Annotated in this window: 54 protein-coding genes (2 of these 54 running past the window's edge); 14 read left to right on the forward strand and 40 right to left on the reverse strand. The window is 66.8% G+C overall.

What is annotated here, in order from left to right; translation table 11 throughout:
• From truA to ACTJLD_RS06345, 3 genes are all read right to left on the reverse strand, one after another.
• Nucleotides 1-695, reverse strand: the 5' portion of a protein-coding gene (truA, locus tag ACTJLD_RS06335; protein WP_027791143.1) for a tRNA pseudouridine(38-40) synthase TruA. 118 nt of this gene lie to the left of the window's left edge; the window shows 695 of its 813 coding nt (coding positions 1-695); its start codon is at nucleotides 693-695; its stop codon lies off the left edge, out of view.
• On the reverse strand, nucleotides 695-2848 hold the full coding sequence (locus ACTJLD_RS06340) for a FimV/HubP family polar landmark protein (protein ID WP_440658342.1): 2154 nt from the start codon (nucleotides 2846-2848) through the stop codon (nucleotides 695-697). Before ACTJLD_RS06340 ends, truA begins: the two co-directional genes overlap by 1 nt.
• A gap of 411 nt (nucleotides 2849-3259) precedes the next feature.
• Nucleotides 3260-3460 (reverse strand): hypothetical protein, encoded by a 201-nt coding sequence (locus tag ACTJLD_RS06345; RefSeq protein WP_321918521.1) that lies wholly within the window; start codon nucleotides 3458-3460, stop codon nucleotides 3260-3262.
• Between the two features lie 234 nt (nucleotides 3461-3694).
• On the opposite strand from ACTJLD_RS06345, the gene flgE reads away from it, so the two are divergent.
• Nucleotides 3695-4939 carry a flagellar hook protein FlgE gene (flgE, locus tag ACTJLD_RS06350; RefSeq protein ID WP_440658344.1) on the forward strand — a complete coding sequence of 415 codons (1245 nt, stop codon included), beginning with the start codon at nucleotides 3695-3697 and terminating at the stop codon, nucleotides 4937-4939.
• A gap of 105 nt (nucleotides 4940-5044) precedes the next feature.
• Here the strand turns inward: flgE and asd are convergent, their stop codons facing one another.
• From asd to ACTJLD_RS06390, 8 genes are all read right to left on the reverse strand, one after another.
• Entirely contained in the window at nucleotides 5045-6166 is a 1122-nt protein-coding gene (gene asd / locus ACTJLD_RS06355; RefSeq protein ID WP_027791140.1) for an aspartate-semialdehyde dehydrogenase, read from the reverse strand.
• Nucleotides 6167-6465: 299 nt separating this feature from the next.
• Nucleotides 6466-7533, reverse strand: a complete 1068-nt coding sequence (leuB, locus tag ACTJLD_RS06360) for a 3-isopropylmalate dehydrogenase (RefSeq protein WP_059694010.1) — start codon at nucleotides 7531-7533, stop codon at nucleotides 6466-6468.
• A 76-nt stretch (nucleotides 7534-7609) separates the two neighbouring features.
• Nucleotides 7610-8260 (reverse strand): 3-isopropylmalate dehydratase small subunit, encoded by a 651-nt coding sequence (gene leuD, locus ACTJLD_RS06365; RefSeq protein WP_060173163.1) that lies wholly within the window; start codon nucleotides 8258-8260, stop codon nucleotides 7610-7612.
• Nucleotides 8261-8328: 68 nt separating this feature from the next.
• The gene (locus tag ACTJLD_RS06370; RefSeq protein ID WP_021158717.1) at nucleotides 8329-8475 is read right to left on the reverse strand and encodes an entericidin A/B family lipoprotein; all 147 of its coding nucleotides are present in this window, start codon (nucleotides 8473-8475) and stop codon (nucleotides 8329-8331) included.
• A gap of 3 nt (nucleotides 8476-8478) precedes the next feature.
• Nucleotides 8479-9888: a 3-isopropylmalate dehydratase large subunit gene (gene leuC / locus ACTJLD_RS06375; RefSeq protein ID WP_021158716.1), complete on the reverse strand. Its 1410-nt coding sequence runs from the start codon at nucleotides 9886-9888 to the stop codon at nucleotides 8479-8481.
• 141 nt (nucleotides 9889-10029) lie between these two features.
• Nucleotides 10030-10203, reverse strand: a complete 174-nt coding sequence (locus tag ACTJLD_RS06380; RefSeq protein ID WP_175757250.1) for a hypothetical protein — start codon at nucleotides 10201-10203, stop codon at nucleotides 10030-10032.
• 122 nt (nucleotides 10204-10325) lie between these two features.
• Complete coding sequence (locus tag ACTJLD_RS06385) at nucleotides 10326-11087, reverse strand: Tat pathway signal protein (RefSeq protein ID WP_124673005.1); 762 nt, start codon at nucleotides 11085-11087, stop codon at nucleotides 10326-10328.
• 30 nt (nucleotides 11088-11117) lie between these two features.
• Entirely contained in the window at nucleotides 11118-11939 is an 822-nt protein-coding gene (locus ACTJLD_RS06390; RefSeq protein ID WP_440658347.1) for a hypothetical protein, read from the reverse strand.
• A 389-nt stretch (nucleotides 11940-12328) separates the two neighbouring features.
• On the opposite strand from ACTJLD_RS06390, the gene ACTJLD_RS06395 reads away from it, so the two are divergent.
• Together ACTJLD_RS06395 and ACTJLD_RS06400 are read left to right on the forward strand one after the other, a co-directional pair.
• Nucleotides 12329-12652, forward strand: coding sequence for a cupin domain-containing protein (locus ACTJLD_RS06395; protein WP_437265367.1), 324 nt, complete (start codon nucleotides 12329-12331; stop codon nucleotides 12650-12652).
• A gap of 132 nt (nucleotides 12653-12784) precedes the next feature.
• Nucleotides 12785-13510: a glutathione S-transferase gene (locus ACTJLD_RS06400; protein WP_027791132.1), complete on the forward strand. Its 726-nt coding sequence runs from the start codon at nucleotides 12785-12787 to the stop codon at nucleotides 13508-13510.
• A gap of 49 nt (nucleotides 13511-13559) precedes the next feature.
• Here the strand turns inward: ACTJLD_RS06400 and ACTJLD_RS06405 are convergent, their stop codons facing one another.
• Both ACTJLD_RS06405 and ACTJLD_RS06410 read right to left on the reverse strand, forming a co-directional pair.
• A complete protein-coding gene (locus tag ACTJLD_RS06405; protein ID WP_176113478.1) occupies nucleotides 13560-13958 on the reverse strand; it encodes a DUF4440 domain-containing protein in 399 nt (132 codons plus the stop codon).
• Nucleotides 13959-13973: 15 nt separating this feature from the next.
• Nucleotides 13974-15359: an MFS transporter gene (locus ACTJLD_RS06410; RefSeq protein WP_440658349.1), complete on the reverse strand. Its 1386-nt coding sequence runs from the start codon at nucleotides 15357-15359 to the stop codon at nucleotides 13974-13976.
• Between the two features lie 211 nt (nucleotides 15360-15570).
• Between ACTJLD_RS06410 and ACTJLD_RS06415 the strand changes: the two genes are divergently transcribed.
• Nucleotides 15571-16485, forward strand: coding sequence for a LysR family transcriptional regulator (locus ACTJLD_RS06415; protein WP_059693999.1), 915 nt, complete (start codon nucleotides 15571-15573; stop codon nucleotides 16483-16485).
• A gap of 110 nt (nucleotides 16486-16595) precedes the next feature.
• Here ACTJLD_RS06415 and ACTJLD_RS06420 read toward each other — a convergent pair whose 3' ends face one another.
• The 5 genes from ACTJLD_RS06420 to ACTJLD_RS06440 form a co-directional block, all read right to left on the reverse strand.
• On the reverse strand, nucleotides 16596-18128 hold the full coding sequence (locus tag ACTJLD_RS06420; RefSeq protein ID WP_027791128.1) for an amino acid permease: 1533 nt from the start codon (nucleotides 18126-18128) through the stop codon (nucleotides 16596-16598).
• 102 nt (nucleotides 18129-18230) lie between these two features.
• Nucleotides 18231-18695, reverse strand: coding sequence for an Lrp/AsnC family transcriptional regulator (locus tag ACTJLD_RS06425; RefSeq protein ID WP_059684359.1), 465 nt, complete (start codon nucleotides 18693-18695; stop codon nucleotides 18231-18233).
• A gap of 98 nt (nucleotides 18696-18793) precedes the next feature.
• Complete coding sequence (locus tag ACTJLD_RS06430; protein ID WP_440658351.1) at nucleotides 18794-19552, reverse strand: dimethylarginine dimethylaminohydrolase family protein; 759 nt, start codon at nucleotides 19550-19552, stop codon at nucleotides 18794-18796.
• A gap of 207 nt (nucleotides 19553-19759) precedes the next feature.
• The gene (locus ACTJLD_RS06435; RefSeq protein ID WP_440658353.1) at nucleotides 19760-21010 is read right to left on the reverse strand and encodes a DUF1479 domain-containing protein; all 1251 of its coding nucleotides are present in this window, start codon (nucleotides 21008-21010) and stop codon (nucleotides 19760-19762) included.
• A gap of 110 nt (nucleotides 21011-21120) precedes the next feature.
• On the reverse strand, nucleotides 21121-21510 hold the full coding sequence (locus ACTJLD_RS06440; protein ID WP_060173155.1) for a VOC family protein: 390 nt from the start codon (nucleotides 21508-21510) through the stop codon (nucleotides 21121-21123).
• Nucleotides 21511-21582: 72 nt separating this feature from the next.
• Between ACTJLD_RS06440 and ACTJLD_RS06445 the strand changes: the two genes are divergently transcribed.
• Nucleotides 21583-22548: a helix-turn-helix domain-containing protein gene (locus ACTJLD_RS06445; protein ID WP_440658354.1), complete on the forward strand. Its 966-nt coding sequence runs from the start codon at nucleotides 21583-21585 to the stop codon at nucleotides 22546-22548.
• Between the two features lie 90 nt (nucleotides 22549-22638).
• Here ACTJLD_RS06445 and gltA read toward each other — a convergent pair whose 3' ends face one another.
• From gltA to ACTJLD_RS06480, 7 genes are all read right to left on the reverse strand, one after another.
• Nucleotides 22639-23940 (reverse strand): citrate synthase, encoded by a 1302-nt coding sequence (gene gltA, locus ACTJLD_RS06450; protein ID WP_049097329.1) that lies wholly within the window; start codon nucleotides 23938-23940, stop codon nucleotides 22639-22641.
• Between the two features lie 66 nt (nucleotides 23941-24006).
• On the reverse strand, nucleotides 24007-24279 hold the full coding sequence (locus tag ACTJLD_RS06455) for an FAD assembly factor SdhE (protein ID WP_011548107.1): 273 nt from the start codon (nucleotides 24277-24279) through the stop codon (nucleotides 24007-24009).
• A 12-nt stretch (nucleotides 24280-24291) separates the two neighbouring features.
• Nucleotides 24292-24993, reverse strand: a complete 702-nt coding sequence (locus ACTJLD_RS06460; RefSeq protein ID WP_006479352.1) for a succinate dehydrogenase iron-sulfur subunit — start codon at nucleotides 24991-24993, stop codon at nucleotides 24292-24294.
• A gap of 21 nt (nucleotides 24994-25014) precedes the next feature.
• Nucleotides 25015-26790 (reverse strand): succinate dehydrogenase flavoprotein subunit, encoded by a 1776-nt coding sequence (gene sdhA, locus ACTJLD_RS06465; protein WP_027791121.1) that lies wholly within the window; start codon nucleotides 26788-26790, stop codon nucleotides 25015-25017.
• A gap of 3 nt (nucleotides 26791-26793) precedes the next feature.
• Complete coding sequence (gene sdhD, locus ACTJLD_RS06470) at nucleotides 26794-27162, reverse strand: succinate dehydrogenase, hydrophobic membrane anchor protein (RefSeq protein WP_011355745.1); 369 nt, start codon at nucleotides 27160-27162, stop codon at nucleotides 26794-26796.
• 4 nt (nucleotides 27163-27166) lie between these two features.
• The gene (sdhC, locus tag ACTJLD_RS06475; protein ID WP_021158703.1) at nucleotides 27167-27583 is read right to left on the reverse strand and encodes a succinate dehydrogenase, cytochrome b556 subunit; all 417 of its coding nucleotides are present in this window, start codon (nucleotides 27581-27583) and stop codon (nucleotides 27167-27169) included.
• A gap of 171 nt (nucleotides 27584-27754) precedes the next feature.
• Nucleotides 27755-28579, reverse strand: coding sequence for a GntR family transcriptional regulator (locus tag ACTJLD_RS06480; RefSeq protein ID WP_124534145.1), 825 nt, complete (start codon nucleotides 28577-28579; stop codon nucleotides 27755-27757).
• A 288-nt stretch (nucleotides 28580-28867) separates the two neighbouring features.
• Here ACTJLD_RS06480 and ACTJLD_RS06485 point away from each other — a divergent pair, with 288 nt between their 5' ends.
• The 5 genes from ACTJLD_RS06485 to acnA all read left to right on the forward strand — a co-directional run bounded on the left by ACTJLD_RS06485 (nucleotide 28868) and on the right by acnA (nucleotide 36038).
• Nucleotides 28868-29854 carry a malate dehydrogenase gene (locus ACTJLD_RS06485; RefSeq protein WP_027791119.1) on the forward strand — a complete coding sequence of 329 codons (987 nt, stop codon included), beginning with the start codon at nucleotides 28868-28870 and terminating at the stop codon, nucleotides 29852-29854.
• Nucleotides 29855-30041: 187 nt separating this feature from the next.
• Nucleotides 30042-31049 (forward strand): HpcH/HpaI aldolase/citrate lyase family protein, encoded by a 1008-nt coding sequence (locus ACTJLD_RS06490; protein ID WP_440658357.1) that lies wholly within the window; start codon nucleotides 30042-30044, stop codon nucleotides 31047-31049.
• Nucleotides 31050-31278: 229 nt separating this feature from the next.
• Nucleotides 31279-31794: a hypothetical protein gene (locus ACTJLD_RS06495; RefSeq protein ID WP_027791117.1), complete on the forward strand. Its 516-nt coding sequence runs from the start codon at nucleotides 31279-31281 to the stop codon at nucleotides 31792-31794.
• Between the two features lie 22 nt (nucleotides 31795-31816).
• Nucleotides 31817-33268 carry a bifunctional 2-methylcitrate dehydratase/aconitate hydratase gene (locus ACTJLD_RS06500; RefSeq protein ID WP_119338446.1) on the forward strand — a complete coding sequence of 484 codons (1452 nt, stop codon included), beginning with the start codon at nucleotides 31817-31819 and terminating at the stop codon, nucleotides 33266-33268.
• Nucleotides 33269-33320: 52 nt separating this feature from the next.
• The gene (gene acnA, locus ACTJLD_RS06505) at nucleotides 33321-36038 is read left to right on the forward strand and encodes an aconitate hydratase AcnA (protein ID WP_440658360.1); all 2718 of its coding nucleotides are present in this window, start codon (nucleotides 33321-33323) and stop codon (nucleotides 36036-36038) included.
• A gap of 124 nt (nucleotides 36039-36162) precedes the next feature.
• On the opposite strand, the gene ACTJLD_RS06510 is transcribed toward acnA, so the two are convergent.
• The 3 genes from ACTJLD_RS06510 to ACTJLD_RS06520 are packed head-to-tail and all read right to left on the reverse strand — an operon-like array spanning nucleotide 36163 to nucleotide 37345.
• Entirely contained in the window at nucleotides 36163-36594 is a 432-nt protein-coding gene (locus ACTJLD_RS06510; RefSeq protein ID WP_060194856.1) for a DUF1801 domain-containing protein, read from the reverse strand.
• Nucleotides 36591-37022: an SRPBCC family protein gene (locus ACTJLD_RS06515; RefSeq protein WP_124534059.1), complete on the reverse strand. Its 432-nt coding sequence runs from the start codon at nucleotides 37020-37022 to the stop codon at nucleotides 36591-36593. Before ACTJLD_RS06515 ends, ACTJLD_RS06510 begins: the two co-directional genes overlap by 4 nt.
• Nucleotides 37022-37345 (reverse strand): ArsR/SmtB family transcription factor, encoded by a 324-nt coding sequence (locus ACTJLD_RS06520; RefSeq protein WP_027791112.1) that lies wholly within the window; start codon nucleotides 37343-37345, stop codon nucleotides 37022-37024. The genes ACTJLD_RS06515 and ACTJLD_RS06520 overlap by 1 nt, the downstream gene beginning before the upstream one ends.
• Before the next feature lie 647 nt (nucleotides 37346-37992).
• On the opposite strand from ACTJLD_RS06520, the gene ACTJLD_RS06525 reads away from it, so the two are divergent.
• Nucleotides 37993-39726, forward strand: coding sequence for a S53 family peptidase (locus tag ACTJLD_RS06525; RefSeq protein ID WP_440658363.1), 1734 nt, complete (start codon nucleotides 37993-37995; stop codon nucleotides 39724-39726).
• 64 nt (nucleotides 39727-39790) lie between these two features.
• Here the strand turns inward: ACTJLD_RS06525 and ACTJLD_RS06530 are convergent, their stop codons facing one another.
• The 5 genes from ACTJLD_RS06530 to ACTJLD_RS06550 all read right to left on the reverse strand — a co-directional run bounded on the left by ACTJLD_RS06530 (nucleotide 39791) and on the right by ACTJLD_RS06550 (nucleotide 45902).
• Nucleotides 39791-41209, reverse strand: a complete 1419-nt coding sequence (locus ACTJLD_RS06530; protein WP_027791110.1) for an MFS transporter — start codon at nucleotides 41207-41209, stop codon at nucleotides 39791-39793.
• A 220-nt stretch (nucleotides 41210-41429) separates the two neighbouring features.
• Nucleotides 41430-42266, reverse strand: coding sequence for an ABC transporter permease (locus ACTJLD_RS06535; RefSeq protein WP_027791109.1), 837 nt, complete (start codon nucleotides 42264-42266; stop codon nucleotides 41430-41432).
• Nucleotides 42267-42303: 37 nt separating this feature from the next.
• Nucleotides 42304-43560, reverse strand: coding sequence for an ABC transporter permease (locus ACTJLD_RS06540; RefSeq protein WP_060083427.1), 1257 nt, complete (start codon nucleotides 43558-43560; stop codon nucleotides 42304-42306).
• A 111-nt stretch (nucleotides 43561-43671) separates the two neighbouring features.
• Entirely contained in the window at nucleotides 43672-44718 is a 1047-nt protein-coding gene (locus ACTJLD_RS06545; RefSeq protein ID WP_021158689.1) for an ABC transporter substrate-binding protein, read from the reverse strand.
• Nucleotides 44719-44795: 77 nt separating this feature from the next.
• A complete protein-coding gene (locus ACTJLD_RS06550) occupies nucleotides 44796-45902 on the reverse strand; it encodes an ABC transporter ATP-binding protein (RefSeq protein WP_060194862.1) in 1107 nt (368 codons plus the stop codon).
• A 108-nt stretch (nucleotides 45903-46010) separates the two neighbouring features.
• Between ACTJLD_RS06550 and pdxR the strand changes: the two genes are divergently transcribed.
• Entirely contained in the window at nucleotides 46011-47534 is a 1524-nt protein-coding gene (pdxR, locus tag ACTJLD_RS06555; RefSeq protein WP_027791106.1) for a MocR-like pyridoxine biosynthesis transcription factor PdxR, read from the forward strand.
• Nucleotides 47535-47570: 36 nt separating this feature from the next.
• Here pdxR and ACTJLD_RS06560 read toward each other — a convergent pair whose 3' ends face one another.
• The 5 genes from ACTJLD_RS06560 to ACTJLD_RS06580 all read right to left on the reverse strand — a co-directional run bounded on the left by ACTJLD_RS06560 (nucleotide 47571) and on the right by ACTJLD_RS06580 (nucleotide 53212).
• Nucleotides 47571-48605, reverse strand: coding sequence for a lipase secretion chaperone (locus tag ACTJLD_RS06560; protein ID WP_440658367.1), 1035 nt, complete (start codon nucleotides 48603-48605; stop codon nucleotides 47571-47573).
• A 3-nt stretch (nucleotides 48606-48608) separates the two neighbouring features.
• Entirely contained in the window at nucleotides 48609-49703 is a 1095-nt protein-coding gene (locus tag ACTJLD_RS06565; RefSeq protein WP_059693985.1) for a triacylglycerol lipase, read from the reverse strand.
• A 228-nt stretch (nucleotides 49704-49931) separates the two neighbouring features.
• Nucleotides 49932-52064, reverse strand: coding sequence for a TonB-dependent copper receptor (locus ACTJLD_RS06570; RefSeq protein ID WP_059684383.1), 2133 nt, complete (start codon nucleotides 52062-52064; stop codon nucleotides 49932-49934).
• 83 nt (nucleotides 52065-52147) lie between these two features.
• Nucleotides 52148-52516 (reverse strand): DUF2946 domain-containing protein, encoded by a 369-nt coding sequence (locus tag ACTJLD_RS06575; protein ID WP_027791102.1) that lies wholly within the window; start codon nucleotides 52514-52516, stop codon nucleotides 52148-52150.
• A 159-nt stretch (nucleotides 52517-52675) separates the two neighbouring features.
• The gene (locus tag ACTJLD_RS06580) at nucleotides 52676-53212 is read right to left on the reverse strand and encodes a cytochrome b (RefSeq protein ID WP_060357569.1); all 537 of its coding nucleotides are present in this window, start codon (nucleotides 53210-53212) and stop codon (nucleotides 52676-52678) included.
• A gap of 230 nt (nucleotides 53213-53442) precedes the next feature.
• On the opposite strand from ACTJLD_RS06580, the gene ACTJLD_RS06585 reads away from it, so the two are divergent.
• Nucleotides 53443-54081: a Pr6Pr family membrane protein gene (locus tag ACTJLD_RS06585; protein WP_027791100.1), complete on the forward strand. Its 639-nt coding sequence runs from the start codon at nucleotides 53443-53445 to the stop codon at nucleotides 54079-54081.
• Between the two features lie 57 nt (nucleotides 54082-54138).
• On the opposite strand, the gene ACTJLD_RS06590 is transcribed toward ACTJLD_RS06585, so the two are convergent.
• Nucleotides 54139-54873: a peptidoglycan DD-metalloendopeptidase family protein gene (locus ACTJLD_RS06590; RefSeq protein ID WP_060083422.1), complete on the reverse strand. Its 735-nt coding sequence runs from the start codon at nucleotides 54871-54873 to the stop codon at nucleotides 54139-54141.
• A gap of 412 nt (nucleotides 54874-55285) precedes the next feature.
• Between ACTJLD_RS06590 and ACTJLD_RS06595 the strand changes: the two genes are divergently transcribed.
• A complete protein-coding gene (locus ACTJLD_RS06595) occupies nucleotides 55286-55606 on the forward strand; it encodes a hypothetical protein (RefSeq protein ID WP_021160881.1) in 321 nt (106 codons plus the stop codon).
• A 130-nt stretch (nucleotides 55607-55736) separates the two neighbouring features.
• On the opposite strand, the gene ACTJLD_RS06600 is transcribed toward ACTJLD_RS06595, so the two are convergent.
• Nucleotides 55737-55750: the 3' portion of a DUF4148 domain-containing protein gene (locus ACTJLD_RS06600; RefSeq protein ID WP_021160880.1), read on the reverse strand. Its footprint extends 331 nt past the window's final position; the window shows 14 of its 345 coding nt (coding positions 332-345); its start codon lies off the right edge, out of view — the gene reads right to left on this strand; the stop codon is at nucleotides 55737-55739.

Genomic DNA, 55750 nt, shown 5'->3' on the forward strand with positions numbered 1-55750 from the left:
ATGAACGTGGGCGCCGCGAGATTGCGGTCGCGCCCGGCCAGCACGTCGGCAAGCCAGTCGGCCGGATAGCGGCCGCGGCCGACCGCGACGAGGCAGCCCATCAGGTTGCGCACCATGTGGTGCAGGAACGCGTTGGCGCGGAACCGGAAATGAATGAAATGGCCCACGCGCCGCACGTCGATCTGGTACAGGTGTTTGACCGGCGTCTTCGACTGGCATTCCGACGACCGGAACGACGAGAAGTCGTGCTCGCCGATCAGGTGCGCGGCGGCGGCGCGCATCGCGTCATCGTCGAGCGGCGTATGGATCCAGCCCGCGCGCCCCGCCAGCATCGGCGAGCGCACGGGATGCACGTACAGCGCGTAGTAATAGGTGCGCTCGAACGCCGAGAAACGCGCGTGAAACGTCTCCGGCATCGGCTTCGCCCATTGCACCGCCACGGTCGGCGGCAGGAACGCGTTGGTCCCGCGCACCCACGAGAACACCTCGCGATCCAGGTCGGTATCGAAATGCACGACCTGCCCGAGCCCGTGCACGCCCGTGTCGGTCCGCCCGGCCACCGTCGTATGCAGCGGCACGCGCGCGAACTCGGCCAGCGCGTGCTCGAGCCGATCCTGCACGGTCTTGCCGTGCGGCTGCGCCTGCCAGCCGCAGAACGCCGCGCCGTCGTACTGAATGCCGAGCGCGATCCGCATCACGCCTCGTCCGCCAGTTTCGCGAGCAGCGCACGCGCATCGTCGCGCGTCGCGGTGTCGTTCGCGTCGACCACTTCCTGCAGCAGCGTCCGTGCGCCGGACAGATCGCCCAGCTCGACGTATTCGGTCGCGAGGTCGAGCTTGTTGCGCGCGATGCGGGCGAGTTCGTCCGGCGTCAGCGCCGGCAACGCGGCGCCCGGCGTCGACGGCAGGTCCAGATCGAAGTCGAGCTTCAGTGCGCCGAACTGCGCGCCGCCGAGCGGCGGCAGCGACGACGTCGCGAACGGGCTGCCCGCCTGGCCGGCTGGCGTCGCCGCGTCCGGATCCCAATCGAACTCGTCGTCCTGATCGGCCGGATGTTCGGGGGCCGGATCGATCGCGCCAATCAGAAGGCGCTGGCCAACTTGACCGTTAGTTGCGGCTTTATCGGTGTCGGACTGCCTTGCCTGCGCGGCAGACTCGTCCGTCGCCTGCGACGGCTCGTCCTGCGTGCGCGGCGGCAGCGGCATGTCGAGGCTGTTGAGCGCGCTGATCGCGTTCTGCATCAGCGCCTCGTGCTGCGTTTCGGCGGCCGCAGAGGCGATCGGCGTCTCGGCAGGCTGTTCCGCGGGTTGTTCGGCAGCGATCTTCTCTACCGGCTCGGTATCGTGCGGAGCCGGAGCCGCCTCGCTCGCGGTCGGCACTACGGCGTGCGCGGCCGGCAATTCGGGCTGCTCGTCATGCGTGTGCACCACTTCCGGCGCCGACGGCACATCCGCATCAGGCGTCTCGACCGTCTCCGCCGCTGCGGCAGTGGCCGCGGCAAGGCTCAAATCGGAAGCCGCGTCGCGTGCGACCGGCATCTCAGGCCGGATCGGCAGTTCCGGCTCGACGGACGGCGCGGCTTCGGCTTCTGCCGCCGCAGCCGCGGACCCGCCCGCGACGACCGCAGCAGCCGTCGCGCTCGTACCCGCATCACCCATTTCTTCCGCGCGCCGGCCCTTCCGGCGCTTGCGCCACGCAAAACCTGCGGCGAGGACGATCACGGCCGCACCGGCCACCGCGGCCGGACGCCAGTCCATCTGCCCGGTACTGCGCGCAGGTGCCGCCACCGGCGCGGCCGGTTGCGCGGGCGCCGATACCGATGCCGGCTGCGCTGCGCTGGCAGCAACGCCGGACGCGGCTTCACTTGCCGCCGGCGCGGCAGCGGATGCGCCCGTATCGTTCGCGGCCGGACGCGGTGCGACAGGTGCCGGCACGGGCGCCGGCGCGACCTCGTTCGTCGTGGCCGGCTTGCCGATGCCGTGCTTCTGCAACTCCATCAGCACGCGGTTCTTCAGCGCCAGCAGTTGCTGCAGGCTCGACGGCCGCGGCTGCGACGCGCCCGCGGCGGGCGCAGCCGCGGCCGGTTCGTTCATGCCCGAAACCTGGCTGCCCGCAACAGGCGGAAGCGCGGCACCGCTCGCGGACGACGGCACCGACTGGATCGCGCCGCTCCACACATGCGGACCGCTTGCACCGGCAACGGGCGCCGCCGGCTGCACGCTTTCGACGGCCGATGCGCCGTGTGCCGCCGAAGCGCCGAGCGACGCCGCCGCACCGGCGGCCGTCGCGACGCTCGCGCCGCTCACCGGAGCCGCATGCACGGCCGGCGCCACCGGCGCGGACGGCACGGTCGCCGCCGGGGTCGACCCCGGATGCGGCGCCGACGCACCATGCTGCGCGACCGCCGTGCCGCCGGATGCCGCGGCGGGTGCGGACGCTGCCGCCGTACCCGATGCGCCGGATGCGCCGGATGCAGCGGATGCACCGGCCGGTGCGAGTGCCGCGCCTGTCGCATCGAGCGCCGGCACGGTCAGCGTCGCACCGACTTTCAGGCGACTCGCGTCGTGCTTCATGAACGCCTGCGGATTGGCGTCGAACAGCGCGCGGCCGGCGCGCGCGAGCACACCGGGATCGCGCGACTGCGTGGCCGCTTTCGCGATGTCGTTCAGCGACTGGCCGGGCTGGACCGTCACGGTAAGCGGCACTGCACCGCCGGCAGCGGACGCCGGCAGTTCGCCGGTGCCGGCCGCCCAGGCCGATGCGGTTGCGCCGAGCGCCAGGATCGCCAGCGCGCCACGCACGGCGCGCGACAGACGGGACTGACGCGGAAACAAGGAAATTCGGGACATCGTTGGCTCTATCGCCGCGCGTAGGCGCGGCTCGGATTCGCGGTTGAAAGCGTCAATAAAGTTGCCGCAGAAATGCAAAAGCGTCGCGTTGAACGCGACGCTTTCGGCGGGTCTGTGCGTCGTAACCGCGTAGTTTACTTCACGTGATCGGGTTCGGGCCGAATTCGTCGCCGATGGGTGCAACCGGCCGCGTTCGCGCGTCCGCGCGCCCGCCGGCCGGGCCGCTTCGATGCCCGGGTTCACATGGTGCGACCAGCGTTCCCGATCGATCGGAAGCACACCTCCCTCAACTGAAAGATGCCCGGCCGCATCCCGTCCCGAACGAATGGCGCGCCCCTTGCCGCTCACCCTGCGCCCTGCCCACTCCGGGGCTCGATGCCGCGCCACGACCGCGAAATCGGGCACGTTTGCTCAATAAATCGCGCCACCTGCCGTTAATGGATTAGCGATCTCCAATAAAAACAAATCCCGCCGATCACCAAAACTATTCAAATAAATTTCAATTGATCGATAAGAGGCCAATTCCCCTCTCTTATCGTCGAATTGGAAATCTCCATCCCCAAACCCCCGCCCCACAAGGCTTTCAAGCCTCATCCCAGTTTCATTGCTCATACGAAATCAATCATTTCGACAACAATTCAATTACATTACACAAAATTACACAGATCGAATAATTGCCGTCGCTACGATCGTCTTCAAACAAGAATCGGCGCAGTTCGACCACCGCGTACACACCTGCCGGAAAGGCAGGCACGCGCCTGGCCAGGCTGACGTCGTGAGGTGCCAGGGAGGCATCGCGCAGTCGCACGACTGCATCTACTCACCAGCTCGTTACGGGGATCGAACATGGGCTATCAACAGGGTTTGAGCGGGTTGGCCGGCGCGGCGAACCATCTCGACGTGATCGGCAACAACATCGCGAACGCAAACACGGTCGGCTTCAAGCAGGGGCGCGCGAACTTCGCCGACATGTACGCGAATTCGGTTGCGACGTCGACCAACACGCAGATCGGCATCGGCACGCGGCTCGCGTCGGTGCAGCAGCAATTCGGCCAGGGGACGATCAACACGACGAAGTCGTCGCTCGACATCGCGATCAACGGCAACGGCTTCTTCCAGATGTCGAACAACGGCGTGACGACGTACTCGCGTGACGGCGTATTCCACCGGGACAAGAGCGGCGCCATCGTCGATTCGCAAAACCGCAACCTGATGGGCTATGCGGCAGGCCCGGGCGGCGCGATCAATACCGCAGCGACCGTGCCGCTGCAGGCGCCGACCAACAACATCGCCCCGCAGGCGACGACGAAGATCACCGGCCAGTTCAACCTGAACTCGCAGGACAAGGTGCCGGCCAAGACGCCGTTCAACCCGGGCGACAACACCACGTACAACTACAATTCGTCGATCCAGGTCTACGACACGCTCGGCGGCTCGCAGCAGGTGTCGATGTATTTCACGAAGAACGCGGCCGGCACCTGGCAGGCCTACGCGGGCGTGCAGGGCCAGACGCCGACGAATCTCGGCACCGTCACGTTCGACACATCGGGCCGGATCACCTCGACGACGTCGGCCGCCACCAGCCAGCCGACGCCGAGCCTCGGTCAGTTCGCGTTTTCGATCCCCAACGCGTCGGGCGGCGCCAATCCGCAGAACCTGACGCTCGACCTGGGCGGCACGACGCAGTTCGGGGGAAAGAGCGGCGTGACCAACCTCGCACAAGACGGCTTCGCGAGCGGCACGCTGACGACGTTCTCGATCGGCACCGACGGCAAGCTGACCGGCAATTACTCGAACGGCCAGAGCGCGGTGCTCGGCCTGATCGCGCTCGCGAACTTCAACAACCCGAACGGGCTCGAGAACATCGGCAGCAATCAGTATGTGGAAACCGCCGCGTCGGGCGTGCCGCAGATCTCCGCGCCGGGCAGCACGAACCACGGCACGCTGCAGGGAAGTGCGCTGGAAAACTCGAACGTCGACCTGACGACCGAGCTCGTGAACCTGATCAAGGCGCAGCGCGATTACCAGGCCAATGCGCAGACGATCAAGACCCAGCAGACCGTCGACCAGACGCTGCTGAACATGCGCTGACGCGCACATGAAAAACGCGCCGCGCCGGCCTTGATATCGTCAAGGCCGGCGCGGCGCGCCATCTTGTGCAACGCGGCCCGCGCATCGCGGGCCGGACACACGAGCTTACTTGTCGAGCAGGATGCGCAGCATGCGGCGCAGCGGCTCGGCCGCACCCCACAGCAGCTGGTCGCCGACCGTGAACGCCGACAGGTATTCACCGCCCATCGCGAGCTTGCGCAGGCGGCCGACCGGCACCGTCAGCGTGCCCGTGACGTTCGCCGGCGACAGGTCGCGCATCGACGCTTCACGCTCGTTCGGCACGACCTTCACCCAGTCGTTCGCCGACGCGAGGATGCCGTTGATCTCGTCGAGCGGCACGTCCTTGTTCAGCTTGATCGTCAGTGCCTGCGAGTGGCAGCGCATTGCGCCGATCCGCACGCACAGGCCGTCGACCGGGATCGAACCGGGCTCGCCCATCGCCGGCTTGCCGAGGATCTTGTTGGTTTCCGCGCCGCCCTTCCACTCTTCCTTCGACATCCCGTTGCCGAGATCCTTGTCGATCCACGGGATCAGCGAGCCGGCGAGCGGCACGCCGAAGTTGCTGGTCGGCATCGCGTCGCTGTTCATCGCGGCCAGCACGCGGCGGTCGATGTCGAGGATCGCGGATGCCGGATCGGCGAGCTGCTCCTTCACCGCGCCGTTCAGCGTGCCCATCTGCGACAGCAGTTCGCGCATGTTCTGCGCGCCCGCGCCCGATGCGGCCTGGTAGGTCATCGCCGTCATCCAGTCGACGAGGTTCTCGCGGAACAGGCCGCCGAGCGCCATCAGCATCAGGCTGACCGTGCAATTGCCGCCGATGAAGTTCTTCGTGCCCTTGACGAGCGCATCCTTGATCACGTCGAGGTTGACCGGATCGAGGATGATGACCGCGTCGTCCTTCATCCGCAGCGACGATGCCGCGTCGATCCAGTAGCCGTTCCAGCCCGCCGCGCGCAGCTTCGGGAACACGTCGTTCGTGTAGTCGCCGCCCTGGCACGTGATGATCACGTCGCACTTCTTCAGCTCGTCGACGTTGGTCGCGTCCTTGAGCGTAGTCTCGTTTTTCGCGAACGACGGCGCTTTGCCGCCCGTGTTGCTGGTGCTGAAAAACACCGGTTCGATCAGGTCGAAATCGCCCTCTTCCTGCATGCGCTGCATCAGGACGCTGCCGACCATGCCGCGCCAACCTACGAGACCTACGTTCATGACTAACCCTTTGATGGAGCTTCCCCGCCATTTCCGTCCCCGGTGTGACCGCGCGGGGAAATAGGCGGGCACGACGGACGATCAGCGTTTAATGATCGTTTTCGTGGTAATGGTTTTCGTGATGACGATGGCGCGCGCACCCGCACGGGCAATGTTGCCGTGGAGTTTCAAGACCGGGGAGATCAGGGAAATTTGCGCCATCGTTCGAGTCTACACAAAGCCGGTTGCCCGCACAACGGCCAACCGCGCGCGAACCGGCCGATTTCGCGGCCCGTTCGCGCCCTTTCTACTTGCTTGCGTTACAGCGCCGCGACCACCGCGTCGCCCATCGCCGTCGTGCCGACCTGCTTGCCACCCGGCGTCGCGATATCGCCCGTGCGGTAGCCTTGTTCGAGCACCGTTTTCACCGCGCGCTCGATGCGATCGGCCTGCTCCGCACGATTCAGCGAGTAACGCAGCATCATCGCGGCCGACAGGATCGTCGCGAGCGGGTTCGCGATGCCCTTGCCCGCGATGTCCGGCGCCGAACCGTGCGACGGTTCGTACAGGCCCTTGTTGTTCTTGTCGAGCGACGCCGACGGCAGCATGCCGATCGAGCCCGTCAGCATCGACGCTTCATCCGACAGGATGTCGCCGAACATGTTGCCGGTGACGATCACGTCGAACTGCTTCGGCGCCTTCGCGAGCTGCATCGCCGCGTTGTCGACGTACATGTGCGACAGCTCGACGTCCGCGTACTCCTTCGACACGTCGATCATGATGTCGCGCCAGAACTGCGACGTTTCGAGCACGTTCGCCTTGTCGACCGACAGCAGCTTCTTCGCGCGCTTGCGGGCCGCCTGGAACGCGACGTGCGCGATGCGGCGCACTTCCGGTTCCGAATAGCGCATCGTGTCGAAGCCTTCGCGTTCGCCCGCGAACAGGCCGTCCGGTGCGGCACGCACGCCGCGCGGCTGGCCGAAGTAGATGTCGCCGTTCAGTTCGCGCACGATCAGGATGTCGAGGCCCGCGACCAGCTCGGGCTTCAGCGGCGACGCATCGACGAGCTGCGGGTAGCAGATCGCCGGGCGGAAGTTCGCGAACAGCTCGAGATGCTTGCGCAGCCCGAGGATCGCCTGCTCGGGGCGCAGCGCGCGCTCGAGCGAGTCGTACTTCCAGTCGCCCACGGCGCCGAACAGGATCGCGTCGGCTTCCTTCGCGAGCTTCAGCGTCGCGTCGGGCAGCGGATGACCGCTCGCCTCGTAGCCCGCGCCGCCAACCGGCGCCTGTTCGAGTTCGAACTTCTCGTCGAGTGCGTTCAGCACCTTCACCGCTTCATTGACGATTTCCGGACCGATGCCGTCGCCGGGCAGCACTGCAATCTTCATGCGAAATTCCTGACTGGATAGGTTTTATGAGGCAGGCCGGCGAGCGCGCCGCCGGCGCGCCCGCCCGAAAGGCACGTCAGCCGACCAGCTTGGTATTGAGCCACGGCTGCTTCACGAGGCGCTCGGCCTCGAACTGGCGAATCTTGTCCGCGTGGCGCAGCGTGAGGCCGATGTCGTCGAAGCCGTTCAGCAGGCAGTACTTGCGGAACGCGGTGATCTCGAACGGATACTCGCGGCCGTCGCCCGAACGCACGACCTGTGCGTCGAGGTCGATCGTCAGTTGAAAACCGTTGAACGCAACCGTCTCGTTGAACAGGTGATCGACCTGCTGCTCGGTCAGCACGATCGGCAGCAGCCCGTTCTTGTAGCAGTTGTTGAAGAAGATGTCCGCGAAGCTCGGCGCGATGATCGCGCGGAAGCCGTACTGCTGCAGTGCCCACGGCGCGTGCTCGCGCGAGCTGCCGCAGCCGAAGTTCTTGCGCGCGAGCAGCACGGATGCACCCTGGTAGCGCGGCTGGTTCAGCACGAAGTCGGGATTCAGCGGACGCTTCGAGTTGTCCTGGCCCGGCTCGCCGTGATCGAGGTAACGCCATTCGTCGAACGCGTTCGGACCGAAGCCCGTGCGCTTGATCGACTTCAGGAACTGCTTCGGGATGATCGCGTCGGTGTCGACGTTCTCGCGATCGAGCGGCGCCACGACGCCGGTATGCACAATGAATTTTTCCATGATCCGTCTATCCGGTTGAAGGGCCGGCGTTCAGCCGGCGCACATCGACAAATTCTCGGCGGGAATCGTCACTCCGCGGCGCGCTTCAGCGCGTTGCCGGCGGCGTTGACGTCCTGCCCGAAGCCCTGGACGGTATTGCAGCCCGCAAGGCCGAAACCCAGCCCCGCCAGCGCCAGCGCGGCAACCAGCCGCGCGATGACCTTCGATGCCGTCACGCGTTACCCCAGCTTGCGAATGTCGACGAAGTGACCTTCGATCGCCGCGGCCGCCGCCATCGCGGGGCTCACGAGGTGCGTGCGACCGCCCGCGCCCTGCCGGCCTTCGAAGTTGCGGTTCGACGTCGACGCGCAGCGCTCGCCCGGATCCAGCCGGTCGGCGTTCATCGCGAGGCACATCGAGCAGCCCGGCTCGCGCCATTCGAAGCCGGCGTCCGTGAACACCTTGTCGAGCCCTTCGCGCTCGGCCTGCGCCTTCACGAGGCCCGAGCCCGGCACGACCATCGCGAGCCGCACGTTCGACGCGACGCGACGGTTCAGCTTCTTCACGACGTACGCGGCTGCGCGGATGTCCTCGATGCGCGCGTTCGTGCACGAACCGATGAAGATCTTGTCGACCTTGATCGACTCGATCGGCGTGTTCGGCTCGAGCGCCATGTAGGCCAGCGCACGCTCCATCGCGTCGCGCTTGACCGGATCCTTCTCGCGTTCGGGATCGGGCACGCGACCGTCGATCGACGTGACCATTTCCGGCGACGTGCCCCACGTGACCTGCGGCACGATCTCGGCCGCGTTCAGCTCGACCACGCGATCGAACTGCGCGCCTTCGTCCGACTTGAACTGACGCCAGTATTCGACGGCCTGATCCCATTCCGCGCCGGTCGGCACGAACGGACGGCCCTTCAGGTAATCGATGGTCGTGTCGTCCACCGCGACCATGCCCGCGCGCGCGCCGGCTTCGATCGCCATGTTGCAGACGGTCATGCGGCCTTCCATCGTCAGCGCGCGGATCGTCGAGCCGCCGAATTCGATCGCGTAGCCCGTGCCGCCGGCCGTGCCGATCTTGCCGATGATCGCGAGCACGATGTCCTTCGCGGTACAGCCGCGCGGCAGCGCACCCTCGACCTTCACGAGCATGTTCTTGCTCTTCTTCTGCAGCAGGGTTTGCGTGGCGAGCACGTGCTCGACTTCCGACGTGCCGATGCCGTGTGCGAGCGCGCCGAACGCGCCGTGCGTCGACGTATGCGAATCGCCGCACACGATCGTCATGCCCGGCAGCGTCGCGCCCTGCTCCGGCCCGATGATGTGGACGATGCCCTGGCGCACGTCGTTCATCTTGAACTGCGTGATGCCGAACGCATCGCAGTTCGCGTCGAGCGTGTCGACCTGCAGCTTCGAGACGGGATCGGCGATGCCGTGGCTGCGATCGGTGGTCGGCACGTTGTGGTCCGACACGGCCAGGTTCGCGCTGATGCGCCACACCGGACGCTGCGCGATCTTCAGCCCTTCGAATGCCTGCGGGCTCGTGACTTCATGCAGCAGCTGACGGTCGATGTAGAGCAAAGTCGTGCCGTCTTCCTCGGTGTGGACCACGTGGGTGTTCCACAGTTTGTCGTAGAGAGTCTGTGCCATGGGTATGCGGGGTCGTTGTGACTACAAGCCTTGCGGATGCGGTCGATTATGCCACGCAGAACGCGTCACGGCGCGGGCCGCACGCGAAAAAACCCATTAAAAACAGTGGTTTGGCTGGTAGTGCCAATACCTGTATCGGCATTACCCGGCAAATGCGGGCGCGAACGGCGCGGCGGCGGTTGCAGCCGTCGCGTGGGGCGCATGTCGCGGCGACACGCGCCGGCTGGCCGCCTTCGCGGGGTCGGTATCGCGCTGCACGCAGAAGTGCTGCGCGTCCTCCGGCGAGTGGAAGCGGCCGTTGCGGAACAACACCATTCGCTGCAACGTGTCGTGCAGCGAAGGCGTCTTGAACGGCCGGCAGCTCGCGATTGCGCCGCACTCTGGGCGCCCGGAACGTGAAGTCGTTCGGCAGCGGATGCCGCGAGTGCCCCGCAGCGTCAGCCGTTCGGGTATTCGCGGTTGATCAGGTCGAGCCGCAGCATCCCGAGTTGCACGCCGACGTTGCTCAGCAGGTAAAGATCGCGGCGCCGCAAGGCCGGCATCTGCGCGGACGCGTCGTAGAGCGACGGCAGCGTCAGGCCCGCCGGCACCGCGGCCTGCATCCCCGCGGCTTTCGACACGCGCACCGCAATCGACGCCTGATCCGAATGCGTGACGACACCGACGTTGCCGAGTGCCGAGGCCGAGCCGGCCTGCCTGACGATCGCGGTTACGACGCCGTCGGGCGTCGGTATCGGGCTGCCGGCGGCCGGCGCCGGTGTCGCGATCGACGTCACGCCGGCCGTCAGCCCGTATTTCGACGCGAGCACGCTCGCGACTTCCTGCTGCGCAAAGATCCGCGCGGCGACCTTCTGGCGCAGCAGGAACACGGCGTCGGCAATCGCCTCGTTCACGGGGCCGGGCACCGGCGCGGCGCCCGACGACGGCGCGGCGCGACTGCCGAAAGCGAATGCGGCAATCGTGTTGATGGCCGTGGCCTGGACGGTCGGCGGCGTCCACGAGAAAAACGTCTCGAACAGGTAACCGGCCTCGTCGGCGGCAGCTGCGCGGTCGTTCAGTTCGTTCGTCAGCTTGCCGAGCATCTGGCGTTGCAGTTCGGCATCTGAAACGGGAGCGTCGCCGGCGAAGCCCGGCGTGCTGGCGGCACCGGTCGCGGCAAGCGCGGCAGCGGAAGCGAGGAAATGGCGGCGGGTCTGCATGGTCATCGGAATCGGGAGAAAGAAAGTGCGTCAGCCCTTCGGGAACGCCTGCATCGTCGCGCCGACCGCGCGGGCGAGCGTCTGCGCATACATGTCGTGCACGAGGTACAGGCTGCGGTTGCGCGTCCACGGCTGGCCCGACTGCGGGTCGTAGCGCGTCGGCAACGGCACCTCGGCAACCGCGGCCGCCTTCATGCCCGCCTGCTGCGAGGTCTGGATGCAGCGCTTCGCGTGATCCCGATGGCCGACCACCGCGACGCTGCCCATCGCGGCCGCGCCGCCCGCGCGCGACACGGCCTCGGCGGCCACGCCGGCCGTGCTGAGGTACACGATCGTGCCGTCGCTCGCGATCACGGGCTCGATCGACGACAGCACGTCGGCGCCCATCCCGTATTTCGACACGAGAAAGCGGGCGATTTCCCACTGCGCGTAGACCTTGACCGGCTTCAGTTGCCGAATGCGATAGACGGCGTCCGCGAGCGCTTCGTTGACGGGCCCCGGATCGGGCAGCGCGGACTGGTTGCCGCCCGTGCTCGACGTATTGCCGCTTGCCGCGTTCGGGCGATTGCCGAAGCTGTACGCGACGATCGCGCCGGCCTGGACCGCCGGCATCGTCGGCAGGTCCCAGGCAAACCCGACGTCGGTCAGCGCCGGCTGGATCGCGCCGACCGTCGCGGCATCGCCGAGCTGCGCATTCAGCTTCGCGGACATCTGCGCGGCCAGCGCGGCGTCGGTAACGGGCATCGACGTGACGTCGTCGCCGCCGCATGCGCTCAGCAGCGGCACCGCCGCGACGGCCGGCGCGGCGGCCAGGAATTTTCTGCGTGAGGAAGCCAGCGGATTCAGTTTCATGAGAAATACGAAATGATGCGAATGACGTCGACGCGATACCTCGGCGTCGCATTCACGGTCACGGGAAATCGCAATCGGGCGAGTCGCGCAGGCGGCGACGGACGGCAGTACCGCAGCGCGGACCGAATCGCCGCGCTTGCGTCGATTGACGAGCCCGGATCGTAGTCGGCGTTTGTTAAATTGCGGTGAAGCTCGCGAGCCAATACGCGCAATCGCGTCGTCGTTTCGCGGATGGATGCCTGCGTTTCACATAGGGTGAACGCCTGCGCGATTCGTTCCACGGATGGCGATCATGCGCTCCGCGCTCCGCGCGACTTCCCGGCATGACGCGCTACGATCACGCAACGCACATGGGCAATCCCCACCCCCCGGACCCGGAGTACACGACGATGAAGCTCGGCCTGAACGAATCGCTCGCCCGTCTCGACGAAGAAGGCACGCTGTTCACGACGCTGTTTCGCCACGGCACGCTCGACGTCGAGCTGTACCGGCCGCGCATCGAGGACAAGCAGAAGCCGCACACGCGCGACGAGGTCTACGTGATCGCCACCGGCACGTCGCACTTCGTCATCGACGGACGCGAATGTGCGGTCGCGTCCGGTGACGTGCTGTTCGTCCCGGCACACGCCGACCACCGCTTCACCGGCTTCTCCGGCGACTTCTCGACCTGGGTGTTCTTCTACGGCCCCGAAGGCGGCGAGCGCGGCGCGTAGCGTGCGATGGCGATGCGCGGCACTTTTCCCGCGATCGCCTAGACTGTCTATTCGCAGCGGGCGGCGCGCGACGCGCGGCCGCCCGATCGTCACGATGCCCGTGGCGGCCGCTTCAACGAACGGGAAAACAGCATGCGATACGAACTGTATTACTGGCCCGAGATCCAGGGCCGAGGCGAATATGTGCGGCTCGCGCTCGAGGCGGCGGAAGCCGACTACGTCGACGTCGCGCGCGAATCGGGGCGCGGCATGGGGGTGCCGGCGATGATGCGCATGATGGACAGCGCGAAGGCGGAATGCGTGCCGTTTGCGCCGCCGTTCCTGAAAGCCGGTGACCTGGTGGTCGGGCAGACCGCGAACATCCTGCTGTTTCTCGGCGCGCGGCTCGGGCTCGCGCCAGACGACGAAGCCGGCCGGCTGTGGGTGCACCAGCTTCAGTTGACCGTGGCCGATTTCGTCACCGAGATCCACGACACGCACCATCCGATCGCAAGCGGCCTCTACTACGAGGACCAGCAGGCGGAAGCCGCCGAGCGTGCGGCCGATTTCCTCGAAAACCGGCTGCCGAAGTTCCTCGGTTACTTCGAGCGCGTACTCGACCAGAACCCGCACAAGAGCGGCTACATCGCCGGCCATACACTCAGCTATGCGGACCTGTCGATGTTCCAGTTGATCGAGGGGCTGCGTTACGCGTTTCCGAAAGCGATGAAGCGCGCGGAGCGGAAAATCGCGGCGCTGGTCGCGCTGCACGACCGCGTCGCGGAGCATCCGCCGGTGGCGCGCTATCTCGCGTCGGAACGCCGCATCCCGTTCAACGACATGGGCATCTTCCGGCACTATCCGGAGCTGGACAAGTAACGCCGGCACCGCATCCGCGCCGCCTCGGGCAGGGCGGCCGATGCCCCGCTCACGCGACGACCGGCGTCTCGTGCAAATGGCGCCACACGATCAGCCCGTCCGCCTCGCGCCGGAACACGACCGTCGAGCGCCGCACCGTGCGCTGCCCTTGCGCGTCGGTCTGCGTCTCGCGATAGCCGACCGTCGCGCCATCGGACCACACGGCAAGCCCGCGCAACTCGTCGATGTCGATCACCAGCCCGGGGCGCGCGCCGTGCCCGTGTGAAAACAGCGCATCGATGCCCGCGTAATCGAGCACCGTGCCCGACATCGTGATCATCGAAAATCCCGGCGAAAAGCGCGCCATCAGCGTCGCGAGCCGCTCGGGGCCGGCACGGCCGGACAACCAGCACGCGATGTCGGCAACGGTGTCGACGACTTCCTTGAAATACGGATTCGGCAAATTCATAAGGCTCTCAGGTTCTCACGAGTGGGATGAAACGGGTTGCGCGATCGGCGCACGGTATGCGGGAAGCCGCGCAATCAGGCCCAGCGGCAGCAACGTCAGCAGGACCGCCAGCCCGAAGCACCAGCGGTACGGCGCGAGCGACGGCCCGCCCGCGTCGAATGCCAGCAACGCATTGAGTGCGCTGCCGAGCACGGCCACGCCGACGCAGAAGCTCAACTGGCGGTTGATATTCCACAGCGCGCTCGCGTCGCCCATCCGGTCGGCAGGCACATCGACGAACGCCGCGCTTTGCGACGTGCTCGTGCACAGGCTCGCGCCGAACCCCATCGCCGCGAATGCCGCGATCCGCACGGCTTCGACGCCGGCCCAGGGGGTCGCGAGCAGTGCGATGCCGACGCAATCGATCGCGATGCCGCTCGCGAACAACGGCTTCGCGCCGTGGCGCGCGAAGCAGCGGCGCGTGGTCGCGATCGCGAAGCACGCCGCGATCGCCCACGGCAGCATCAGCGCGCCGGCATGCGCAGCGCTCAACCCGAGCGCGTTCTGCAGATAGAGCGACGCGACGAGGTTGACGCCCGTGAAGATGCCCGGCACGCACAGATAGACCACCACGCCGGTTCGCAGCAGCGGCTGGGCGAGCAGTCGCAGGTCGACGACCGGCGACAGGGCGCGACGCGCATGCGCCGCATAGCCTGCGCCTGTCGCGCTCGCGACGGCCAGCATCGCGAGCGGGAATGCCGCGCCGCCGGGCTGCCCCGCGGCGGTCAGCCCGAGCAGCAGCGCGACGAGCGTGACCGCACTCAGGCCGAGCCCCGGCCAGTCGAGCCGCGGCGGCCGGTCGCGCGCGCCGTCGCGCGGCAGCCATGCGAACGCGAGCGCGCAGGTCGCGGCCGCGATCGGCAACATCGCGAAGAAGATCGCGCGCCACGAACCGCGATCGACGATCGCCCCGCCGATCGCCGGCGACAACGCAGGCACGAGCAGCGCGACCATCATCACGACCGACGTGAGCCGCGCCCGCGCCTGCGGCGGATACGCGCGATAGGCCATCGTCTGCCCGACCGGAATCAGCAGCCCGCCGCCGAGCCCCTGGACCAGCCGCCACGCGAGCAGCGTTTCGATCGACGGCGACGCGCCGACGCCGGCACTGCCGAGCCCGAACAGCAGCAGCGATGCGGCGAACACGCGCCGCTCGCCGCAGCGGCGCGCGAGCCACGTGCCGAACGGAATCACGACGGTCAGGCCGAGCACGTACATGTTGCCGACCCACGCAAGCTGCGCGACCGACGCGTGCAGTTCGCGCTGCAGCGCCGGATACGCGGCGTTCAGCATGAACATGTTCGCGAGGTCGATCGCGAAGCCGAGCAGGTAGACGGCGGCGATTCTGGAACGGTCTGGCATGGCGGCGGGAACATCACGAAACGCCGCAGTGTAGAAGCCGGCACGCGTATCGGTAAGCGGCCGGATGCGACGAGTCCCGTCGCAATTTTTTGACAATCGGATCGCGCCGCCACGACGCCGCAACGACGTCGCAACGCCGCAACGCCGCGCGGCCGCACATTCGGGTACCCTTCGAGCGATCCAACACCCAGACAGGACCCACGCCCCAACCATGGTGAGCCTCGATCGTTTCGCCGTTTTCCGTGCCGTGGTCGAAGCCGGTTCGTTCACGGCCGCCGCCACCGCACTGAACCAGGCGCGGGCGGCCGTCAGTTTCAACGTGAAACAGCTCGAAGCCGAGCTCGGCGTCACGCTGCTCACGCGCACGACCCGGCGTGTCGAGCTGACCGATGCCGGCGAGCGCTTCTACCAGCGCTGCCTGCGCGTGCTCGACGAAGCCGAAGGCGCGATCGACGAGGTGCGCGGCGAGCATGGCGGGATGCAGGGCATGCTGCGCGTGACGTCGACGGTCGAGTATGCGGCGCGCGTCCTCGCACCGATGCTGCATGCGTTCACCGCGCAGCATCCCGCGTTACGCGTGCGGCTCGAAACGCATACGTCGCAGGCCGATCTCGTGCGCGACCGCTTCGACGTCGCGATCCGGCTCGGACGCCACGAGCACTTTCGCGACCTGCCCTATCGCGGCGTCTGCCTCGCCACCTACGACGTACTCGCCGTGATGGCGCCCGACCTGCCGGCGAAGGCCGGGCGCCCGAAACCGGCGTCGCCCGACGACCTCGCCCGCCTGCCGCAGCTCGGCCACAGCCGGCTCGAGCGGATCGCCGAATGGACGCTCACCGATCGCGCGGGCAACGAACACGCATTTCGACCGGCCGCGAAGCCTCGCGTCGTCGTCGACAACGCATCGGTGTTGCGTGAACTCGCGCGCCAGGGCAGCGGCGTCGCGCTGCTGCCCGAATGGCTCGTGCGCGACGATCTCGAAAGCGGCACGCTGATCGATGCGCTGCCCGCGTACCGGTTTCCGCAGCAGAACGTCTATGCGCTGTATGTCGCGACGCGGCACGTGCCGCAGAAAGTGCGCGCGTGGGTGGACTTCATGAAGGCGCGGTTGCAGCACGCGCACTGAGCGCGGTTTGCGTGCGCCGCCGCGCGCGGGCCGTCGCGGCGGAGCCGGCCGTCCGATGCGACCGGCTTCCGTTGCCGCACTTTCGGCACCGCGCCTTCAATACCGACAAGTCAGTGCGGGTGCCCGTGCTGCGTGGCCGCCGCATCAACGGCCTCGACCGAGCGCGTCAGCCACGGCCCGATGTCCATCTCCTCGTAGCGCACGAGCCGGCTCTTGCGCGCCCGGCGATATGCCCACCAGATCGCGACGAACAGCGGAATCCACACGTAGATCGACAGCACTTCCATCCAGTCGATGCGGGCCGCGAAGAACGCCTGGTAATCCTGCCCGAGCGAGATCACGATGCAGATCGCGATCGCGAACAGCGGCCCGAACGGGAACCATTTCGCGCGGTACGGCAGCTGATCGAGCCGGTAGCCCTGCTTCAGGAACCCCTTGCGGAACCGGTAATGGCAGACCGCGATGCCGAGCCACGCGATGAAACCCGTGATGCCGACCGTGTTCAGCAGCCACAGATAGATGCTCTGGTTGTTGGTCAGCGACGTGAGAAAGCACAGCCCGCCGACGGCCATCGTCGCGTACAGCGCGTTGCGCGGCACGCCGCCCGGCGACAGCGTCGCGAACATCGCCGGTGCGCGCCCTTCCGCCGCGAGGTTGTACAGCATCCGTGTCGCCGCGTAGGTGCCGGAGTTGCCGGCCGACAGCACGGCCGTCAGGATCACGAGATTCATGGCGCCGGCGGCGAGCCGGAAACCGGCATGGCTGAACACCAGCGTGAACGGGCTCACGCCGATGTCGGTCACGTCGCTCTTCAGCAGGTTCGGGTCCGTGTACGGCACCAGCAGGCCGATCACGAAGATCGCGAACACGTAGAACAGCATGATCCGCCAGAAAATCTGCTTCACCGCGCGCGGGATCGTCTTGCGCGGATTCTCCGATTCGCCGGCGGTGATCCCGACCAGCTCGGTGCCGAGAAACGAGAATCCCGCGATCAGCGCGACGCTCATCATCGCGTGCACGCCGCCGACAAACGGCGCGTCGCCGGTCGTGAAGTTGCGCAAGCCCACCGGATGCCCGTTCCCGATCAGGCCGGCGGCGATCAGCAGCCCGGCCGCGATGAATGCGACCACGGTCACGACCTTGATCAGCGAGAACCAGTATTCCGATTCGCCGAAGCCGCGCACCGACAGCGTATTCAGCAGGAAGATCAGCACGAGGAAGCCCGCGCCCCACCAGATGCCGGGTATGGTCGGAAACCAGTAGCGCATCACGATCTGCGCGGCGACCAGCTCGATCGCGATCGTCACGGCCCAGCTGTACCAGTAGGTCCAGCCGAGCGCGACACCGAAGCCTTCGTCGACGTACTTCTCGCCGTAGATCGCAAACGACCCCGACACCGGCATCAGTGCGGCCATCTCGCCGAGGCCCGTGACGACGAAGTACACCATCAGCCCGATCGCGATATACGCGGCGATCGCACCGCCCGGCCCCGCCTGCGCGACCGACGCACCCGACGCGACGAACAGCCCCGTGCCGATCGAGCCGCCGATCGCGATCATCGCGATGTGGCGGCCCTGCAGACGGCGCTTCAGCGTCGTTCCCGACGGCGCGGCCGTCTCCACTGCCGCTTGCATAGCATCCATAGTGTTCACCCTGATTGGATTCGGGCCGGACAATTTGATTCGGAATACAAATCGTCAGGCCCGGTCATTCGCGTCGAAACCGGCCCTTCCCGGCCGGCCACCTCACACGACGGTGCGCTTGATCGCCTGCAGTTCGGCCGTCGTCACGATCTTCTCGATCCGGAATCGCGGGCTTTCCAGCCACACGTTCGCGATCCGCCGGTACTCGTCGAGATCCTCGCACGCGAGCCGTACGAGAAAATCGAACGTGCCGCTCACGAGCCAGCAATCGAGCACGGCCGGATTCGCACGCATTTCGTCTTCGAACGGCGCCTGCGAACGCCCGTGGTCGGCCAGCACGATCTGCGCGATCACGACGATCGGCTTGGTCGCGCGCGGCGCCTTGATCACCGCACGGTAGCCCTCGATCACGCCGAGCGCCTCGAGCCGCTCCACGCGCGCCTGGCAGGGCCGCGGCGTGAGGTTCACGAGCTCCGACAGCTTCCGGTAGGAAATGCGCCCGTCGGTACGCAGGATGTCGAGGATCCGGAGATCGATCTTGTCGAGCTGCATCTTCTTGTCGGTCATCCGCGTTCGCTCCGGTCGGGTCGTGGCTGGTGCGCGAAACGTTTCCTGTTCCGCGCGGGGGCCACATTATCCGGCCGAAGCGGCCGCGCGCCAATCGGCTAGAACCGCAGCGACAGGCAGGTCAGGCCGCCATCCATCTTGCGGAACTCGCTCGTATCGATCACGTGCAGCGGCAGCCCGAGCGACGCGATCGCGTCGTGCACGCGCGGGTAGCCGGCCGGCGTGATCAGCGTGCCGTTCACGCGCAGCGTGTTGCCCGCGTATTCGTCGGCGGCCGAGATCGCGATCCGGCGATAGTCGGCGAATGCCGGATGCGCGGCCAGCGCTTCGGTCACGAGCAGCGTGTCGTCGCCGAGCGCGTTGACGACCGACTTCAGATGCAGGCCGGCGCCCACCGGCACCGCGACGACCGAATAGCCGTAGCGCGACACGAGCGATTCGAACGCGGCGATGCCTTCGGCGTCGGTACGGCCCGTCAGGCCAATGTAGAAGCGCTTGCCGACCTGCATCACGTCGCCGCCGTCGAGACGGCCGTCCTGCATCGGCAGCAGGTCGCGATGCGCGGCGAGCGCCGCTTCGATGTGCACCGTCTCGCCGCGCCGGGCGGGCGCACCGGGGCGCGTGATCACCGCGAATTCCGGTGTCACTACCGCGACGTCCTCGACGAAGTGCGAATCGGGAAACGCGTCCAGCGGCGGCAGTTCGGTCAGCTCGACGCCGAGCGTGCGCAGCGCGTCGCAGTATGCGTGGAACTGCGTGAGCGTCTTGTCGTAGTCGGGCGCGCCGAGCTCGGCAGTAGTCAGGCCCGCGCCACAGGACGGCGCGGGGCGGCGAACGATCGCTTGCGTGAATTGCATCGACTCCTCCATGGTCAGCACCACACCCGTGCGGCACACGGGGCGGCTGCGTTGTGTCCGGACCATTATCGGAAGCCAAATTGCGCAATTCGCGTCGATTTCGGCTGCGCAGACAGCCGATTGCGTCGAATTGCGCGCAGCCCGCAGCGGATTCGGCAGACGGCCGTTCACCGCGTGGCGAACGGCCGCTTTCCCGTGCGACGCGGGCTAAGCGCCCGGCCCGAACCCCATCTGCGAACGGCCGAGCGCCGAGAGATCGCCCTCCCCGCCCCGTCCGTCGAATTCGACCTCGAAATGGTCGGCCGGGAAATCGGGCGGGCTCTCGCCGCGCAGGAACGCGGCCCGCTGGCGCAGCAGGTACGCGTCGTTCTTCGCGCAACCGGGCGCGGCCGCGATGTACATCACGTTGCTCTCGCCGCTGCCGCGGTGCGCATCCTCGACCGCGTGCACGACGTCGCCATGCCAGAACACCGCGTCGCCCGGCTCCATGTGCGGGATCGGCACCAGCGCATCGAGCAACAGTGCGTGCCATTCAGGCCGGATCGACAGCGCGCGACCCGGACGCGCGCCGCACAGGTCGTCGTCGGCGACATCGTCCTGCAGCGCGCGCAGCACGACATAGGCCATCGCGTTCGCAACCGGGATCAACTGCAGCGTGCCGTCGCCCGGCCCCTGCGGCGTGAGCGCGGTCCAGCCCTGGAACGTACGGAACATCGAGCACACGGCCGGCGACGGAATCTCCTCGACGTCCGGACGGAACGCCGCATCGAACGGGTCGTAATCACGCCAGCGGCCGGCCAGCACGTGACGGTAGACCTGGCGGAAGTTCGCGCCGAGCCAGCGTTCGACGGAACCGCCGTCGACATGCGGCGACAGCCCGAGCGACGTCGAGCCGGGCGGGCGGCGGCGAATCCGGTCCGCATAGGCCGGCACCTGATCGGGATCGAAGTGCGTACGCCCGCCGTCGGCGTGCCGCCACAGGCGGTTCAGGAACACGCGCGCCTGCGTCAGTGCCGGCGACTGGCGCGCAGCCACCTGCGGCTTCGACCAATAAACGCCGTAGATCTGCGGCTTGCCCGACGCAAGGTTGCCGAAATAGCGATCCTCGGCGCGCGCATCGAGCCGCTCGGTGAAGCGGTTCGCGTCCAGGTACGCGCCGATCTCGTCGTTCCAGTCGCGCGCCTGCCGCGCATCGAATACGCGACGAATCACGACCGCGCCATGCGTGCGGATCGCTGCCACCGCGCGCGGATCGACGGTCCCGCCCGCGATGTCCGCGAACGGCACCACCGGAATCACGTCGTGACCATGCGCATGCGCGCGGCGGATCGCGTCGACCTGCCGCGCGATGTCGCCCTCCAGCTCGCGAAACGTGGCCGCATAACCGGGCAGGTCGGCGCGCAGCCCCTTTTTCGCGTCGCGAATCGCGGCAGGCAGGTCGTCAATCGTCAATTGCATCGTGGTCTCCTCGCTGACAGGTGTCGTGATGTGCCGTCAGCGTACGGCCGGTGCGCTGCCGAGATCACCGTTATCCGGCCAACTATCGATACAATCCTGACAACCCTGGATCACTCGGGACGATGACAGACCACGCACAGCTTGTTGCCGTCCGGATCGCGGAAATAGGCGCCGTAGTAATCGCGGTGATAGTCCGGCCGCAGGCCCGGCGGCCCTTCGCAGGTGCCGCCGTGGCGCAGCGCGAGCGCGTGGCAGCGATCGACGTGCGCGCGCGTCGGCGCGACGAACGCGATCGTGTGGCCGTTGCCCGGTTCGGGCGCGCGGCCGTCGAGCGGCTGGCCGAAGAAGAACAGCGGCCGGTCGGCGTCGGCCGGCATCCAGCCCGTCCAGCCGTCCGGCTCGCGGAATTTCAGGCGCAGCCCGAGTTCCGCGAACAGCGGCGCGTAGAAATCGTAGGCGCGTGAGGTGTCGCTGACGCCCACGCAAACATGTGAAAACATGGCATTGCTCCGTCGTGACGATCGCCCTCGATCATGCCATGGCGCGATGCCCGCCCTCTCCCGGAGGCCGCGATGAAACCGCAGTACGAGCACGTGACGTTCGCCCCCGGCTGTTCGATCCGTGTCTATCACCGCCAGCTCGCGCGCATTCCGTTCGAATGGCATCGCCATCCCGAGTACGAACTGACGCTGACGCTCAACAGCCGCGGCCGGCGCTTCATCGGCGATCACGTCGCGCACTACGCAGACGACGACCTGGTGCTCGTGCCGCCCAACCTGCCGCATACCTGGTCGTCGAACGCACGCATCGATCGCGATGCGCCCGAGGTCGCGGTCGTCATCTGGTTCGACGGCGACTGGGTGCGGCGACTGGCCGACTGCTGCCCCGAATACGCGCCACTGCGTTCGCTGCTGCGGCGTGCCGCACCGGGCCTGCGCTTCGACACGGACACAGCCCGCGCGATGCGGGCGCGGCTGCCGCACTTGCTCGATCCGTCGCCGCGCACCAGGCTCGCGGCCGCGCTCGACACGCTCGCCGATCTCGCGGAAGCCGGCGGCGAGCCGCTCGCCACCGCGCACGCGTACGACCGGAGCGAACGCACGACACCGCGCGCCGATACGGCCGCCCCCGAAGCCGAGCGCCTCGACCGCGTGCTCGACGCGATCGATCGGCACTTCCACGAACCGCTGCGCATCGACGCGCTCGCCGCCACTGCGCACATGTCCGAACGCACGCTGCAGCGCCTGTTCGTCCGGCATCTCGGCGAAAGCGTCGGGCGCTACGTGCAGCGGCTGCGGCTCGCGCACGCGTGCCGTCATCTCGTCGGCACCGACTGGCCGATCGCGACCGTGGCCGCGCGCTGCGGCATTCCGAATGCCGCCAACTTCAACCGCCAGTTCCTCGCCGCACGCGGGATGACGCCCGGCGCCTACCGGCAATTCTTCGTGCGGCACGGCCACGCGCCCGATGACGACGCGCCCGCACTCGACACACGCCCGCCGTCGCTGGAGCATCGCGCCGATCCGGCGCGCAAATGAAAACACCCCGACGGGATGACCCGTCGGGGTGTCGTGGCGTTGCGATTGCCCGACGCGAGCGGCCTGCCGGCCGTTCGCGCCACACACGGCTTAACGTGCGTTGAGCGGCTTCGCTTCGCGCGGCGTATCGCCGATGAACAGCTGACGCGGACGGCCGATCTTCTGCTCCGGATCGCCGATCATTTCGTTCCACTGTGCGATCCAGCCGACCGTACGTGCCATCGCGAAGATACACGTGAACATCGACGTCGGGATGCCCAGCGCGCGCTGAACGATGCCCGAGTAGAAGTCGACGTTCGGGTACAGCTTGCGCGACACGAAGTATTCGTCTTCCAGCGCGATCTTCTCGAGCTGCATCGCGAGCTTGAACAGCGGGTCGTCGTGCAGGCCCAGTTCGTTCAGCACTTCGTAGCACGTTTCGCGCATCAGCTTCGCACGCGGGTCATAGTTCTTGTACACGCGGTGACCGAAGCCCATCAGCTTCACGCCCGAATTCTTGTCCTTCACCTGCTTGATGAATTCGGGGATGTTGTCCGGCGAACCGATCTGCTCGAGCATGTTCAGCGCGGCTTCGTTCGCACCACCGTGCGCCGGGCCCCACAGACACGCGATACCGGCCGCGATACATGCGAACGGGTTCGCGCCCGACGAGCCGGCCAGGCGGACGGTCGACGTCGATGCGTTCTGCTCGTGGTCGGCGTGCAGGATCAGGATACGGTCGAGTGCGCGGACGAGCACGTCGTTGACCTTGTACTCTTCGCACGGGTTCGAGAACATCATGTGCATGAAGTTCGCGCTGTACGACAGCGAGTTCTTCGGATACACGAACGGCTGGCCGATGCTGTACTTGTAGGCCATCGCGACGAGCGTCGGCAGCTTCGCGATCATGCGGATCGCCGACACTTCACGGTGACGCGGATCGTTGATGTCGAGCGAGTCGTGGTAGAACGCCGACAGCGCGCCGACTGCGGCGACCAGGATCGCCATCGGGTGCGCGTCGCGGCGGAAGCCACGGAAGAAGAAGTGCATCTGCTCGTGCACCATCGTGTGCTTCGTGACGGTGTCGACGAATTCCTTCTTCTGCGCTGCGTTCGGCAGTTCACCCTTCAGCAGCAGGTAGCAGCTTTCGAGGAAGTCCGCGTTTTGCGCGAGGTTGTCGATCGGGTAGCCGCGGTACAGCAGCTCGCCCTTGTCGCCGTCGATGTACGTGATCGCCGAATTACAAGCTGCCGTCGACATGAAGCCCGGGTCGTACGTGAACTTGCCGGTCTGGCCGTACAGCTTGCGGATGTCGATCACGTCCGGGCCCATCGTGCCCTTGTAGATCGGCATTTCGACGCTCGGAGAGTTGTCGCTGAACGATAGCGTGGCTTTAACATCAGACGGAGTCATGGCACATCCTCAATCGAAATAAAGAAACGGGATTCGATAACGGGCACAACGTGTCACACCTTGGCGTTACACGTTGCGCAGCATCTCCAACAGCCGGTGAATGTCCGGGCTGTCTAGGTCGCCTTCTGGTTCCTTGCGCGCGAGGAGCAAGTCCATCAGGTCGTTGTCGCTCAGATCGAGCAGGCGCGACAACGCGCCTACGTCTGCATCGGTGAGGTCATGCTCGTATCTGCCGAAGAAACGCTCGAATACGATGTCGTTTTCCAGCAGACCCCGCCGCGCGCGCCAGCGAAGGCGCGCGCGACGGTGCGGGTCGGATTGATGCGAATCGTCGCTCATTGCAGCCCGGCCTTAAACCGCGCGGCGGACCATCAGTTCCTTGATCTTGCCGATCGCCTTCGTCGGGTTCAGGCCCTTCGGGCAAACGTCGACGCAGTTCATGATCGTGTGGCAACGGAACAGACGGTACGGGTCTTCCAGGTTGTCGAGACGCTCGCCGGTAGCGGTGTCGCGGCTGTCCGCGATGAAGCGGTAAGCCTGCAGCAGGCCGGCCGGGCCGACGAACTTGTCCGGGTTCCACCAGAAGCTCGGGCACGACGTCGAGCAGCTCGCGCACAGAATGCACTCGTACACGCCGTCGAGCTCGTCGCGTTCTTCCGGCGACTGGAGGCGTTCCTTCTCCGGCGGCGGCGCGTCGTTGATCAGGTACGGCTTGATCGAGTGGTACTGGTTGAAGAAGTGCGTCATGTCGACGATCAGGTCGCGCACGACGGGCAGGCCCGGCAGCGGACGCAGCACGATCTTCTGCGGCAGGTCGTTCAGGTTCGTCAGGCACGCGAGACCGTTCTTGCCGTTGATGTTCATCGCGTCCGAACCGCACACGCCTTCACGGCACGAACGGCGGAACGACAGCGTCTCGTCCAGTGCCTTCAGCTTCACCAGTGCGTCGAGCAGCATGCGCTCATGCTGGATCTCGAGCTCGTACGTCTGCATGCGCGGCGCTGCGTCCTTGTCCGGATCGTAGCGGTAGACTTCAAAAATGCGTTTTGCCATTTCGGATTCCTTTGACTCGGCTTAGAACGTGCGCGGCTTCGGCGGCACGGAGTCGACCGTCAGCGGCTTCATTTGAACCGGCTTGTAGTCGAGGCGATCGCCTTCGCTGTACCACAGCGTGTGGCGCAGCCAGTTCTCGTCGTCGCGGTGTTCGTAGTCGCTGTGTGCGTGCGCGCCACGGCTTTCCTTGCGCGCTTCCGCCGACACCATCGTGGCGCGGGCCACTTCGATCAGGTTCTCCAGCTCGAGCGCTTCGACGCGCGCGGTGTTGAACACCTTCGACTTGTCCTTCAGGTGGATGTTTTCCACGCGCGCCTTCAGGCCGGCCATCTGGTCGACGCCTTCCTTCAGCAGCTCCGACGTGCGGAACACGCCTGCGTGCTTCTGCATCGTCGAACGGATGTCGTTCGCGACGTCCTGCGTGTATTCGCCCGAGGTCGACTTGTCCAGCTTCGCCAGGCGCGCCAGCGAGAATTCGCCTGCATCGGCCGGCAGCGGCTTGTGTTCCTTCTGGTTCTTCACGTGCTCGACGATGTGGTTGCCGGCCGCACGGCCGAACACCACGAGGTCCAGCAGCGAGTTCGTGCCGAGGCGGTTCGCGCCGTGCACGGACACGCACGAGCATTCGCCCACTGCGTAGAAGCCGTTGACCGGATCCTTGTGACCGCGCGACGTGCCGACAACCTGGCCGTGGATGTTGGTCGGGATGCCGCCCATCTGGTAATGGATCGTCGGGACGACCGGGATCGGTTCCTTGATCGCGTCGACGTTCGCGAACTTCAGCGCGATTTCGCGGATCGACGGCAGACGCTTCATGATCGTCTCGGCGCCGATGTGCGACAGGTCGAGCAGCACGTGATCCTTGTTCGGACCCACGCCGCGGCCTTCCTTGATTTCCTGGTCCATCGAACGCGACACGAAGTCACGCGGCGCCAGATCCTTCAGCGTCGGTGCATAGCGCTCCATGAAGCGCTCGCCGTTCGCGTTGCGCAGGATACCGCCTTCACCACGCACGCCTTCGGTGATCAGCACGCCCGCGCCGGCCACGCCGGTCGGGTGGAACTGCCAGAACTCCATGTCCTGCAGCGCGATGCCCGAACGCGCAGCCATGCCGAGACCGTCGCCGGTGTTGATGAACGCGTTGGTCGATGCCGCGAAGATCCGGCCTGCGCCGCCCGTCGCGAACAGCGTCGTCTTGCCTTCCATGATGTAGACGTCGCCCGTCTCCATCTCGAGGGCCGTCACGCCGAGCACGTCGCCGTCCGCGTCGCGGATCAGGTCGAGCGCCATCCATTCGACGAAGAACTGCGTCTTCGCTTCGACGTTCTGCTGGTACAGCGTGTGCAGCAGCGCGTGACCGGTACGGTCGGCGGCCGCGCATGCGCGCTGGACCGGCTTCTCGCCGTAGTTCGCGGTGTGGCCGCCGAACGGGCGCTGGTAGATCGTGCCGTCCGCGTTGCGGTCGAACGGCATGCCGAAGTGCTCGAGTTCGTACACGACGTTCGGCGCTTCACGGCACATGAACTCGATCGCGTCCTGGTCGCCGAGCCAGTCGGAGCCCTTGATCGTGTCGTAGAAGTGGAAGTGCCAGTTGTCTTCGCTCATGTTGCCGAGCGACGCACCGATACCGCCCTGCGCGGCCACCGTGTGCGAACGCGTCGGGAACACCTTCGACAGCACGCCGACCGACAGGCCCGCGCGCGACAGTTGCAGCGCTGCGCGCAAGCCGGAGCCGCCCGCGCCGACGATCACGACGTCAAACTTGCGGCGCGGGAGATTAGTTTTGATTGCAGCCATTCTTTACACTCTCCAGAGAATCTGCGCGGCGTAGCCCGCACATGCGAGCAGCCAGACGATGGTCAGCGATTGCAGCAGCAGGCGCACACCGACGGGCTTCACGTAGTCCATCCAGATGTCGCGCACGCCGACCCATGCGTGGTAGAAGAGGGAAAGCAGCATCACGAAGGTCGCGAGCTTCATCCATTGCGCGGCGAAGATCGATGCCCAGCCTTCGTACGAGAAATCGTGCGCGCCGAAGAACAGGACGAGCAGAATGACCGTGTAGACCGCCATGATCGTGGCGGTGATGCGCTGCGCAAGCCAGTCGCGCAGGCCGTAATGTGCGCCGACGACGAGGCGCTTCGAGCCGATTCGGTTATTGGCTGCCATTTTCTTAGAATGCTCCGAACAGTTTGAGTGCCATGGCGATCGTCAGCGCGATCGAGACGACAAAGACGACGACTGCCGTCCGCTTGCCGCCTTCCTTCGTGACGGCGTCGTGGTTGACGTCCATCAGCAGGTGGCGAATGCCGGCGCAGAAATGGTGGAAGAAGGCCCACGACAGTGCGAGGACGATCAGCTTGACGATGATGTTGGAGAGGAAAGCCTTGAAGACTTCGAAGCTGAGCTCGGACGTGAGGCTCTGGTCGAAGAGGAACAGCAGGAACGGCAGGAACAAGAACAGCAGCGCGCCGCTGACTCGATGGAGAATCGACAATATCGCCGCCAGCGGCATGCGATATTTCATCGTGATATCGGCGAATCCGATGTTCCGGTATTCCGGCCTCGGCTTTCTTACTGCATCAGTCATGCTAGACCCCTACTATGTTGTCACACTAATCCGCGATTTTAGCGCCTTTTTATATCGCGCTGCAGCGAAAGTCTGCTCTGGATAGTTGCGCGAACTAGAACAAAAGGCGGCCCGAAACGTGCTTCGCGAGCGTGGGAAACGCGAACGCACTCGGCTTGAGCCGAAACTCCGTCAACTCAAGTCATTCTGATAGTAGTACCCGGTTGTGACATACCAGCCGCGACGCACCTCCACCGGCCGGTCACCATATGTATAGGACACGCGCTCGACCGACAGCAACGGAAAACCCGCCGGCACGTGCAGCAGGTCGGCCACCGCCGGCTCCGCCGCCACCGCGCGGATCTTCTCCGTCGCGCGAATCATCCGCGTGCCGAACTCCGTCTCGAACATCGCGTAGAGCGGCCCCTTGTACTCGCTCAGCCGCTCGAACGTGAGCCCGCGGAACATCGCGCCCGGCAGCCAGATCTCGTCGAGCACCGTCACTTCGTTCTCGAACTCCAGCAGCCGGCGCACCTGCACGACCGGATCGGCCGGCTTCAGGTCGAGCTGCCGCGCGATCTCGGCCGGCGCGCGCAGGCGCCGGCATTCGAGCAGGCGGCTCACGTGCGGATGCTCGGCACCGTCGTCGGCCAGCAGGCGCAGGAAGCGGAACTGCGCGCGATCTTCATTGTGCGTCGCAACAAAAGTACCCTTGCCCTGCCGCCGGACCACGAGGTTTTCCGCGGCCAGTTCGTCGATCGCCTTGCGGACGGTGCCCTGGCTGACCTTGTAGCGGGCAGCGAGCTCCACCTCGCTCGGGATGATCTCGCCCGGCTTCCATTCACCGGATTCGAGACTTTGCGTGATCAATGACTTAATCTGCTGGTATAACGGGCTGAACGTCGGCGACGGCGACGCCGCAGGCGAAGGTGCGGGATCGCTCGCGCCCGGCTGCCCTGGGCCGCCTGCGCCGGTCTGATTCGCGGTATTCGCCTGGTTCGATGTCATGGCGCGCATTTCATCACAAACCGCACTTTTTCGTCCACTCAATTTCCGCAAAACATCTGTCTTATATAAGACATATGATACCGTTTGACTTTGCGCGTGACGGCTCCTACACTCCCGGTCGAGCAAGGGTTCGCGGGTGCAAAAGCGCGTCCCCGGCTACGTGCCACGGCCGTCTCCAGGTTCACCGCGTCTGCCATCGCGAGTCCTCCGCCCTGCTTCAATGCAACGCTACGCACAACGCGCATAGAATGGCGTTTTCGCTAGCGTCCAACGCTTCACCCGTCCTGGAGATTTTCAATGGCTAAGCCCGCAAAGCGCGTTGCCGTCACCGGCGCCGCAGGTCAAATCGCTTACTCCCTGCTGTTCCGCATCGCGAACGGCGACCTGCTCGGCAAGGACCAGCCGGTCATCCTGCAACTGCTCGACCTCCCGCAAGCCCAAGCCGCCGTCAAAGGCGTCGTGATGGAACTCGACGATTGCGCGTTCCCGCTGCTGGCGGGCGTCGTGATCACCGACGATCCGAAGGTCGCATTCAAGGATGCCGACGTCGCACTGCTGGTCGGCGCACGTCCGCGCTCGAAGGGCATGGAGCGCAAGGACCTGCTGTCGGCGAACGCCGAAATCTTCACGGTTCAGGGCGCTGCGCTGAACGAAGTCGCCAGCCGCGACGTGAAGGTCCTGGTCGTCGGCAACCCGGCGAACACGAACGCATACATCGCGATGAAGTCGGCGCCGGATCTGCCGAAGAAGAACTTCACGGCAATGCTGCGCCTCGACCACAACCGCGCGCTGTCGCAGCTCGCAGCGAAGTCGGGCAAGCCGGTCGCATCGATCGAGAAGCTCGCCGTGTGGGGCAACCACTCGCCGACGATGTACCCCGACTTCCGCTTCGCGACCGCCGAAGGCGAATCGCTGCTGAAGCTGATCAACGACGACGTGTGGAACCGCGACACGTTCATCCCGACCGTCGGCAAGCGCGGCGCGGCGATCATCGAAGCGCGCGGCCTGTCGTCGGCAGCGTCGGCAGCCAACGCGGCGATCGACCACGTGCGTGACTGGGTCCTCGGCACGAACGGCAAGTGGGTCACGATGGGCATCCCGTCGGACGGCTCGTACGGCATTCCCGAAGACATCATCTACGGCGTGCCGGTCGTGTGCGAAAACGGCGAGTACAAGCGCATCGAAGGCCTGGAAATCGACGCCTTCTCGCGCGAGAAGATGGACGGCACGCTGGCCGAGCTGCTCGAAGAGCGCGATGGCGTTGCCCACCTGCTGAAGAACTAAGCATCACGTGCCTTTGCCGGGCGGCTTTCGGGCCGCCCGGTTCCGGCCCGGGCCGGCGCCAGCCGCCGGCCCTGCCGAACGATCCGATCCGCGCCCGTTTTGCCGCCCCGCGCCCGCCGCGCACCGGCCCAGAACGCGCCCGAATCCGATTTTCTCCACGTTGACCCGCTTCCCTGACGTAGACGAGATGGCTGCGCTCACTCCTGCACAAGTGCTGTACGACGGGGCGTCCCCGCCCGCGGTCCTGCCCTGTTGCGATCACTACGCGGGCAGCGAAAAGCTGATGCGCAAGTCGCTCGCGCTGCAGGCCGAAACGGGCCCCGTGTTCGACATCACGCTCGACTGCGAAGACGGCGCGGCCGTCGGCCAGGAAGCCGCGCACGCGGCACTCGTCGCCGACATGCTCGGCAGCGACGAAAACCGCTTCGGCCGCGTCGGCGTCCGCATCCACGACTTTTCCCATCCGCACTGGCGCGACGACGTGCGCATCGTGCTGCGCGCGTCGCGCGCACCCGCCTACATCACGCTCCCGAAGATCGCGAGTGCCGCCGACGCAGCCGAAATGACCGCGTTCATCGAAGGCACGCGCCGCGAGCTCGGCATCGCGCAGCCGATCCCGGTCGACGTGCTGGTCGAGACGCACGGCGCGCTCGCGCAGGCGGTCGCCCTCGCCGCGCTGCCGACGGTCGGCACGCTGAGCTTCGGGCTGATGGATTTCGTCTCCGCGCACCATGGCGCGATTCCCGATGCCGCGATGCGCTCGCCCGGCCAGTTCGAGCACCCGCTCGTGCGCCGCGCGAAGCTGGAAATCGCCGCGGCCTGCCACGCGCACGGCAAGACGCCGTCGCACAACGTGACGACCGAGGTGCGCGACATGAGCGTCGTCGCCGCCGATGCACGCCGCGCGCGCGACGAATTCGCCTTCACGCGGATGTGGAGCATCCACCCCGCGCAGATCCGCCCGATCGTCGACGCATTCGCGCCGCGTACCGACGAGGTCGCGCTGGCCGCCGAGATTCTGCTGGCCGCGCAGGCCGCCGACTGGGGGCCGACGCGCCACGGTGATACGCTGCACGATCGCGCGAGCTACCGGTATTACTGGTCGGTGCTGCGCCGCGCGCGGGCCACCGGCCAGCCCGTACCGGCCGAGGCCGCGCCGCTGTTCGGCCCGGCCGCCGCGGGCAGCGCGCCGTAAGTGCGCGGCGCCGGCCGATACACGAGTTTCATGCATTCGACGACACGCGAACCGGATAGAGGTTTGCGAAACGACAAAAAACGTAACGGAGCCCGAAAACCTGATATGTACGCGGCCAAATAGGTGAAAATAGCGGCCGCTGCGCGCTTTCGGGGCGCGTGCAGTTTCAAACCGGCCGGCAATTCGATTGCCGGCCCTTGTCAACTGATTATCGAAAGGTTCTGACTCCATGAAGAAACTCCTGATCGCTACCGCCATCGGCGCCTTGTCCGCCACGATGCTGGTGTCGGCTCCGAGCGCGTTTGCCCAGGGTACGACCACCACGACCGCGAAGAAGGCAACGGCCAAGCGCCCGGCGCCGGCCAAGCGCATCATCCCGCGCAGCAAGAAGGCACAGGCACGCGCCGCAGCCAAGGTCGATCCGGTACCGGACGGCGCGGTCAAGTGGTCCTGCAAGGAAGGTCTGTCGTTCGACCTCGCCGGCGACATGAAGCGCGACCAGGTGGTCACGGTTCACTGGGCGAAGAAGAACTACAAGCTGCCGCGTCAGGCCACGACGACGGGCGCGGACACGTTCTACGATCCGGCAGCAGGCTTCAAGCTGATCGTGATCCCGACCAAGGCGATGCTGTTCTCCGACGCAAACGGCGGCGAGCGCCTCGCGGACGAATGCGTGACGCCGGAAATGGCACAAGGCACGCCGGCACCGACGCAGTCGAACGAGCTGAAGCCGGCAACGAACTAAGCGCGTTCCCATCGGCCCCTCGATGTCCGCCCCGGTCTCCAACGTCCGCCCTGCTCCGGATACGGTACTCGTCGATATCGTCGACTACGTGCTGAATACCGGCATCGACAGCGCGCTCGCGCTGGAGACGGCGCGTCATTGCCTGATCGACACGCTCGGATGCGGACTCGAGGCGCTGTCCTACCCTGCCTGCACCAAGCTGCTCGGCCCCGTCGTGCCCGGCACGATCGTGCCGAACGGCGCGAAGGTGCCCGGCACGTCCTTCCAGCTCGATCCCGTCCAGGCCGCGTTCGGCATCGGCGCGATGATCCGCTGGCTGGACTTCAACGACACCTGGCTCGCCGCCGAATGGGGCCATCCGTCCGACAATCTCGGCGGCATCCTGGCGACGGCCGACTGGCTCTCCCGCACGGCCGTCGCGGCCGGCAGGAAGCCGCTCACGATGCGCGACGTGCTGGTCGCGATGATCCAGGCCCACGAGATCCAGGGCTGCCTCGCACTCGAGAATTCGTTCAATGCGGTCGGGCTCGACCACGTGCTGCTCGTGAAGGTCGCATCGACGGCCGTCGTCGGCCGGCTGCTCGGGCTCACGCGCGACGAGCTGATCAACGCGGTGTCCAACGCGTTCGTCGACGGCCAGGCGCTGCGCACCTACCGCCACGCGCCGAACACGGGCTCGCGCAAATCATGGGCGGCCGGCGACGCGACCTCCCGCGCGGTGCGCCTCGCGCTGATCGCGAAAACGGGTGAAATGGGCTACCCGTCGGCACTCACCGCAAAGACCTGGGGCTTCTACGACGTGCTGTTCGACGGCAAGCCGTTCCGCTTCCAGCGCCCGTACGGCACGTACGTGATGGAAAACGTGCTGTTCAAGATCGCGTTCCCTGCCGAGTTCCACGCGCAGACGGCCGCCGAGGCCGCGCTGCAGCTGCATGCGCAGCTCGCCGCCGCGGGCCGCACGACCGACGACATCAGCCGGATCACGATCCGCACGCATGCGGCCGCGATCCGCATCATCGACAAGCAGGGCCCGCTCGCCAATCCGGCCGACCGCGACCACTGCATCCAGTACATGGTCGCCGTGCCGCTGCTGTTCGGCCGGCTGACCGCAGCCGATTACGAAGACGCGGCCGCCGCCGATCTCCGCATCGACGCGCTGCGCGCGAAAACGGTGTGCGTCGAGGATCCGCAGTTCACGAAGGATTACCACGACCCGGACAAGCGCTCGATCGCGAACGCACTGACGATCGAGTTCACGGACGGGTCGAAACTTGCCGAGGTGGCGGTCGAATACCCGCTCGGCCATCGGCGGCGGCGTGCGGAAGGCATCCCGCTCCTGGTCGAGAAGTTCAGGACCAACCTTGCCCGCCGCTTCCCGGCAAAGCAGCAACAAGCGATTCTCGACGTGTCGCTGGACCAGGCAAAGCTCGAAGCGATGCCGGTCGATGAGTACGTCGACTTGTATGTGATATAGCCGTCAGATACAGGACTATTTGTTTCCTAGCCTTAAACCCAGGAAAATCACCATGGCCCACAATCTCCACAAGACCCTCAAGGAATTCGACAGCGGTTCCGGCAAAGGCAAGTTCTACTCGCTGCCGCAGCTCGGCAAGGAACTGAAGACGAAGATCGAACGCCTGCCGGTGTCGATCCGTATCGTGCTCGAGTCCGTGCTGCGCAACTACGACGGCAAGAAGATCACCGAAGAGCACATCGAGCAGCTCGCGAACTGGAAGCCGACCGCGAAGCGCGTCGACGAGATTCCGTTCGTGGTGTCGCGCGTCGTGCTGCAGGACTTCACGGGTGTGCCGCTGCTCGCCGACATCGCGGCCATGCGCGGCGTCGCGGAGCGTACGGGCAAGAACCCGAAGAAGATCGAGCCGCTGGTTCCGGTCGACCTCGTCGTCGACCACTCGGTCCAGATCGACTACTTCCGCCAGAAGGACGCGCTCGACCTGAACATGAAACTGGAATTCCAGCGCAACAACGAGCGCTACCAGTTCATGAAGTGGGGCATGCAGGCATTCGACACGTTCAAGGTCGTGCCGCCGGGCGTCGGCATCGTCCACCAGGTGAACCTCGAATACCTCGCGCGCGGCGTCCACAAGAAGGCGGACGGCGGCGACACCGTGTACTACCCGGATACCCTCGTCGGCACGGACAGCCACACGACGATGATCAACGGCATCGGCGTGGTCGGCTGGGGCGTGGGCGGCATCGAGGCGGAAGCCGGCATGCTCGGCCAGCCGGTGTACTTCCTGACGCCGGACGTCGTCGGCGTCGAGCTGAAGGGCAAGCTGCGCGAAGGCGTGACGGCCACCGACCTGGTGCTGACGATCACCGAAATGCTGCGCAAGGAGAAGGTCGTCGGCAAGTTCGTCGAGTTCTTCGGCGAAGGCACGAAGTCGCTGTCGCTGCCGGATCGCGCGACGATCGGCAACATGGCGCCCGAATACGGCGCGACGATGGGCTTCTTCCCGGTCGACGAAAAGACGATCGACTACTTCGAAGGCACGGGCCGCACGAAGGCGGAAATCGCCGCGTTCGAAAACTACTTCAAGGCGCAGAAGCTGTTCGGCATCCCGAAGGCCGGCGACATCGACTACACGAAGGTCGTGACGCTGGACCTGACGACGGTCGCCCCGTCGCTGGCCGGCCCGAAGCGCCCGCAGGACCGCATCGAGATCGGCAACGTCAAGTCGACGTTCACCGACCTGTTCTCGAAGCCGGTCGCGGAAAACGGCTTCGCGAAGAAGGCGGACGACCTGGGCACGCAGTACACGACGAGCAACGGCGTCGACGTGAAGAACGGCGACATCCTGATCGCCGCGATCACGTCGTGCACGAACACGTCGAACCCGAGCGTGCTGCTGGCCGCCGGCCTGCTCGCGAAGAAGGCGGTCGAGGCCGGCCTCACGGTCGATCCGAAGATCAAGACCTCGCTCGCGCCGGGATCGCGCATCGTCACCGAGTACCTGACGAAGACGGGCCTGCTGCCCTACCTGTCGAAGCTCGGTTTCGAAGTCGCGGCGTATGGCTGCACGACCTGTATCGGCAACGCGGGCGACCTGACGCCGGAGCTGAACGAAGCGATCACGAAGAATGACATCGTCGCGGCAGCCGTGCTGTCGGGCAACCGTAACTTCGAAGCGCGTATCCACCCGAACATCCGCGCGAACTTCCTCGCGTCGCCGCCGCTCGTCGTCGCGTACGCGATCGCCGGCAACATCACGCGCGACCTGATGACCGAGCCGGTCGGCAAGGGCAAGGGCGGCCGCGACATCTACCTCGGCGACATCTGGCCGACGAGCGACGAAATCCACGCGCTGCTCAAGTTCGCGCTCGATCCGAAGAAGTTCGAGGACAACTACTCGAAGCTGACCAAGAAGGGCGACCTCTGGAGCAAGATCGAGGGCGAATCGGGCCAGGTCTACGACTGGCCGAAGTCGACCTACATCGCCGAGCCGCCGTTCTTCGGCAACGACTTCTCGATGGACCCGGCTGCGTCGATCCCGACGGTCAAGGGCGCGCGCGCACTGGGCATCTTCGGTGACTCGGTCACGACCGACCACATCAGCCCGGCAGGCTCGATCAAGGAAGACTCGCCGGCGGGCAAGTGGCTGAAGGAAAACGGCGTGCAGAAGGCCGACTTCAACAGCTACGGCTCGCGCCGCGGCAACCACGACGTGATGATGCGCGGTACGTTCGCGAACGTCCGGATCAAGAACCTGATGATCCCGGCGAAGGCGGACGGCACGCGCGTCGAAGGCGGCCTGACGATCCACCAGCCGAGCGGCGAACAGCAGTCGATCTACGACGCGGCGATGCAATACGTCGCGGCCGACACGCCGACCGTCGTGTTCGCGGGCGAAGAATACGGCACGGGCTCGTCGCGCGACTGGGCCGCGAAGGGCACGCAGCTGCTCGGCGTGAAGGCCGTGATCGCACGCAGCTTCGAGCGTATCCACCGCTCGAACCTGGTCGGCATGGGCGTGCTGCCGCTGCAGTTCAAGGGCTCGGACAGCGTCCAGTCGCTCGGCATCACCGGCGACGAGACGTTCGACATCGAAGGCCTCGGCGACGACTTCAAGCCGCAGCAGGACGTCACGCTCGTGATCAATCGCAAGAACGGCGAAACGCAGCGCGTGCAGGTCCTGCTGCGCATCGATACGCCGATCGAAGTCGACTACTACAAGCACGGCGGTATCCTGCCGTTCGTGCTGCGCTCGCTGCTCGCAGCGTAAGCGCCCTGCCTTTGCAGGTGCCGCAGCCGCCTCGCGGCGGTTGCGGCCGATTTGAATGCCCGACCTCGTGTCGGGCTTTTTTTTGCCTGCGCGCGTTACGCAATGTTGCCGATTGTCAGGCTCGTCACGCCGCCTTGTCGCCGCGCGCCTTCGCGCCCGCTCCTCGTGCGTTCTTCTTCAAGTGCGTGCGGTTGTACTCGATCGCCGCGCGCACGAGATTCTTCAGCGCCCGCTTGTCGAGCCGGTCGCCTTCGAACAGGTCGATCGCGCGTCGCGCATTGCCGTCGAGACCGTCGTTGAACAGCTTGTCGGGATCGGGCAACTGCGCGCCGTGCATGAAGGTCAGCTTCACCTTGCCCTTGTGCGCGTTCGCCACCGCAATCATCCCGTCGCACGACCACACGGGGCTGCCCATCCACTTCCATTCCTCGACGATGCCCGCTTGCGCGGCGAGGATCGTCTGGCGAAGGTCGGCGAAGGTCTTGCCGCGCCAGTCGGCGATGCCGGCGATCAGCGCGTCGATGCGCTCCGACGGCGTGAGGTCCGTTGCGTTCATGCGCGGGCCTCCGTGCCTTCGTCGGGGCGTGTCAGCACCTGTTCGAGCGCATCGAGGAACCGCACCCAGCCGTGCTGCGCACCGCGGTACGCCTGCTCCTGGTCCGTGCGGAAGCCCACCTGCTCCATCCGCAGGTGCGTGCCGGCCGGCGTCGGCGTGAGCGTCCACGTGACGACGCTTTCGAGGCCGTACGCGGCCCACGTATAGGACAGCGTGCGCGGCGGCTCGATCGTCAGGACCTTGCAGTCGACCGAACCCCAGTCCGCGCGGAAACTGAAGGCGCGGCCCGCGACTGGTTCGAAGTCGCTTTTCATCAGCCAAGCCTCGATCAGGTGCGGTTGCGTGAGCGCGCGCCAGATCTTCTCCGGTGGATGAGGCAGTTCCCGGTCGACGACGACGGAGCGCGTTTCGGTGGTGGCCTGGTTCATTACTGGTCCATCCTTTTCAGAAGATCCTCGAGGGCATCGAACCGGTTTTGCCAGAAGCCGGCCATCTGGCTCGTCCAGTCGATCAGCGGGGCCAGCGCTTGCGGCTGCGCGCTGTAGTGCGTCTGCCGGCCTTCGTGACGGTCGTTCACGAGCCCGGCCTGCTTCAGTACGCCGAGATGCTTCGACACGGCCGGCTGCGAGACGCCCGCATGGGCCGTCAGCGCGGCGACCGTCAGCTCGCCGTCCGCGCACAGCCGCTCGAAGAGCGCGCGGCGGGTGGGATCGGCCAGCGTCCGGAAAAGCATGTCGTGATCGGTCTGCATGTCGTTCAAAATCCATAACCCGTTGGTTATGGATTGAAGAATAGCCGCCGGTCGACGCGCGTCAAGGCGGAATTTCACGAGCCGCGTCGTGCAATCCGGTGCGGGCCTGCCGTCCGTCGCGCCGGCGCGCGCCTGCGTCCGAATTCGAGCGTTTCCTCTAATCCGCATCTGCGACACGCGATCCGAAAGCCGCCTGCAAGACTGCCCGACGTGCTGTTCCACAGTTCGGGAAACGTTTGCGTTCGACCGGCCCCTTTCTTGTGCACGCGCGAATCCGTTTCTGCCGCATCGCTTCGTTTGACCACATAGTGCGACGCGGCATGCGGCAACGACCGGTCGCGCGCCACGCGTTCACGCGTCGATCCACTCCGCGATCGCGCATGTTCCGACGCCGTGACGAGCGACTCGTGCGCGCGAACGTCGCGCATTGCCGCGCCGTCGTGCCGCGAACCGGTTCCGTTCGCCACGTCCACGATCGCCTGCGCATACGACGCAGCGCGTGCACGCTCACACCCCGATGTCAGAACTGACAGCTATGGAAACTGGCAGCTACCTGAACGGTAGCGACGCCCTACGCTCGTCACCGCTCGCGACCCCACAAGGGTCGAGGGCTCCAGCAACGTCGTCTCTCCTAAAAAGGACTCCCGATGAAAAGGAACGCCTGGTTTGCCCTGCCCCTGCCGTCGCCCCGCCGCCTTGCATGCGTGGCACCCTTCGTGTTCGCTGCCGCTGCGGCGCATGCGGCGACGGACTGGGTCGATACCCATACGAAGGCCTTTCTGACCGGCCCGCAGTTGATGGCGCGCAGTGCGGCGCCGTCGCTCGAACTCGCGGCCGGCGAAACGACCGACGTCGTCGTCAGCCTGAAGCTGCGCAATGCCGCGCAGCTCAAGCAACTGGCGCGCGACGTGAACCGGCCCGGCAGCGCGCATTACCGCCAGTACCTCACGCACGAGCAGTTCCTCGCCAACTACGCGCCGACCGATGCGCAGGTGAAGTCGGTCGTCGACTATCTGCACAAGAGCGGCTTCGTGAATGTCGAGGTCGCACCGAACCGGTTGCTGGTGTCCGCACGCGGCACGGCCGGCACCGTGAAGACCGCATTCAACACGTCGCTCGTGCACTTCGACTACGCGGGCCGCTCGGGCTTCGCCAACACGTCGACCGCGCAGGTGCCGCGCGCGCTCGGCGACGTCGTCGGCTCGGTGCTCGGGCTGCAGAGCGTCGCGCGCGCGCGGCCGCTGCTGCGCATCGGCAACGTGTCGAAGCCGCAGGCGCTCGCGGCCGGCACGGCGACCGGCCACTATCCGAAGGAATTCCCGGGCCTCTACAACGCGACCGGCGTGCCGACCGCCGCCGGTGTCACCGTCGGCATCATCACGATCGGCGGCGTGTCGCAGACGCTGCAGGACCTGAAGCAGTTCACGTCGAGCAACGGTTACGGCACGGTCTCGACGCAGACCGTCAAGACCAACGGCTCGGGCGGCAGCTACACCGACGACCAGGACGGCCAGGGCGAATGGGATCTCGACAGCCAGTCGATCGTCGGCTCGGCCGGCGGCCAGGTCGGCAAGCTCGTGTTCTACATGGCGGACCTCAACGCCAGCGGCAACACGGGGCTCACGCAGGCGTTCAACCGCGCGGTGTCGGACAACACCGCGAAGGTGATCAACGTGTCGCTCGGCTGGTGCGAAACCGACGCAAACGCGGACGGCACGCTCGACGCCGAGGAACAGATCTTCACGACGGCAGCGGCGCAAGGCCAGACCTTCTCGGTGTCGTCGGGCGACGAAGGCGTGTACGAGTGCAACAACCGCGGCTATCCGGACGGCTCGAACTACACGGTGTCGTGGCCGGCTTCGTCGCCGCACGTGCTCGCGATCGGCGGCACGACGCTCTACACGACGTCGTCGGGTGCGTTCTCGAACGAGACGGTGTGGAACGAAGGGCTCGACGACAACGGCAAGCTGTGGGCAACGGGCGGCGGCGTCAGCACGATCCTGCCCGCGCCGTCGTGGCAGTCGGGCAGCAACCGCCGGCTGCCGGACGTGTCGTTCGACGCCGCGCAAAGCACCGGCGCGTACATCTACAACTACGGCCAGTTGCAGCAGATCGGCGGCACGAGCCTCGCCGCGCCGATCTTCACGGGCCTCTGGGCACGCCTGCTCGCAGCGAACGGCACGGGCCTCGGTTTCCCGGCCGGCAATTTCTATGCGGACATTCCGTCGCGTCCGTCGCTCGTGCGCTACGACGTGGTGTCGGGGAACAACGGCTATCAGGGGTACGGCTATAACGCAGGCACCGGCTGGGATTACACGACCGGCTTCGGCAGCCTGAACATCGCGAACCTCAACCAGCTGATCAAGTCGGGCGGGTTCTGAGCGCAGCTTGAAGGCCGGTGCGCGGCGGCAGGTCGCCGCGCGCCGGCGCGTGACTTGCCCTTGCCTATTCCGCCGCCCGCTCGCCCACGCGCTCGGACGCCGCCGCCACGCCGGCCCGATGCGACGGCGCAAAGAGCCGCAACCCGCTCGCGACACTCGCCGCCCCGGCGAACCCCGCGCCGAGCATCAAAGCAAGCGTCGGCCCGTGGCGCCCTGCGATCCCGAACGACAGCGCGACGAGCGCAGCACCCGTCGCCTGCCCGATCAGCCGCGCGGTCGCGATGATCCCGCTCGCGCCGCCGCTGCGCTCGGGCGGCGCACTCGACATCAGCGCCTTCAGGTTCGGCGACTGGAAGAAACCGAAGCCCGCGCCGCACAGCATCATCCGCCAGCCGATGTCGATCACGCCCGGCGCCGCCGGCAACGCGGCGAGCGACACCATGCCCGCGCTCAGCAACGCAAGACCGATCGCACCGAGCAGGCCCGGCGGATAACGATCCGACAACCGCCCCGCGATCGGCGCGGCAAGCGCGACGATCGCCGACCACGGCGTCATCAGGAACCCCGTCTCGACCGCGTTGCGATGCAGGACGGTTTCGAAATAGAACGGCAGCGACACGAATGCGAGCCCCTGCGCGGCGAACGCGCACACGGCGGTCAGCGCGGACAGCGTGAACACCGGCCGGCGAAACAGGTCGACCGGCAGCATCGGTGCCGGGTGCCCGGCCTGGCGGCGGATCAGCAGCCAGCCGAATGCAAGCGCGACCGCGGCCGACGCGAACACGATCGAAAGCGGCCCGCGCTGCGCGAATTCGCCGAGCGCGAAGATCAGCGACGCGAACGTGATCACGTTGAACAATGCGGCGACCGGATCGAATGCGTGCTTGCCGCGCGCCGTCTGCGGCAGCGACGGAATCGCCACGGCCAGCGCGAACACGCCGAGCGGCACGTTCACCGCGAACAGCCACGGCCACGCGGCGACCGACAGGATCAGCGACGCAATGGTCGGCCCCACCGCGAACGACACGCCGACGACGAGCGCGTTGAAGCCGACGCCGCGCCCGAGCCGGTGCGCGGGGAACAGGCCGCGGATCAGCGCGACGTTGACGCTCATGATCGCGCTCGCGCCGAAGCCCTGCACGATCCGCGCGGCCGTCAGCATCGGCAGCGTCGACGCGAGCGAACAGCCGAGCGACGCGAGCGTGAACACCGCGAGCCCGGCGATATACACGCGCTTGTGGCCGACGATGTCGCCGAGCGACGCGAACGGCAGCAGCGTCGCGACCATCGCGAGCTGGTATGCGTTGATGATCCATACGGACGCGGCCGGCGATGCATGCAGGTCGGCGGCGATCGCGGGCAGCGCGGTGTTCGCGATCGCGGTGTCGAGCGTCGCGAGCGCGACGGCCAGCAGCACGGCGGACATCGCGCGCCAGTTGACGGCCGGCTCATGCGCGCCGGCGGAGGAGGCGAATTCGGACAAGATGAGGCTCGGCTGACGAGCGACGCGTTGCGCCGCGTCGCGGATTGGACTCGCGGCGGCGTTCCGGTCGCACCGCACGGAACGCGCGCCGCCGCGTCCCGTATTGTTGCAGAGCCGCATCGAACGTGCAGGCGGCCGCTTCGTCAGTCAGCGAAATGAAAGCAATGCGCGGCCACGCACGACACGTGGCGACTCAGTTGCCGGGGGCAAGCCCGCCCGCTCAGCTCACCGCGCGCCGCGCATTGCGTCCGCGCAGCCATTCGAGCGCAAGCAGCAGGCTCGTCGAGAAGATGATCAGGATCGTGGCGAGCGCGGCGATCGTCGGGCTGATGTTCTCACGGATGCCCGTGAACATCTGGCGCGGCAGCGTGGTCTGGTCCGCGCCCGCGAGGAACAGCGTGACGACGACTTCGTCGAACGACGTCGCGAACGCGAACAGCGCGCCCGACATCACACCCGGTGCGATCACCGGCAGCGTCACGCGGAAGAAGGTCGACACCGGATTCGCACCGAGCGACAGGCTCGCGCGCACGAGGTTCTGGTTGAAGCCCTGCAGCGTCGCCGCGACCGTCGTCACGACGAACGGCACGCCAAGCGCCGCGTGCGCGGCGATCAGCCCCGTGTAGGTGTTCGCGAGCCCGAGCGGCGCGAAGAACAGGTACATGCCGACGCCGACCACGACGACGGGCACGATCATCGGCGACAGCAGCACGGCCATCAGCAGCCCCTTGCCGCGGAAGTCGGCCTTCGTGAGACCGATCGCGGCGAGCGTGCCGAGCACCGTCGCGACGACGGTCGCCGACGGCGCGACGATGAAGCTGTTCTTCGCGGCCATCCGCCACTCGTCCGACGCGATCAGGTTCTCGTACCAGCGCATCGAGAAGCCCGGAATCGGATAGACGAGGAACGTGCTCGACGAAAACGACAGCGGCACGATCGCGAGCACCGGCAGGATCAGGTACAGCAGCGTCAGCACGACGAGCACGCGCAGCGCGACGTACCACGCGCGCTCGACGAACGACATGTGCGGCGCGAACAGCGGCCTGGCGAGTTTCATGGTCGGATTCCCCTTCCCGTTTCGTTGTGCGCGGCGCTCAGCCGAGGCTCACGTTCGTGCGCGTGAAGCGCCCGTACACCGCGTACAGCACGAGCGTCGCCGCGAGCAGCAGCCCGCCGAGCGCGCACGCCATGCCCCAGTTGATCGTCACGTTCGTGAAATACGCGACGTAGTAGCTGACCATCTGGTCGTTCGGCCCGCCGAGCAGCGCGGGCGTGATGTAGTAGCCGATCGCGAGGATGAACACCAGCAGCGCGCCCGCGCCGACGCCCGGATAGGTCTGCGGCACATACACGCGCCAGAACGCGGCGAACGGATGGCTGCCGAGCGATACGGCCGCGCGCTGGTAGGTCGGCGGGATCGACTTCATCACGCTGTAGAGCGGCAGGATCATGAACGGCAGCAGGATGTGCGTCATCGAGATATACACGCCGATGCGATTGAACAGCAGCGTCAGCGGGTGCGAGATCAGCCCGCTGCCGATCAGCGCCGTGTTGATGAGCCCTTCGCTCTGCAGCAGCACGATCCACGCGGCGACGCGCACGAGCACCGACGTCCAGAACGGAATCAGCACGAGGATCATCACGAGGTTGGCACGCCGCTCCGACAGCGTCGAGATCCAGTACGCGAGCGGATAGCCGAGCAGCAGCGCGAACAGCGTGACGGCGACGCCGATCACGAACGTGCGGCCGAAGATCGCCAGATAGATCGACTGGTCCGGATCGGCCTGCACGATGTGGCCGAAGCCGTCCTGCTTGTGGTCGAGCGCGGCGAGCAGGTAGAACGGCGACACGGTGCTGCCGTTCTTCGCGATCGACTGCCAGTACGCGACGTCGCCCCAGCGCGCATCGAGGTCGATCAGTTTCGCGCGCGTCTGCGCGGGCGTCAGTGCCGCGTCGTTGTCGCCTTTCAGCGGCATCGCGCGCGCCGTCTTCGCGACGAGCGAGCGATAGCCGGGAATCTCGGTGTTCAGGCGCCGCGCGAGCGCACCCATCGCCTCGCTGTCGGCCACCTTCGTCATGTCGGCCGCAAGCGCGACATACGCGGCGTCGGCCGGCGGTGCCTTGCGGTCCCAGCCCGACAGCGCGGCGACCGTGCCCGGCAACGCGGTCGCGATCTCCGGGTTCTGCACCGCGCGCGTGAGCAGCGTGCCGATCGGCACGACGAAAATCAGCAGCAGGAAAATCGCGAGCGGGGCGACCAGCAACAGCGCCATCGTGCGCTTGCGGGCTTCGGCGGCCTTCAGCTCGCGCTTGAGCGCGGCGGTCGACGGCGAGGAAGACGCGATCGTCATCGTATTCAACGTTTCTCTCCGGCCGGGGACGATCCGGCGGAAGGCCGCGCGACGCGATCGACGCGCCGCGCGGCAGGTTGCATCAGGACACCTTTGAGGATGCCTGACCGGTTACTTCGTCGCCCATGCGGCGAAACGCTGCTCGAGCTCGTCGCTGTGGTCGGTCCAGAAGCCGATGTCTTCAAGCACGGCGTTCTTGCCGTTGGCCGGCGAGTTCGGCAGGTTCGCGAGCGTCTTCGCGTCGAGCGACTTGATCGCCGCGATGTTCGCGGGGCCGTACGCGATGTGCTGCGCATACCCTTGCTGCGGCTTCGGCGTCAGCGTGTACGCGATGTATTGCTCGGCCAGCGCCTTGTTCGGCGAGCCCTTCGGAATCGCCCAGTAGTCGAGGTCGTAGATGCTGCCGTTCCACACGACCTTCAGGTTCTTGCCTTCCTTCTGCGCGGCGTCGATGCGGCCGTTGTACGCGGTCGACATCACGACGTCGCCGGCGACGAGGAACTGCGGCGGCTGCGCGCCCGCTTCCCACCACTGGATATACGGCTTCAGCTCGTCGAGCTTCTTGAACGCGCGATCCTGGCCGGCCTTCGTGCCGAGCACCTTGTAGACGTCCTTCGGCGCGACGCCGTCGGCCATCAGCGCGAATTCGAGGTTGTAGCGCGCCCCCTTGCGCATGCCGCGCTTGCCGGGGAATTTCTTCACGTTCCAGAAATCGGCCCAGCCGGTCGGGGCCGACTTCAGCTTATCCGCGTTGTACGACAGCGCCGTCGACCACACGAAGAAGCCGACGCCGCACACCTGCGGCGATTCCGGAATCAGGTCGGACTTCTTCGCGATCTTCGACCAGTCGAGCTTCTCGTACAGCCCTTCGTCGCAGCCGCGATTCAGGTCGCCCGACTCGACTTCGACCACGTCCCAGTTGACGTGCTTCGCCTCGACCATCGCCTTCACTTTCGCCTGCTCGCCGTTGTATTCGACGGCGGTGACCTTGTTGCCGGTCGCCTTCTCGAACGGCTGGTTGAACGCGGCCTTCTGCGCGTCGCCGTTCGCGCCGCCGAAGTTGACGACCGTGAGTTCGGCAGCCGATGCCGATACGCCGACGACGGCGAGCGCGAGTGCCAGCGCGGTACGACGCGCGGTAATGCTTGCTCGGTTCATGGTGGTTCCTCTCCTCTCGTGGTGGAAGTGGGCAGTTGTTGTTGACGACGTACAGCGGAAAATCGGGAAAACCCTGCTCAAGCGAACACGCGCAGGTGTTCGGGTGCGAACGCGAGCGCGACCGGTGCGCCGGGCGAGAACGCATCGAGCGCGCCGGTACCGAGCGGCACCTTCACGAAGCACTCGTCCTGGCCCGGCAGCGCGCAGCGCATGCGCACGTGATCGCCGAAATAGATGAGGCTGCGCGCCTCGCCGCTCAACCGGTTGGCGGCCGCGCCGTTCGCGTGTCCGTTCGCGCCGTGCGGGGCGAGGCTCATGCGTTCGGGGCGGATGCACGCGACGGCCGGCGCGCCCTCGGCCGCATCGCCGATGCGGCGGCCGACGAGCTGCGTGCCGTCGTCGAGCCGGAATTCGCAGAATTCGCCGTCGACGCGCGCGATGGTGCCGCGCAGCCGGTTGCTGTCGCCGATGAAGTTCGCGACGAATTCGTTGCACGGCGACTCGTACAGGCGGTCGACGGTGTCGAGCTGCTGCACGATGCCCTTGTCGAACACGGCGACGCGATCGGACATCGTCAGCGCCTCGCCCTGGTCGTGCGTCACGTACACGAAGGTCACGCCGAGCTTTTCGTGCAGGGCCTTCAGTTCGTACTGCATGTGCTCGCGCAGTTGCTTGTCGAGCGCGCCGAGCGGCTCGTCCATCAGCACCAGCTTCGGCTCGAACACGAGCGCGCGCGCCAGCGCGATGCGCTGCTGCTGGCCGCCCGACAGTTGCGCCGGGTAACGTTTCGCGAAGCGCTCCATCTGCACCATCTTCAGCGCATGCGCGACGCGTTCTACACGCTCGGCGGCCGGCAGCTTGCGCACGGTCAGCGGATACGCGACGTTCTGCTCCACCGTCAGGTGCGGAAACAGCGCGTAGTTCTGGAACACCATGCCGATGTTGCGCTTGTGCGGCGGCACGTTGTTCAGCAGTTCGCCGTCGAGGCGGATCTCGCCGCCGGTCGGGAATTCGAAGCCGGCCAGCATCATCAGGCAGGTCGTCTTGCCGGAGCCCGAGGGCCCGAGCAGCGTCAGGAATTCCCCGCGGTGGATATCGAGGTCGAGCGATTTGACGACCAGCGTTTCGCCGTCGTAGGTCTTCCGCACGCCGCGAAAGCTGACGATCACATCATCGGACTTCATCGTGGCTGTCCCCTTGCTTCGCGACAATTGATTTTGAGATGCGAGCCACTATACGGCGCCCACGGTTCTACAATAGGGAACCATTTCAATATTACTAGTAGGACCACTTTGGATACCGTGATCCTCGCCGACTGGCTCTCCGCCCGTCTCGACCGTAGCTCGCCCGAGCCGATGTACCGGCAGTTGCTGCAGCTGATGCAGCAGGCCATCCTGACCGGAGAATTGGGGCCAGGAACCAAGCTGCCGAGTTCTCGCACGCTCGCGGCCGACCTGTCGATCGCGCGCAATACCGTGCTGCACGTGTACGACCAGCTAACCGCCGAAGGCTACGTACTGACGACCACCGGCAGCGGCACCTATGTGGCCGACACGCGGCCGGATGCCGCCGCGATCCACGTGCCGGGCGCCGCGCCGCCGCCGTCGAGCGCCGATGCGGCGCCACAGCCGGACGCGCAGGGCGGCCTGTCGATGCGCGGCCGGCAACTGATCGAGCATGCGGGGGTATCGCGACGCCAATGGGGCGCGTTCATGCCGGGCGTGCCGGACGTGTCGGAATTCCCGAGCCGGACGTGGAGCCGCCTGCAGGCGCGGCTGTGGAAGGAAGCGAACCCCGAGCTGCTGACCTATGCGCCGGGCGGCGGCTACCGGCCGTTGCGGCGCGCGCTCGCCGATTACCTGCGCGTCGCGCGCTCGGTCAAGTGCTCGCCGGACCAGGTGATCATCACGACGGGCATCCACCAGTCGATCGATCTCGCGGTGCGGCTGCTGTCCGACATCGGCGATCGCGCGTGGGTCGAGGAACCGTGCTACTGGGGTGTGCGAAGCGTATTGCAGGCGGCGGGCCTCACGCTGACGCCGGTGCCGGTCGACCAGGAAGGGCTCGACCCGCGTGCCAGCGACATGCAGCATCCGCCCCGGCTCGTGCTCGTCACGCCGTCGCACCAGTACCCGCTCGGGATGGTGATGAGCCTCGCACGGCGCCGGATGCTGCTCGAATACGCGCGGCAGCACCGCTGCTGGATCATCGAGGACGACTACGACAGCGAGTTCCGCTACGGCAGCCGCCCGCTCGCGTCGCTGCAGGGGCTCGACGACGGCGGCCGCGTGATCTACGTCGGCAGCCTCGGCAAGATGCTGTTTCCGGGGCTGCGGATGGGCTACATGGTCGTGCCCGAGCATCTGGTCGACACGTTCCGCACCGGGTTGTCGGAGCTGTACCGCGAGGGCCAGTTGATGCAGCAGGCCGTGCTCGCCGAATTCATCATGGACGGCCACCTGACTTCGCACGTCAGACGGATGCGCACGCTGTACGGCGAGCGCCGGCAGCTGATGATCGACGCGATCCGCGCGCGCTTCGGCGACGCGCTGCCCGTGATGGGCGACGAGGCCGGCCTGCATCTCGTGCTCGGCCTGCCCGACGCCTGCGACGACCGCGCGGTCACGCAGAGCGCGTTCGATGCGGGCGTGATCGTGCGCCCGCTCACCAGCTACTACAGCAACCTCGATACCGCGCGGCGCGGCCTGTTGCTCGGTTATGCATGCGTCGCGCACGAAGGCATCCGGCCGGCATTCGACACGCTCGCGAATACCATCGAGCAACACCTGCCTCGCGATCTCACGCGCGCGGCATAACGACCGTCATGCGCAGGGCCGCCAGCGCCGCCCGTGTTACCGCGCGCTGCCCGCCCCGCGATCGAGCGAAGCCGCGCGCACGGCTTCGCCGGGCTTCGTGAACACGCGCTGCCGCAGCGCGGCGATCTGCGCGTCGCGATCCTGCGGCGACAGGCCGGCCGACTCGATCTGCGCACGCTGCGCCGCGTAGTCCGCGTAGCGGCTCTGCCACGATGCGTCGTCCTGCTGCATCTGCGCGACGCGCGCGGCCGCTTCGGGGCCGAGCGTCTGCGTCAGTTGTGCGCGCATCGCATCGGGCGTCGCCCCGCTCTTCTGCAATTGCGCGATCTGGTCGATCGCCGCGCGCTGCCGGTCGACGCGCTGCTGCGCGGCGCGTTCGTCGGCCGGCATCTGCTGTTCGAGCGCCGCGAGCCGTTCGGCCTTCTGCGCATCCGTCAGCGCGGGGTCCTGCGCGATCTTCAGCCGCGCGAGGTCGTAGCGCTGCCGCCATTGCTCCGCACCGAAGAACGGCTGGCTCCAGTCGCCGAGCGTGCGGTACGCGATCGACGCGCGCTGGTCGAGCGCGAGCTGCAATGCACCCAGGTCCGACTTGTCGACCGCGCCGGCATCGCGCAATTTCGCGAGTGCGTCGAGATACGCGCGATACCGATGCCACACGTCGAGCGCCTCGGCCTGCGCAACGGTACCGTCGAGCTGTGCGGCAATCTCGCGCACGACGAACGCATCGAGCCCGGCCGCACTCAGGTCGCTCTGCGCGGTCAGGCAGTAGTCGAAGAAATCCCGCACCGCGCGCGCCTTCGCGAGATGGCCGCCGGCATCGAGCGGCAAGCGGGGCGCGCTGGAGCCGGCGAGCGACGGCGGCAGGCCCGTGCTTGCCGGCACGGCGGCCTGCGGCAGTGCGGCAGCCGGTCCGCGTGCCGCCGACGCATCCGGCGGCTCGCCGGATGCGCCCGTCCCGCCATGCCGGCCCCCGCCGCTCCACATCGCCACGCCGGCAATCGCCGCCAGCCCCACGGCACCATAGACCACGGCGCGGCGCGCCAGCGGCGCGCGTCCTCCTCGTGCCGTCATCGATTACACGCCCGCCAGCTTCAGCCGGTTCGCATGCGTGCGGATCACCGCGACCGGATCTTCCGCATACGCGCCGCGCACGCCGAGCAGCTGGTTGATCTCGTCGAGGTGGTTCCACTTGTAGTTCGTGCTCAGCACCTTGCCGTACAGCGCACTGCACTTCGACACGAGCCCGTCGTTCTGCCCGGAGCCGCGGTTGATCATCACCGTGCCGGTGCCGAACAGCGCGAGCGTCGACAGGTCGAGCACGTTCGCCGGATCGACGAGCGGAAGGGTGCTCGTGTCCGTCGCGCCCGTGACGCCGAACACGGAGAGCGTCGGCTGGATCGCCGTGCCGGCCCACGAATACAGCAGGTGCGTGTTGCCGCCGACGGTTTCGGTCGGCGCACCGGTCTGGCAACTGCCCGGCGCACCCAAGCCCGCGCTCGGATAGTTCTGGTTGTAGGTGGCGGCCCGTGCGGTGGTCAGCGTCTGCAGTGCGGCGAGCGCGTCCTGGTTGGTGTTGTGGCTGCTGCTCGTCAGGATCCCGAACACATTGACGAACGCGGCGATCACCGATGACGAAAGCCCGGTCGGATCGTACGCGAGCACGTTCTGCACGAAGTCGGCGAATTCGGAGCCGCGATGCGGCGTGCCGATCGTCGTCACCGACGCAACGAGATCGGGCGCGACGGCAGCAACATAGCGCGACGAGAGGCCGCCCTGGCTGTGACCGACGAGATTGACCTTGGTCGCCCCCGTCGCCGCGAGCACCGTCTTCACGTAAGCGAGCAACTGTTCGCCGCGCCCGTTCGGGCCGTCGTCGCTCTGGAAACCCGACAGGTTCGCGACGTAGACGGTCGCACCGTTCTGTTGCAGGTCCTCCTGGATGCCGTACCAATACTCGAGCACGCCGGCGTACTTGTCGGTACCCGAGAGCCCGTGCACGAGGATGATCGGGTAACGCGTCGCCGCGTAGCCAGCGGCGGGCGCGGTGGCCGCCATTGCCGCGTGCGTCGTCGCAAGCGTCATCACCGCGGTCGTCCCCGCGAACGGCGCGATGCTCATCGCGCATGCCACTGCCCCTGCCACCACCCTGGAACGCATCGTCCTGGCCATGCATGTTCTCCTGATTATTGTGCTGCCGGTGCGAATGAAGCCGGATCGACACACACCCTGCATCGCGAACGTCGCGCGCACCGTGTGCGTCGAATGCGGGAGTGAATCACGACTCGCGAACGTTTGCGCCCTGACTAGACACGGTTCTCTAATCGGTTGACGCGCCCCGCCCGTTCAGGCGGGGCCGCGTTCATGCGTGCGCATGCTGCAACGCACACGCGCGACGCGTTACAGCTTCGCGCTCACGCGCACCCAGGCGGTCCGGCCCGGCTCCATCACCGGCGAGTTCGCCGGATAGCCGAAGCCCGCGTTGCCGGCGAGGTTCAGGTGCTCGGTATAGGCCTTGTTCAGCACGTTGTCGACGCCCACCGATACCTGCACGGTCTTGCTCACGTTGTACTGGGTATGCAGCGAGAGCACGCCGAATCCGGCGCTCGGGCCGAAGTCCTTGCCGACCACGTTGCCCTCGTTCAGGGCATAGCGATGCTGCGGCGCAACGATGCGCCACAGGCCCCCTGCCGACCACGCACCACGCGTGTACTCGAGCCCGATGCGTGCCTCGAGCGGCGGCATCTGCGGCAGCGGATCGCCGCTTGCCACGTTGCGCCCCCACGCATACGCGAGCGACGTCTCGACGCGCAGCGGCGCAACCGGCCGCCACGACACGCCCGCCTCGCCGCCCATGATCTGCGCATTGACGTTGGTCGCCTGCGTGGTCGGGCCCATCATGCCGGCCGAGTAGTTGAACAGGATGAAGTCCTGCACGTAGCCCGCGTAGGCCGACACCCATGCATCGAGCCGGTCGCTCTTGTATTGCGCGCCGATGTCGAGCTGCGTGGTCTTCTCCGGCTGCACCGCCGAAAACGCGTTGACCGAACCGGCCGGCCCGCGCTTCGCGGAGAACAGCTCCCAGTAATCGGGATAACGCTCCGTATGGCCGATCCCCGCGTACCACGTGACGGGCAGCGACGCGAGATCGCGCTCGTAGCGGATGAAGCCGCTCGGCAGCACGCGCGTGCGATCGTCGTCGAAGGTCGGATTCGGCTTGCTCTTCATCATGCCGCTCGTCGTCGCGCGCTTGTCGCGTGCGCTCGCATAGTCGACGCGCACGCCGCCGATCACGCGCGACACTTCGCTCGCGTACCACGTCAGTTCGCCGAACACGCCCGCGTTCCACATCGTCGCCTGCGCATCCCACGGCTGGTCGCCGTAGTTCTGCCGCCCCATCGCCGAGCGCGAGTCGAGCCGGTTCGATTGCGCATCCACGCCCGTCACGAGCTTGAAGTCGCCGGCGAAACGGAACGTCGCGGCTGCGCGCGCGCCGACCGTGCGACGCCGCACTTCCGACGCCATCCGCATCGGCATGCTGCTGGTCGGGTCGGGTTGCCGCAACGTGTAGTTGTCCATCACGTGATCGGCTTCGTTGTAGTACACGCGCGCCTCGATTCGGTCGAGCACGTCGCCGATATGCTTCTTGTCGAACGACAGGCCGAACGTCTCGCGGCGGAAATGCGCGCCGTCCATTCCGCGCCCCGCGTAGCGCGCATAGCCGTCGCCGGTGCCGGCGGTCAGCTCGACGCGCGTGTGGTCGTCCGGTGTCCAGCCGAGCGCCGCATCGGCGTTCCATTTGTCCCACTGCGACGGCACGGTGTTGCCGTTGCCGTCCTTGTAGTCCTGCGAATGTGCGTGGTTCGCGGTCACGCGGCCATAGACGTCCGGCGTGCCGGCCGTCACGTCGATGTTCTGGTCGTTGCGGCCGAACGACCCGCCGACCAGGCTGCCCTCGAAGCGCATGCCGGGCTTGTCGAATCGCGGGGTCACGCGCTCGAACAGCACGGTGCCGGCCGATGCGCCGGGGCCGTACAGCACGGTCTGCGGCCCCTTCAGGACGGTGACCTTGTCATAGCTTTCCGGTGCGATATACGACGTCGGCGCATCCATCCGGCCCGGGCATGCGCCGAGCGTCGACATCCCGTTCGCCAGGATGTTCAGCCGCGAGCCGAACATCCCGCGCAGCACGAGGTCGCCGTTGGTGCCGCCGCTGCGGATCGACGTGAAGCCGGGGATCGTCTTCAGATAATCCGCGCCGTCGCTGGCGGGCAGCGGCTGGCGCGGGGTCTTCGGATCCGTGACGACGACGAGCGGCGTCGTCAGCGGCGATGCGACGACTTCGATGGCCGGCAGCGGCGCGGCCGTATCGTCGGCCGGCGCGCCGGCCGCGCGCGCCGTTTCGGCTGCCGCGGCGCTCGCGGCCAGTGCGCCGGCTGCGAGCGCGGGAACGGTGAGTTTCAGCACGCGCGGCATGCGCCGCGCACAGGCATTGCGCGACGCCCGCGGCGCACGCAACTGGAAAATGGTCATGATCGAAAGCCCGAGTGACGCCCTCCGCACGGCCTCGACGGGCCGCACGGATATCGGCGGTGAAAAGAACGGAAAACAGCGCGTCAGGCGCGCTCGGGCGGTGCGCGCGGGTACGCGCGCGGATAGCGGTCGGCGCGCGCCGCGACGGCAGGCGGCGCGACGGCGGAGACGGAAACGACGGGAACGGAAGCGAGTGCCGCGGCGGCAGTCCCGCCGATCGCGGGACTGTGCGCGAAGAAACCGCAGTAGCCGCACGCATCGAGATGCAGCGCGTGATCGTGCATGCGGCCTGCATCGGGTGACCGATGCGCGCCATGCTCTGCACTGCAGACAATTGCGTCGGGCGTGGCCGCCTGCGCGACGCGCCACTGCGACACCAGCGGCGCCGCGATCGCGAACCAGATCGCGAGCACGCCAAGCCAGGCGGTCAGGTGACGATGTCGGTGCAGCATGCGCGGCGCAGAGTAAGCGGAATGTAAAAACAGCCGAGATGTTACAGAATGTTTAACGCGCTGACCAGCGCAGATGGCGGTAAACGGACCGGGGGCGCATGGTTGTCAACACAACCATGCGCCCCCGCCTGCTGCATGCTTCCGGAACGAACGTGCCGCTCAGGGCGCCATGCGCCGCAGTACGTCGTCGCGCCGGATGAAATGATGGTAGAGCGCGGCCAGCGCGTGCAATCCGATCACGAAATAGAACGCGTTGCCGATCAGCTCGTGCGCTTCCTTGATCGTCGGCCGCAGCGCCTTGTCGGGGCCGAGCAGCGTGAACGACACGCCGAGCCAGTCGAGCGACACCGGCTTTCCGCCCAGGTTGATCGTCATGATCCCGAGCAGCGGCTGCGCGATGATGAACACGTAGAGCGCGAGATGCGCGAGCTTCGCGAGCCAGCGCAGCAGCGCCGTTTGCGGAATGGCCTCGGGCACGCGGCTGACGACTCGCCACAGCACGCGCAGCACCGACAGCACGAGCACGAGCGTGCCCGCGGTGAGGTGCACGTTCATCCAGAACACCCGGCTGTCGCTGCCTTTCGGCCCGCGGATCTCGATGGCCAGGTAGGCCAGCGCCACCAGCGCGAACACGGCCCAGTGGAAGAAGATCGCGGGCGAGCTGTAGCGCGTCTGTTTCGCGAGGATGTTTCTCATGCTTCGTCTCGTGTTGTATGCGGGGATGGGCGCATGCCGCAATCGGCTCGGCAGCCCGGCAAGGCTGCCACGATTGTAGCCGCACGTGCGTCCGGTTTTGTGCGGCGAGGTCAAATATCGGATGAATCGTCAACGCACGCGCCACGCGGGCCGTCATATGGAAAATCCGCATCGCGCCCGTAAACGGCTGTGGCACGATGAAGCTTTGGTGTCGACGTTGCGCGCGCATCATGAGCAAGGCGTTCTTCGTTGCGGCCTATCGGCTGACCGCCGCGTTGCTCGCGGTGTCGACGACGTTGCACAGCATCGCCGGCTACTGGGGCATGCCTGCATTCGAGCTCGGCAACTTTCTCAGCTACTTCACGCAACTGAGCAGCCTCTACGCGGCCGCGATGCTCGCCGCCGGGCTCTGGCGCATCGCCCGCCCCGGCTCGGCTCGCTACGAATCGATGCGCGGCGCCGCGGTGCTGTACGTCCTGATCACCGCGATCGTCTACGAGCTCCTGCTCGCGCGGCTCGATGCGCTGCGCCACGTCACGCCGGCGTTCAACAACTGGGTGCTGCACCGGATCGTGCCGCTCGTCGTGCTGTGCGACTGGCTGTACGTGGAGCCGCGCCTGCCGATCCCGCGGCGCAGCGCGTTCGCGTGGCTCGCCTTTCCGGTCGTCTATCTCGGCTATACGCTCGTGCGCGGCGCGCTGGAGAACTGGTATCCCTATCCGTTCGTCGATCCGCGGCCGCATGGCTACCTACCGGTCGCGATCCAGTGTTCGCTGATCGCGATCGGCGCGGCGGCGCTCGCACTGGGCATTCGCTGGCTCGGCAATCACGCGAGACAGTCGGGCGCGGTGACGCTCGGGAAAGGATGAAGGCGGGAAACGCCGGAACGTGTGCGCCGCCCGGCGCACACGGGGTGAGGCGGGCCGTCAGCCGCCGTTGCGCGGCAGGAAGTTCATCGGATCGACGACCTTGCCGTTCTGGCGCACTTCGAACTCGAACGTCGAACGGCCGCTCGTGTCGGTGCCCATTTCGGCGACCGGCTGGCCCTGGCGCACCGCGTCGCCTTCGTTGACCAGCAGTTTGCCGTTGTGTCCGTAGGCCGTGATGAGCCCGTTCTCATGCTTGAGGATCACGAGCGGGCCGTAGGCCTTGACGCCGGACCCCGCATAAACCACGCGTCCGGCCGCCGCGGCCCGCACCGAATGGTCGGGGCCGGACGCCGCGATCACGATGCCGCGCGTCCTGCCGGCCGCGAACGGCGTCGCCACGACACCGGTGGCCGGCCAGGCGAGCGAGCCCGGCTGCGCGGCCGCCGAGGGCGGCTGCCCGAGCGACGTCGCCGCAGGCGGCGGCGCCACGCGCAGCACCTGCCCGGGATACACGGCATCGGTCGGCGCCATGTGGTTCCAGCTGGCCACGTCCTGCACGCGCTGCCCGTACGCGTTCGCGACACCCGCGAGCGTATCGCCCGGATTCACGCGGTAATAGCCGGCGATCACGCCCGGCGTCGCGGCCGACGTGGGTGCCGACTGGCGCGCCGGCTGCCAGCTGTCGGTCCACGGCGTCATCGTGCAACCCGTCAGCGCGATGGCCGCGGCAACGAGTGCCGCCTGCGGCAGCCAGCGCGTCGGCGCATCGTGGATGGGAATAGTTTCTCTCAAGGGTCCTCCCGGATTTGCGTCGTTGCGCCGCCCACCGCCCCCCGGCGCGCGACGCACGATGTCCGGCCGGAGGGCCGGACCAATCAGTATCCGACCGCTCTCGCGGCCGTCAGTTTCCACAGCGGAACATCGGCGCGATGGGCTCACCGGCCCCTTTTTCGCGCCGTTCCGATCGGCAAAGATACCATTTGTGGCGGTCAAGGCCGCGACCGATGCCTGATCCGGCAACAATCTTGCGGTGCCGCAGCAGCGTGCCGGCCGCCTGCGAGCCCCGCCGGGCGGGCCTGCCGCGGATCTTCCGCAGGCCTCGCCACCCGCGCCTGCCGTATCGATCCCGTCACATTCTCCCCTTCGATCGCCACCTATACTCGGTGATGCACTGCGCGACCCAACGACAACGAGGAGCATGACAATGAACAACGCGACGTTTCTTTCCGTGCAGCTCAACGCCGACGATTTCTCCGGTTCCAGCGGCCTGGTCGAATTGCTCAACCGGCACCTGCTGTTCGCGACCGACGTCGCCGAGGCGGCCGATGCGCTCGTCCAGCTGGCGAGCGTCGCGCACATGACCGGCGCCACGCGCCACAGCGTCGAGCTGCCGGTCCTCGCGATCGAGCGGCTGCGCGACGCGCTCGACACGCTGAGCGGCTACGACGAAACGTGGCTGCAGGTGCTGGAACCGGCCGAAGCGCTGTTCCGGGATATCGGGCGCGGCAGGCGCCCGCTGCACTGAACCGACGGTCGGCGCGATACGCGCGCCACCAATGAAAACAGCCCGTCGTTCCGCTATCCGGAACGACGGGCTGTTCGTACTTCAGGGGACGGATCAGGCCGCCAACGCGGCCGCACCGACCGAACCACCATTAACGACCCTTGT

The sequence above is a fragment of the Burkholderia sp. 22088 genome, from assembly GCF_052045915.1.
GTDB lineage: Bacteria > Pseudomonadota > Gammaproteobacteria > Burkholderiales > Burkholderiaceae > Burkholderia > Burkholderia cepacia.

Excerpts from the sequence above, each read along its gene's own strand:
- leuC (WP_021158716.1), bottom strand. The coding sequence starts at position 9,888 with ATGGCACAGACTCTCTACGACAAACTGTGGAACACCCACGTGGTCCAC.
- ACTJLD_RS06490 (WP_440658357.1), top strand. The coding sequence starts at position 30,042 with ATGGCTGCGCTCACTCCTGCACAAGTGCTGTACGACGGGGCGTCCCCG.
- ACTJLD_RS06485 (WP_027791119.1), top strand. The coding sequence starts at position 28,868 with ATGGCTAAGCCCGCAAAGCGCGTTGCCGTCACCGGCGCCGCAGGTCAA.
- acnA (WP_440658360.1), top strand. The coding sequence starts at position 33,321 with ATGGCCCACAATCTCCACAAGACCCTCAAGGAATTCGACAGCGGTTCC.
- ACTJLD_RS06560 (WP_440658367.1), bottom strand. The coding sequence starts at position 48,605 with ATGACGGCACGAGGAGGACGCGCGCCGCTGGCGCGCCGCGCCGTGGTC.
- ACTJLD_RS06410 (WP_440658349.1), bottom strand. The coding sequence starts at position 15,359 with ATGCCAGACCGTTCCAGAATCGCCGCCGTCTACCTGCTCGGCTTCGCG.
- ACTJLD_RS06495 (WP_027791117.1), top strand. The coding sequence starts at position 31,279 with ATGAAGAAACTCCTGATCGCTACCGCCATCGGCGCCTTGTCCGCCACG.
- flgE (WP_440658344.1), top strand. The coding sequence starts at position 3,695 with ATGGGCTATCAACAGGGTTTGAGCGGGTTGGCCGGCGCGGCGAACCAT.
- ACTJLD_RS06545 (WP_021158689.1), bottom strand. The coding sequence starts at position 44,718 with ATGAACCGAGCAAGCATTACCGCGCGTCGTACCGCGCTGGCACTCGCG.
- ACTJLD_RS06430 (WP_440658351.1), bottom strand. The coding sequence starts at position 19,552 with ATGCAATTCACGCAAGCGATCGTTCGCCGCCCCGCGCCGTCCTGTGGC.
- ACTJLD_RS06400 (WP_027791132.1), top strand. The coding sequence starts at position 12,785 with ATGCGATACGAACTGTATTACTGGCCCGAGATCCAGGGCCGAGGCGAA.
- ACTJLD_RS06480 (WP_124534145.1), bottom strand. The coding sequence starts at position 28,579 with ATGCGCGCCATGACATCGAACCAGGCGAATACCGCGAATCAGACCGGC.
- ACTJLD_RS06570 (WP_059684383.1), bottom strand. The coding sequence starts at position 52,064 with ATGACCATTTTCCAGTTGCGTGCGCCGCGGGCGTCGCGCAATGCCTGT.
- ACTJLD_RS06455 (WP_011548107.1), bottom strand. The coding sequence starts at position 24,279 with ATGAGCGACGATTCGCATCAATCCGACCCGCACCGTCGCGCGCGCCTT.
- ACTJLD_RS06525 (WP_440658363.1), top strand. The coding sequence starts at position 37,993 with ATGAAAAGGAACGCCTGGTTTGCCCTGCCCCTGCCGTCGCCCCGCCGC.
- ACTJLD_RS06420 (WP_027791128.1), bottom strand. The coding sequence starts at position 18,128 with ATGGATGCTATGCAAGCGGCAGTGGAGACGGCCGCGCCGTCGGGAACG.
- ACTJLD_RS06345 (WP_321918521.1), bottom strand. The coding sequence starts at position 3,460 with ATGAGCAATGAAACTGGGATGAGGCTTGAAAGCCTTGTGGGGCGGGGG.
- ACTJLD_RS06460 (WP_006479352.1), bottom strand. The coding sequence starts at position 24,993 with ATGGCAAAACGCATTTTTGAAGTCTACCGCTACGATCCGGACAAGGAC.
- ACTJLD_RS06565 (WP_059693985.1), bottom strand. The coding sequence starts at position 49,703 with ATGGCCAGGACGATGCGTTCCAGGGTGGTGGCAGGGGCAGTGGCATGC.
- ACTJLD_RS06520 (WP_027791112.1), bottom strand. The coding sequence starts at position 37,345 with ATGCAGACCGATCACGACATGCTTTTCCGGACGCTGGCCGATCCCACC.
- ACTJLD_RS06395 (WP_437265367.1), top strand. The coding sequence starts at position 12,329 with ATGAAGCTCGGCCTGAACGAATCGCTCGCCCGTCTCGACGAAGAAGGC.
- ACTJLD_RS06510 (WP_060194856.1), bottom strand. The coding sequence starts at position 36,594 with ATGAACGCAACGGACCTCACGCCGTCGGAGCGCATCGACGCGCTGATC.
- sdhC (WP_021158703.1), bottom strand. The coding sequence starts at position 27,583 with ATGACTGATGCAGTAAGAAAGCCGAGGCCGGAATACCGGAACATCGGA.
- ACTJLD_RS06425 (WP_059684359.1), bottom strand. The coding sequence starts at position 18,695 with ATGACCGACAAGAAGATGCAGCTCGACAAGATCGATCTCCGGATCCTC.
- ACTJLD_RS06500 (WP_119338446.1), top strand. The coding sequence starts at position 31,817 with ATGTCCGCCCCGGTCTCCAACGTCCGCCCTGCTCCGGATACGGTACTC.
- ACTJLD_RS06595 (WP_021160881.1), top strand. The coding sequence starts at position 55,286 with ATGAACAACGCGACGTTTCTTTCCGTGCAGCTCAACGCCGACGATTTC.
- sdhA (WP_027791121.1), bottom strand. The coding sequence starts at position 26,790 with ATGGCTGCAATCAAAACTAATCTCCCGCGCCGCAAGTTTGACGTCGTG.
- ACTJLD_RS06575 (WP_027791102.1), bottom strand. The coding sequence starts at position 52,516 with ATGCTGCACCGACATCGTCACCTGACCGCCTGGCTTGGCGTGCTCGCG.
- ACTJLD_RS06580 (WP_060357569.1), bottom strand. The coding sequence starts at position 53,212 with ATGAGAAACATCCTCGCGAAACAGACGCGCTACAGCTCGCCCGCGATC.
- ACTJLD_RS06440 (WP_060173155.1), bottom strand. The coding sequence starts at position 21,510 with ATGTTTTCACATGTTTGCGTGGGCGTCAGCGACACCTCACGCGCCTAC.
- ACTJLD_RS06585 (WP_027791100.1), top strand. The coding sequence starts at position 53,443 with ATGAGCAAGGCGTTCTTCGTTGCGGCCTATCGGCTGACCGCCGCGTTG.
- leuD (WP_060173163.1), bottom strand. The coding sequence starts at position 8,260 with ATGGAAAAATTCATTGTGCATACCGGCGTCGTGGCGCCGCTCGATCGC.
- ACTJLD_RS06515 (WP_124534059.1), bottom strand. The coding sequence starts at position 37,022 with ATGAACCAGGCCACCACCGAAACGCGCTCCGTCGTCGTCGACCGGGAA.
- asd (WP_027791140.1), bottom strand. The coding sequence starts at position 6,166 with ATGAACGTAGGTCTCGTAGGTTGGCGCGGCATGGTCGGCAGCGTCCTG.
- ACTJLD_RS06390 (WP_440658347.1), bottom strand. The coding sequence starts at position 11,939 with ATGAAACTGAATCCGCTGGCTTCCTCACGCAGAAAATTCCTGGCCGCC.
- sdhD (WP_011355745.1), bottom strand. The coding sequence starts at position 27,162 with ATGGCAGCCAATAACCGAATCGGCTCGAAGCGCCTCGTCGTCGGCGCA.
- ACTJLD_RS06380 (WP_175757250.1), bottom strand. The coding sequence starts at position 10,203 with ATGGTGTTGTTCCGCAACGGCCGCTTCCACTCGCCGGAGGACGCGCAG.
- ACTJLD_RS06340 (WP_440658342.1), bottom strand. The coding sequence starts at position 2,848 with ATGTCCCGAATTTCCTTGTTTCCGCGTCAGTCCCGTCTGTCGCGCGCC.
- ACTJLD_RS06535 (WP_027791109.1), bottom strand. The coding sequence starts at position 42,266 with ATGAAACTCGCCAGGCCGCTGTTCGCGCCGCACATGTCGTTCGTCGAG.
- ACTJLD_RS06385 (WP_124673005.1), bottom strand. The coding sequence starts at position 11,087 with ATGCAGACCCGCCGCCATTTCCTCGCTTCCGCTGCCGCGCTTGCCGCG.
- leuB (WP_059694010.1), bottom strand. The coding sequence starts at position 7,533 with ATGAAGATTGCAGTGCTGCCCGGCGACGGCATCGGTCCGGAAATCGTC.
- ACTJLD_RS06405 (WP_176113478.1), bottom strand. The coding sequence starts at position 13,958 with ATGAATTTGCCGAATCCGTATTTCAAGGAAGTCGTCGACACCGTTGCC.
- ACTJLD_RS06445 (WP_440658354.1), top strand. The coding sequence starts at position 21,583 with ATGAAACCGCAGTACGAGCACGTGACGTTCGCCCCCGGCTGTTCGATC.
- gltA (WP_049097329.1), bottom strand. The coding sequence starts at position 23,940 with ATGACTCCGTCTGATGTTAAAGCCACGCTATCGTTCAGCGACAACTCT.
- ACTJLD_RS06550 (WP_060194862.1), bottom strand. The coding sequence starts at position 45,902 with ATGAAGTCCGATGATGTGATCGTCAGCTTTCGCGGCGTGCGGAAGACC.
- ACTJLD_RS06540 (WP_060083427.1), bottom strand. The coding sequence starts at position 43,560 with ATGACGATCGCGTCTTCCTCGCCGTCGACCGCCGCGCTCAAGCGCGAG.
- ACTJLD_RS06415 (WP_059693999.1), top strand. The coding sequence starts at position 15,571 with ATGGTGAGCCTCGATCGTTTCGCCGTTTTCCGTGCCGTGGTCGAAGCC.
- ACTJLD_RS06435 (WP_440658353.1), bottom strand. The coding sequence starts at position 21,010 with ATGCAATTGACGATTGACGACCTGCCTGCCGCGATTCGCGACGCGAAA.